The 57,671-nt window shown below is 47.7% G+C and carries 46 protein-coding genes and 2 tRNA genes (1 of these 48 running past the window's edge); 42 read left to right on the forward strand and 6 right to left on the reverse strand.

What is annotated here, in order from left to right; genetic code table 11:
• Together ACFSVM_RS21725 and ACFSVM_RS21730 are read left to right on the forward strand one after the other, a co-directional pair.
• Positions 1-230, forward strand: a 230-nt coding sequence (locus tag ACFSVM_RS21725; protein WP_379264530.1) for a hypothetical protein, incomplete at its 5' end; no start/stop codon positions are given.
• 91 nt (positions 231-321) lie between these two features.
• Positions 322-897: a hypothetical protein gene (locus ACFSVM_RS21730; RefSeq protein WP_379264532.1), complete on the forward strand. Its 576-nt coding sequence runs from the start codon at positions 322-324 to the stop codon at positions 895-897.
• A gap of 143 nt (positions 898-1,040) precedes the next feature.
• On the opposite strand, the gene ACFSVM_RS21735 is transcribed toward ACFSVM_RS21730, so the two are convergent.
• Both ACFSVM_RS21735 and ACFSVM_RS21740 read right to left on the reverse strand, forming a co-directional pair.
• The gene (locus ACFSVM_RS21735) at positions 1,041-1,208 is read right to left on the reverse strand and encodes a hypothetical protein (RefSeq protein WP_379264534.1); all 168 of its coding nucleotides are present in this window, start codon (positions 1,206-1,208) and stop codon (positions 1,041-1,043) included.
• A gap of 1 nt (position 1,209) precedes the next feature.
• Positions 1,210-2,571: a dipeptidase gene (locus ACFSVM_RS21740; RefSeq protein ID WP_379264536.1), complete on the reverse strand. Its 1,362-nt coding sequence runs from the start codon at positions 2,569-2,571 to the stop codon at positions 1,210-1,212.
• Between the two features lie 329 nt (positions 2,572-2,900).
• On the opposite strand from ACFSVM_RS21740, the gene ACFSVM_RS21745 reads away from it, so the two are divergent.
• From ACFSVM_RS21745 to ACFSVM_RS21775, 7 genes are all read left to right on the forward strand, one after another.
• The gene (locus ACFSVM_RS21745; RefSeq protein ID WP_379264538.1) at positions 2,901-5,309 is read left to right on the forward strand and encodes a helix-turn-helix domain-containing protein; all 2,409 of its coding nucleotides are present in this window, start codon (positions 2,901-2,903) and stop codon (positions 5,307-5,309) included.
• 337 nt (positions 5,310-5,646) lie between these two features.
• Entirely contained in the window at positions 5,647-6,633 is a 987-nt protein-coding gene (locus tag ACFSVM_RS21750) for an ABC transporter permease (protein WP_379264540.1), read from the forward strand.
• A 48-nt stretch (positions 6,634-6,681) separates the two neighbouring features.
• Positions 6,682-7,566: a carbohydrate ABC transporter permease gene (locus ACFSVM_RS21755; RefSeq protein WP_090726914.1), complete on the forward strand. Its 885-nt coding sequence runs from the start codon at positions 6,682-6,684 to the stop codon at positions 7,564-7,566.
• 32 nt (positions 7,567-7,598) lie between these two features.
• A complete protein-coding gene (locus ACFSVM_RS21760) occupies positions 7,599-9,137 on the forward strand; it encodes an extracellular solute-binding protein (protein ID WP_076315101.1) in 1,539 nt (512 codons plus the stop codon).
• Between the two features lie 114 nt (positions 9,138-9,251).
• Positions 9,252-12,545 (forward strand): glycosyl hydrolase, encoded by a 3,294-nt coding sequence (locus ACFSVM_RS21765; protein ID WP_379264543.1) that lies wholly within the window; start codon positions 9,252-9,254, stop codon positions 12,543-12,545.
• 1 nt (position 12,546) lies between these two features.
• Positions 12,547-13,839, forward strand: a complete 1,293-nt coding sequence (locus tag ACFSVM_RS21770; RefSeq protein ID WP_076315103.1) for a Gfo/Idh/MocA family protein — start codon at positions 12,547-12,549, stop codon at positions 13,837-13,839.
• Between the two features lie 54 nt (positions 13,840-13,893).
• Positions 13,894-16,116 carry a glycoside hydrolase family 88/105 protein gene (locus ACFSVM_RS21775; protein WP_379264545.1) on the forward strand — a complete coding sequence of 741 codons (2,223 nt, stop codon included), beginning with the start codon at positions 13,894-13,896 and terminating at the stop codon, positions 16,114-16,116.
• 98 nt (positions 16,117-16,214) lie between these two features.
• On the opposite strand, the gene ACFSVM_RS21780 is transcribed toward ACFSVM_RS21775, so the two are convergent.
• On the reverse strand, positions 16,215-17,093 hold the full coding sequence (locus tag ACFSVM_RS21780) for a DUF72 domain-containing protein (RefSeq protein WP_379264547.1): 879 nt from the start codon (positions 17,091-17,093) through the stop codon (positions 16,215-16,217).
• A 138-nt stretch (positions 17,094-17,231) separates the two neighbouring features.
• On the opposite strand from ACFSVM_RS21780, the gene ACFSVM_RS21785 reads away from it, so the two are divergent.
• Entirely contained in the window at positions 17,232-18,224 is a 993-nt protein-coding gene (locus tag ACFSVM_RS21785; protein ID WP_379264549.1) for an MBL fold metallo-hydrolase, read from the forward strand.
• Between the two features lie 107 nt (positions 18,225-18,331).
• On the opposite strand, the gene ACFSVM_RS21790 is transcribed toward ACFSVM_RS21785, so the two are convergent.
• Positions 18,332-18,892, reverse strand: a complete 561-nt coding sequence (locus ACFSVM_RS21790; RefSeq protein ID WP_076315107.1) for a phosphatidylglycerophosphatase A family protein — start codon at positions 18,890-18,892, stop codon at positions 18,332-18,334.
• A 164-nt stretch (positions 18,893-19,056) separates the two neighbouring features.
• Between ACFSVM_RS21790 and ACFSVM_RS21795 the strand changes: the two genes are divergently transcribed.
• The 3 genes from ACFSVM_RS21795 to ACFSVM_RS21805 all read left to right on the forward strand — a co-directional run bounded on the left by ACFSVM_RS21795 (position 19,057) and on the right by ACFSVM_RS21805 (position 21,595).
• Positions 19,057-20,112, forward strand: a complete 1,056-nt coding sequence (locus ACFSVM_RS21795; protein WP_379264551.1) for a GerMN domain-containing protein — start codon at positions 19,057-19,059, stop codon at positions 20,110-20,112.
• 92 nt (positions 20,113-20,204) lie between these two features.
• Positions 20,205-20,960, forward strand: coding sequence for a ribonuclease PH (gene rph / locus ACFSVM_RS21800; RefSeq protein ID WP_076315109.1), 756 nt, complete (start codon positions 20,205-20,207; stop codon positions 20,958-20,960).
• Between the two features lie 8 nt (positions 20,961-20,968).
• Positions 20,969-21,595: an XTP/dITP diphosphatase gene (locus ACFSVM_RS21805; RefSeq protein WP_379264553.1), complete on the forward strand. Its 627-nt coding sequence runs from the start codon at positions 20,969-20,971 to the stop codon at positions 21,593-21,595.
• Positions 21,596-21,675: 80 nt separating this feature from the next.
• Here the strand turns inward: ACFSVM_RS21805 and asnB are convergent, their stop codons facing one another.
• Positions 21,676-23,520: an asparagine synthase (glutamine-hydrolyzing) gene (gene asnB / locus ACFSVM_RS21810; RefSeq protein WP_379264555.1), complete on the reverse strand. Its 1,845-nt coding sequence runs from the start codon at positions 23,518-23,520 to the stop codon at positions 21,676-21,678.
• 188 nt (positions 23,521-23,708) lie between these two features.
• On the opposite strand from asnB, the gene ACFSVM_RS21815 reads away from it, so the two are divergent.
• From ACFSVM_RS21815 to mgtE, 4 genes are all read left to right on the forward strand, one after another.
• Positions 23,709-24,038 (forward strand): hypothetical protein, encoded by a 330-nt coding sequence (locus tag ACFSVM_RS21815; protein WP_076315172.1) that lies wholly within the window; start codon positions 23,709-23,711, stop codon positions 24,036-24,038.
• Positions 24,039-24,080: 42 nt separating this feature from the next.
• On the forward strand, positions 24,081-24,431 hold the full coding sequence (locus ACFSVM_RS21820; protein WP_076315112.1) for a hypothetical protein: 351 nt from the start codon (positions 24,081-24,083) through the stop codon (positions 24,429-24,431).
• 121 nt (positions 24,432-24,552) lie between these two features.
• Positions 24,553-24,687: a hypothetical protein gene (locus ACFSVM_RS21825; RefSeq protein ID WP_256209896.1), complete on the forward strand. Its 135-nt coding sequence runs from the start codon at positions 24,553-24,555 to the stop codon at positions 24,685-24,687.
• A gap of 214 nt (positions 24,688-24,901) precedes the next feature.
• The gene (mgtE, locus tag ACFSVM_RS21830; RefSeq protein WP_379264559.1) at positions 24,902-26,281 is read left to right on the forward strand and encodes a magnesium transporter; all 1,380 of its coding nucleotides are present in this window, start codon (positions 24,902-24,904) and stop codon (positions 26,279-26,281) included.
• 101 nt (positions 26,282-26,382) lie between these two features.
• Here mgtE and ACFSVM_RS21835 read toward each other — a convergent pair whose 3' ends face one another.
• Positions 26,383-26,676: a DUF4870 domain-containing protein gene (locus ACFSVM_RS21835; RefSeq protein WP_090726927.1), complete on the reverse strand. Its 294-nt coding sequence runs from the start codon at positions 26,674-26,676 to the stop codon at positions 26,383-26,385.
• Positions 26,677-26,817: 141 nt separating this feature from the next.
• Here ACFSVM_RS21835 and ACFSVM_RS21840 point away from each other — a divergent pair.
• The 25 genes from ACFSVM_RS21840 to ACFSVM_RS21960 form a co-directional block, all read left to right on the forward strand.
• Positions 26,818-26,891, forward strand: a tRNA-Arg gene (locus tag ACFSVM_RS21840).
• A 583-nt stretch (positions 26,892-27,474) separates the two neighbouring features.
• A tRNA-Arg gene (locus ACFSVM_RS21845) sits at positions 27,475-27,548 on the forward strand.
• A gap of 427 nt (positions 27,549-27,975) precedes the next feature.
• On the forward strand, positions 27,976-28,908 hold the full coding sequence (locus tag ACFSVM_RS21850; RefSeq protein WP_076315115.1) for a hypothetical protein: 933 nt from the start codon (positions 27,976-27,978) through the stop codon (positions 28,906-28,908).
• A gap of 129 nt (positions 28,909-29,037) precedes the next feature.
• Positions 29,038-30,369, forward strand: coding sequence for a trigger factor (gene tig, locus ACFSVM_RS21855; RefSeq protein WP_076315116.1), 1,332 nt, complete (start codon positions 29,038-29,040; stop codon positions 30,367-30,369).
• 380 nt (positions 30,370-30,749) lie between these two features.
• On the forward strand, positions 30,750-31,340 hold the full coding sequence (gene clpP / locus ACFSVM_RS21860) for an ATP-dependent Clp endopeptidase proteolytic subunit ClpP (protein WP_047914315.1): 591 nt from the start codon (positions 30,750-30,752) through the stop codon (positions 31,338-31,340).
• Positions 31,341-31,352: 12 nt separating this feature from the next.
• On the forward strand, positions 31,353-32,606 hold the full coding sequence (clpX, locus tag ACFSVM_RS21865) for an ATP-dependent protease ATP-binding subunit ClpX (protein WP_047914314.1): 1,254 nt from the start codon (positions 31,353-31,355) through the stop codon (positions 32,604-32,606).
• Positions 32,607-32,707: 101 nt separating this feature from the next.
• Complete coding sequence (ispG, locus tag ACFSVM_RS21870) at positions 32,708-33,805, forward strand: flavodoxin-dependent (E)-4-hydroxy-3-methylbut-2-enyl-diphosphate synthase (protein ID WP_076315118.1); 1,098 nt, start codon at positions 32,708-32,710, stop codon at positions 33,803-33,805.
• A gap of 218 nt (positions 33,806-34,023) precedes the next feature.
• Positions 34,024-35,763 (forward strand): ATP-dependent protease LonB, encoded by a 1,740-nt coding sequence (gene lonB / locus ACFSVM_RS21875; RefSeq protein WP_090726929.1) that lies wholly within the window; start codon positions 34,024-34,026, stop codon positions 35,761-35,763.
• Positions 35,764-35,850: 87 nt separating this feature from the next.
• The gene (gene lon, locus ACFSVM_RS21880; protein ID WP_076315120.1) at positions 35,851-38,190 is read left to right on the forward strand and encodes an endopeptidase La; all 2,340 of its coding nucleotides are present in this window, start codon (positions 35,851-35,853) and stop codon (positions 38,188-38,190) included.
• Between the two features lie 72 nt (positions 38,191-38,262).
• On the forward strand, positions 38,263-38,877 hold the full coding sequence (gene yihA, locus ACFSVM_RS21885; protein ID WP_076315121.1) for a ribosome biogenesis GTP-binding protein YihA/YsxC: 615 nt from the start codon (positions 38,263-38,265) through the stop codon (positions 38,875-38,877).
• A gap of 271 nt (positions 38,878-39,148) precedes the next feature.
• On the forward strand, positions 39,149-39,739 hold the full coding sequence (locus ACFSVM_RS21890; RefSeq protein WP_076315122.1) for a non-ribosomal peptide synthetase module: 591 nt from the start codon (positions 39,149-39,151) through the stop codon (positions 39,737-39,739).
• Between the two features lie 317 nt (positions 39,740-40,056).
• A complete protein-coding gene (speD, locus tag ACFSVM_RS21895) occupies positions 40,057-40,455 on the forward strand; it encodes an adenosylmethionine decarboxylase (RefSeq protein ID WP_076315123.1) in 399 nt (132 codons plus the stop codon).
• 382 nt (positions 40,456-40,837) lie between these two features.
• Positions 40,838-42,223 (forward strand): glutamyl-tRNA reductase, encoded by a 1,386-nt coding sequence (hemA, locus tag ACFSVM_RS21900; RefSeq protein ID WP_076315124.1) that lies wholly within the window; start codon positions 40,838-40,840, stop codon positions 42,221-42,223.
• A gap of 14 nt (positions 42,224-42,237) precedes the next feature.
• Positions 42,238-43,065: a cytochrome c biogenesis protein CcsA gene (ccsA, locus tag ACFSVM_RS21905; RefSeq protein ID WP_076315125.1), complete on the forward strand. Its 828-nt coding sequence runs from the start codon at positions 42,238-42,240 to the stop codon at positions 43,063-43,065.
• 5 nt (positions 43,066-43,070) lie between these two features.
• Entirely contained in the window at positions 43,071-43,721 is a 651-nt protein-coding gene (locus tag ACFSVM_RS21910) for a precorrin-2 dehydrogenase/sirohydrochlorin ferrochelatase family protein (RefSeq protein WP_076315126.1), read from the forward strand.
• A gap of 7 nt (positions 43,722-43,728) precedes the next feature.
• On the forward strand, positions 43,729-44,679 hold the full coding sequence (hemC, locus tag ACFSVM_RS21915; protein ID WP_090726931.1) for a hydroxymethylbilane synthase: 951 nt from the start codon (positions 43,729-43,731) through the stop codon (positions 44,677-44,679).
• Positions 44,680-44,683: 4 nt separating this feature from the next.
• Positions 44,684-46,231 carry a uroporphyrinogen-III C-methyltransferase gene (gene cobA, locus ACFSVM_RS21920; protein ID WP_076315128.1) on the forward strand — a complete coding sequence of 516 codons (1,548 nt, stop codon included), beginning with the start codon at positions 44,684-44,686 and terminating at the stop codon, positions 46,229-46,231.
• 45 nt (positions 46,232-46,276) lie between these two features.
• Positions 46,277-47,278, forward strand: a complete 1,002-nt coding sequence (gene hemB, locus ACFSVM_RS21925; RefSeq protein WP_076315129.1) for a porphobilinogen synthase — start codon at positions 46,277-46,279, stop codon at positions 47,276-47,278.
• Positions 47,279-47,337: 59 nt separating this feature from the next.
• A complete protein-coding gene (hemL, locus tag ACFSVM_RS21930) occupies positions 47,338-48,642 on the forward strand; it encodes a glutamate-1-semialdehyde 2,1-aminomutase (protein WP_076315130.1) in 1,305 nt (434 codons plus the stop codon).
• Entirely contained in the window at positions 48,639-49,538 is a 900-nt protein-coding gene (locus tag ACFSVM_RS21935; RefSeq protein WP_371264609.1) for an RluA family pseudouridine synthase, read from the forward strand. Before hemL ends, ACFSVM_RS21935 begins: the two co-directional genes overlap by 4 nt.
• Before the next feature lie 150 nt (positions 49,539-49,688).
• Positions 49,689-51,143 carry a LysM peptidoglycan-binding domain-containing protein gene (locus ACFSVM_RS21940; RefSeq protein ID WP_076315132.1) on the forward strand — a complete coding sequence of 485 codons (1,455 nt, stop codon included), beginning with the start codon at positions 49,689-49,691 and terminating at the stop codon, positions 51,141-51,143.
• Between the two features lie 497 nt (positions 51,144-51,640).
• Positions 51,641-54,310 carry a valine--tRNA ligase gene (locus tag ACFSVM_RS21945; protein WP_076315133.1) on the forward strand — a complete coding sequence of 890 codons (2,670 nt, stop codon included), beginning with the start codon at positions 51,641-51,643 and terminating at the stop codon, positions 54,308-54,310.
• 77 nt (positions 54,311-54,387) lie between these two features.
• Complete coding sequence (locus tag ACFSVM_RS21950) at positions 54,388-55,764, forward strand: bifunctional folylpolyglutamate synthase/dihydrofolate synthase (RefSeq protein ID WP_379264569.1); 1,377 nt, start codon at positions 54,388-54,390, stop codon at positions 55,762-55,764.
• Positions 55,765-55,768: 4 nt separating this feature from the next.
• Complete coding sequence (murC, locus tag ACFSVM_RS21955) at positions 55,769-57,139, forward strand: UDP-N-acetylmuramate--L-alanine ligase (RefSeq protein WP_090726935.1); 1,371 nt, start codon at positions 55,769-55,771, stop codon at positions 57,137-57,139.
• Between the two features lie 122 nt (positions 57,140-57,261).
• Positions 57,262-57,671 carry the beginning of an SPOR domain-containing protein gene (locus ACFSVM_RS21960; RefSeq protein WP_090726937.1) on the forward strand. The gene runs 868 nt beyond the window's last position, so 410 of the gene's 1,278 nt are visible here — the first part of the coding sequence; the start codon lies at positions 57,262-57,264; its stop codon lies off the right edge, out of view.

Here is a 57,671-nt window from a genome sequence, read left to right on the forward strand (position 1 = left end):
CCGTTGAGGCGAGCCGAAGAGCGAAGGGGACGGAATTGGAGTGGAGAAGCGGAGCGTTCGTCTTTGCCATCAGACTTCAACCTTGTAATCACAGTAGAATCAAGAAGTCTGACGGCAACAACGATCGGAACCCAATCCGTCCACAGAGCGCCCCAATTGAGCCCTTCCATCTCCGAAGCACCGCCAACACAAAAAGAGCGGGCTGTAAATCAGCCAGCCCGCTCACATAGCCCCATCCCCCATGAAGAGGATTGGGGCTCTAACCAATTAAGGTGTTATCTTTAACCCGTTGAGGCGAGCCGAAGAGCGAAGGGGACGGAATTGGAGTGGAGAAGCGGAGCGTTCGTCTTTGCCGTCAGACTTCAACCGTGTAATCACAGTAGAATCAAGAAGTCTGAGGGCAACAACGATCGGAACCCAATCCGTCCACGGAGCGCATCCAAGCGAGCCTTCCACCTCCAAAGCAACGCATCCAAGGCCCTTTCATCTCCGAAGCACCGCATCCAAAGCTCTTCCATCTCCGAAGCACCGCCAACACAAAAAGAGCGGGCTGTAAATCAGTCAGCCCGCTCACAGAGCCCCATCCCCCATGCAGAGGATTGGGGCTCTAACCAATTAAGGTGTTATCTTCAACCCATTGAGGCGAGCCGAAGAGCGAAGGGGACGGAATTGGAGTGGAGAAGCGGAGCGTTCGTCTTTGCCGTCAGACTTCAACCGTGTAATCACAGTAGAATCAAGAAGTCTGAGGGCAACAACGATCGGAACCCAATCCGTCCACAGAGCGCCCCCAAGCGAGCCCCTCCATCTCCAAAGCAACGCACCCAACGACCTTCCATCTCCGAAGCATCCCCAACACAAAAAAGAGCGGGCTGTAAATCAGCCAGCCCGCTCACATAGCCCCATCCCCCACGCAGAGGATTGGGGCTCGCGTCCTTTAAGGTGTTATCTTCAACCCATTGAGCGAGCCGAAGAGCGAAGGGGACGGAATTGGAGTGAAGAAGCGGAGCGTTCGTCTTTGCCATCAGACTTCAACCTTGTAATCACAGTAGAATCAAGAAGTCTGAGGGCAACAACGATCGGAACCCAATCCGTCCACGGAGCGCCCGAAGCGAGCCCACCCATATCCGAAGCATCACATCCAATACGCCCTCCATCTCCGCAGCAACACTCTCAATTCGCACTTCATCCCCAGGTCCTATGTAATCCACCTTAGATCTGCTTCAAATAATCAACAATTGTCAGCAAGCCTTTGTCAAAGTTCTCCAGATTAAAATGCTCATTCGGTGCATGCAGATTCTCATCCGGCAGGCCAAAGCCCATCATGACAGCAGGAGCATTCAGGGTACTGGACAGCTTCTCAACAATCGGAATTGATCCCCCGTCTTTGGTGAATAGAGCACGTGTGCCATAGACGTTCTCGAAGGCATCCGCTGCTTTTTGCAGGAATGGATGGCTTGGATCAATGTTAAAGGCAAATGCTTTTTCCTTGGGAGTAAAGGAGAGCTGTGCTCCCACCGGCGTATGTGCCTTAAGATGGGCTTCGATCGCGTCGAGCACCTTCTGAGGGTCCTGATCTGCGACGAGCCTGCACGTGATCTTGGCATGGGCTTCCTTCGGAATGACTGTTTTACTGCCTTCGCCCTGGAAGCCGCCCCATACACCGTTCAGCTCCAGGGTTGGACGTGCGCCTACACGTTCTACGAAGGAGAAGCCTTCTTCACCAAACAGAGCGTCAAGCCCCAGATCCTTTTTCAGCTGATCCTCATCAAAATGTTGTTTTGCAAATTCTTCGCGCATCTCAGAGCTTAACTCTTGCACACCCTCGTAGAAACCATCTACAGAAACACGTCCTTGTGCATCATGCAGGGAAGCAAGCAGTGACACCATGGCATGAAGTGCGTTCGGGACGCCACCGCCATATGATCCGGAATGCAAATCCGTGTTTGCCGTATTTAGTGACAGTTCCATAGAGCACAGTCCGCGCAGTCCTGTTGAGATCGCAGGCTTGCCTGGAGCCAGCAGCGAGGTGTCGGAGATCAGGATCGCATCAGCTGCAAGCTTGTCCGTGTTGTCTGCCAAGTATAGCGGAAGATTTGGACTTGAAATTTCTTCTTCCCCTTCAATACAGAATTTAATGTTTACAGGCAGTTCTTTTTCCTGCTTCAAGATCGCCTCTACAGCCTTCACATGCAGGAATAATTGACCTTTGTCGTCTGTAGCTCCGCGGGCGTACAGCTTACCGTCCCGAATATCCGGTTCAAAAGGCGGTGTTTGCCACAGATGGAGCGGATCGACTGGCTGCACATCGTAATGACCGTAGATCAGAAGAGTTGGCTTCCCTTCTGCATGAAGGTAATCTGCCGTAACAACAGGATGACCTTGCGTAGGGTGAATCTCCACATGCTCAAGCCCCGCTGTCTTCAGCTTGTCAGCCAGCCATTCTGCCGCCTTCAGGACATCTTCTTTATGCTCGGACAGAGCAGAAATACTTGGAATTGCAAGCCATTCCTTTAATTCATTCATATGTGCTTCGCGATGTTCAGCAAAATATGCTTTATAATCAACACTCATTGTTAAATTCATCCTCCTTCATTCATCATAAACAGCAGCAATGATATATTGCTTTGCCCTATTATTTTACACTCTTTTTGGCAGAATACGAAATTATTCCGGGATAAGATACGGAATTCCGCTAAGCTAGCAGGAAATGAACGGGGGACAGCGAATGCAAACAGAGAATATTTAAAACATTTACAAAATCATTAATAAATTAATACAGAATAAATTTCATAATAACATTAATTTGTCTATATAGTTCCAATATTCATCTTTATAATGAGCTATAAAATTGATTCAAATCGTATAGTAAACTTCATAGGAAACGGGCAGGTGAGTGATTCATGAATCCGCAGCAAGTGTTTTCGAGAGAGAAAGAATATGATCCACTACCTAGTGAGAAGAAGCGGCCTTTCAAAGGCCGGTACTATCGGAAGAATCTTATTACGATTCTGCTCATCGCAAGCATCCCAGGATTAATTACAGGAATCGTCATCTACTGGCTGGTCGTCTCCCAGATGGAGGAGGAATTCAGCCGGCTGCATCAGAATCAGATCAGTAACCGGGCGGCGAACATTGCTGATCAATTCTCATATATGGAGCTTGGATTATCCCATTGGGCCTTTGAGCCTCGATTCGGCGAAGAATTAAAGGATATGGATTACATTTATCATTTTGATCAAACGGAGGATATTGTTACAACCTTGTATGTGTTACAGGGCTCACATCCGTTAATCGATAAGGTACAGCTCTATTTGAATGAGCCGAAGCCGATTTTGTTTAACCGCTCTTATGGAGAGTTGTCTGATGAACAGCTGATCCAATCCTATCACCAATATTTAATGGGCGGCGGTCAGGTGTACTGGACAGACAGGCTTCCAGGACAGCTCCTGCCCGAAGGCGATGAGAACACGGCTGAAGAGCTGTTGCATACGGACCCCAATGAAGCGCTGGTACTGGTACACAAAATTCCTGGAGGGAGCACGGCACCGTTCGGAGCCCTTATTGTGACGCTAGATAATGATAAGGTCAGAAGCATTCTGAAAACGCTTACTCCTTATGATCAGGGCTCGACCTTTTTGCTTGATAAGAGCGGAGAGGTGCTGGTGTCCAGTGGTGATCATCAAGGGGCCTCCTCCGGTGAGCTGAACGAGCAGATTAGGCAGCAGGTCGACCTGGAGCGTAATAACGGTTCTTTTTTGTATACCTTTGAAAATACAACCTATTCGGTGTCTTATGGTAAGCTCAGTCGCATTGACTCTGATTGGGTCTATGTATCCGCCGCTCCGATAACGGATATTACAGCACCCTTATTGTCGGTATCCAAATTCATTGTAATGGTCAGCGCGGCCGGTCTGCTTATTGCCATATTATTATCCTGGCTGGCCTCGCGGCGCATGTATTCACCTATTGAGCGGCTGCTCGGTGTATTGGGTACGAATGAAAAGGAGCGACTTCAAGGAACACTGCTGCATCATGACGAGTTTGAATTACTTGAAACCTATTGGAACGATCTTCTTACGGAAAGAAGCAGAGCAAGACGCAAGCTGGATGATCAGCTGCCTATGCTGCGTGGAAGCTTCGTTATGCAGCTGATTCAAGGGCATCTATCATCTCATTCAGAAGCATATCTCATTGAACAGATGTCGGATCTCGGGTTCAAGGTAGAGGATCGCCAATTTTTGCTGGTGAAGCTGCGGCTGACGGGCTATTCGAATCTAAACGGTCGGTTCAACGAGCAGGACACAGGACTTGTCACTTTTGCAGCCGTAAATATTATTGAAGAGTTTGCCGCACAGCGGTTTGAGCAGGCTGCAGTCCTGAATTTTCATGACCTGTCCGCGGCTGTGCTCCTTACGGGCATGAATGAGGAGTCACTGAAGTCCGCTGCCCTTGTGTGGGGAGATGAGCTGATGCTGGTGATCAACCGGATCATGAAGATGAATGTAACGATCTTGATCAGCCGGCCAGCGGGCTTGGTATCCGAGCTCCCGGCACGATTCCTGGAGCTGGAGCAGGCAGAAGCATTTAGAAGCATTGAGGATCTGAATCAGCTTCTGGATCTGGATGAAGAGATGCAGTTTCAAAAAATAGAAGAGTCAAGCTACCCTTTCCTCCTTGAGCGTGATATCGTCCAGTCGGTGCGTACAGGCAAAATGGAAGAGGCGGAGCGTATCTTGTCGCAATTTATGGAGGAGGCCATTAAGCCGCATACGACCGAGTACCAATTACAGCAAACGATGCTTCAGCTGCTGGCGAGCCTGCTTCATATGATGCTTCAGTCCGGAGTTCCCTCTCATCAGCTGTTCAAGGGGAGGAATCTGTATGAGGAGATTGCATCCTTGAAGGAACGGGTTCCGATTGAGAAGTGGATGAGACAAGAAGTATTTCTTCCTTATATCCGCTACATGGAAGAGAGATCTCATGCTGGGCTTAAGCCTGTTATTGACCGAACGATGCAGCGTATCGACGAGCAGTACATGACAGACATATCGCTGGAAAGCTGTGCAGACCAAGAGGGAATGACCCCTTATGCGCTCAGTAAAGCATTTAAACAGGTAGCAGGCATCAATTTTATTGATTATGTGACTTACAAACGGATTGAGGCAGCGAAGGAATTGCTGAGAGAAACAGATTTGAAAATGAATGATATCGCGGACCGAGTTGGTTATCAGCACAGCTATTTTAACCGGATCTTTAAGAAGCAGGAAGGAATGACGCCGGGTCAATATCGCGATCAATGGCATCAATAGCGTGCTGAAGATCAGAAAGCCTCTACTTGTCCTCGTTGAAATTTATTCGGTGGATAAGTAGAGCTTTTTTTATGAGTACAAAGCCATTCTTCATGCATGGATACACATGATTTATCTAATTTACAAAAAAAGTAATTCAGGCAAAAAAGTTCAATCGTATAAAAACCCCCGATTTTATCAGCATCTCAAAACGCTGTTATGACGTTCATTTCTGATGGTTTGGAGGGACGGAACAAAAAATGAATGTTGGCGGAAACGCAAAACGTTGGATAAAGTAAGGATCATACATTTTGATAACGCTTTCAAAATGAACGAAGAAAATGGAAAGGAGACGTCTATGAAAAATGATTCGCAGATCCCGGGAATCGTCGGTTACGGCTCTCAAATTCCTACGAAGGCGGACATTAAAAGGAATGCAAGAAAACGATGGCTGTCCCAGATGAAACGCAACAAATGGTTATACCTGCTGGTCACGCCTGGACTTCTATACTTCCTTGTATTCAAATATGCGCCAATGTGGGGAATCGTCATTGCCTTTCAGGATTATCAGCCTTTTCTCGGTATTCGGGAAAGTGAATGGGTTGGCTTCGAAAATTTCACGACCTTTTTCCAAAATCCTGATTTCTACAGGCTGCTGCGCAACACCCTGATTCTGGCCGTGTATGATCTCGTATTTTTCTTCCCGGCTCCCATTCTTGTGGCCTTACTTCTCAATGAAATTTCAAAATCCTGGTTTAAACGAACCGTACAAACGTTAGTCTATGTTCCGCATTTTGTATCCATGGTTATTATCGCAAGTATTACGTATGTTTTTCTTACACCGGACGGTGGAGTTCTGTATGAGCTGATCGCCTGGATCACAGGCACACCTATCGATGTTCTATCTGATCCGGATGCCTTCAGACCGCTCATTATTATTCAGATGCTGTGGAAGGAAGTCGGCTGGGGCACGATTATCTTCTTAGCCGCGCTGGCAGGTGTAGATACCGAACAGTACGAGGCTGCCATTGTGGATGGCGCCGGACGCTTTCGCCGGATGTGGCATATTACATTGCCGGCCATCCGTAATGTCATCATTATTCTGCTCATTCTTCGTCTGGGGAACTTCCTTGATACTGGATTTGAGCAAATCTTCCTCATGACCAACTCCCTTAACCGCGATGTTGCTGATGTGTTCGATACTTACGTATACCAGGTCGGTATTACTCAAGGGGCATTCAGTTACAGTACAGCGGTCGGATTATTCAAGTCGGTCGTAGGGATTATCCTCATTCTTGGAGCGAATAAGCTCGCCAAGAAGTTCGGCCACTCCGGCATCTACTAGACAAAAATATCTGCCAATAACATGACTCTTGCAAAGGAGGGACAGTAGATGGACAAAAGGTTTAATACGCCGGGCGGACGAGTCTTTGACGTATTTAATTACCTGATTCTCAGCATCTTCGGGATTGTCACGGTGCTTCCGTTTCTATATATCATCGGCAACTCATTTGCCACGGAAGCCGAAATCACGGCACGAAACTTCTTTCTCATTCCACATGATATTTCCTTTAGTGCGTATCAGTACATTTTTTCATCATCTACGATTTTTAAGAGCATTGGTAACTCCGTATATATTACGGTTGTCGGAACACTCGTTAATCTGCTGTTCACACTAACCATGGCGTATCCGCTCTCCCGCAAGGATTTTTGGGGACGGAATGTCATTATGAATCTCGTCATCTTCTCCATGCTGTTCGGAGGAGGGATGATTCCGACCTATCTGGTCATTCGAGAGCTGGGTCTCCTGGATACGTATTGGTCCTTGATTTTACCTGGTGCCATCGGCGCCTTTAACCTGATTGTCGTCAAAAACTTTTTTCAAGAGCTGCCTGCCGGACTGGAAGAAGCGGCACGGATTGACGGCTGTACAGATCTCGGTGTATTTTGGCGCATTGTTCTTCCCCTCTCCAAGCCGGTCATTGCTACGTTTGCGTTGTTTTATGCAGTAGGGCATTGGAATAACTTCTTCTCGGCGCTCTTGTACCTGTCGGACAGTGCCATGTGGCCGCTGCAGGTCATGCTCAGACAGATCGTGCTGCTCTCGCAGGGCACAGCCGGAGATATGGCCAACATGGACCCGAGCTTTGTTCAGCCTCCGGAGCAATCCATTAAGATGGCGGTCATCGTGGTTGGCACGATTCCAATTCTGCTTGTTTACCCGTTCCTTCAGAAGCACTTTGCCAAAGGCATGCTGCTTGGTTCGATTAAGGGTTAATCCAAATAAACTATTCAATGGGGGTACTGTTTATGAAACAAGCCAAGAAGTCTGTGAAGCATTCAATCAAAGTTCTAAGCACTTCGTTCCTTGTGGCGGCGATGCTTGCCGCTTGCTCATCCTCGCCGGACGGCAACGGTGAGCAGGCGCAGTCCGGTTCATCCGGAGGAGAAGCCGCAGGCAAATTGGAGCTTGGTATTATGGTACCGAACTTTGAAGCGGAAACGCCGGCTGCCGATAATCCCGTCATTCAGAAGCTGGAGGAGCTGACGAATACAGAGCTGGAATTTCAGTGGGTGCCTAGCAGCTCATATGAAGACAAGTTCAACATTACGCTGGCCTCGGGAAAGCTGCCCGATGTCATGGTTGTTCTCGGTAAATCGCCAAGCTTCATCAATGCCGCACGCAACGGTGCCTTCTGGGAGCTGGGTCCTTATCTGAAGGATTATCCGAACTTGTCCCAAGCGAATGAGATTATTCTGAACAATGCCTCGATTGATGGGAAGACGTATGGAATATATCGTGCACGGGTATTGGGGCGTAACGGTGTTACCATCCGGAAGGATTGGCTGGATAATCTGGGGCTCAGCGCACCAACGACCATTGATGAATTTTACAACGTAATGAAGGCCTTCACGGAGAATGATCCGGACGGCAATGGGAAGAAGGATACGTACGGGCTGATTGCAAGTAAATTCAATGGGCCTTGGGATATCATGTCGGTGTGGTTTGGTGCACCGAACCGCTGGGGTGAGGATGAGAACGGCCAGCTTGTTCCGGCTCACAAGACTCCACAATATTTGGAAGCGCTCAAGTTCTTCCGTAAGCTGTATGAGGAAGGACTCGTCAACAAGGATTTTGCAGTTATGGATGCAACGAAGATGCCGGATCTGATGGTCAATGGAAAAGGCGGTGTTATGGTCGACGTAGCGGATAACGCTCAGCGGATCGATCAGAAGGTGCTGGAGAAGGATCCAAATGCGACGGGAGCCATCGACGTGCTGCCTGCTATGGTTGGACCTGAAGGGCATCGAGATATGCCGACCTCGGGCTACTCCGGAATGATTGCTATTTCGAAGAGCGGTGTGAAGACAGAAGAAGAATTGAAGGAAGTGCTGACCTTCCTAGACAAGCTGAACGAGGAAGAGCTGCAGATGCTGATGAGTTCAGGCATCGAGGGTACGCACTATGAGAAGAAAGAGGACTATATCGTACCGAGTACGGATAAACAGATTTTGCGCGATTTGAATGGTACGAATCAGATCCTGATGTTCATTCCGGAAACGCGGGGTCTCAGCGTAGAGCAGACACCAGTCCGTCAGAAGGTTGCAGAAATTCAGAAGGCAAATGAAGAGATCGTCATTCCTAACCCGGGCGAGCCTCTAATCTCGGATGTGTATGCGCAAAAGGGACCTCAGCTCGACAACATTATTAATGATGCCCGTACCAAGTTTATTGTCGGCCAGATTGATGAACAAGGACTGCAGGAAGCCTTCGAACTATGGGAGGCAAACGGAGGTACGGAATATATCGAGGAAGTAAACAAGCTGTACGCTGAGGTTAAACAGTAAGAGCTCTTCATTAGCCAGCAGCAATCATAGATGAGGAGAGCGGGATGTCCCCCTCTCCTTTTCCGCTCATGAACAATTCGAACGGAATTAAAACCTTACTGAGGAGGTGGCTTTATGTTGGTGTCACAGACGTTCCAGAATCCGGGTAACGAATTCAGAGTGCAGCCCTTTTGGTTCTGGAATGGGGAGATGGATGACGAGCAAATTGCATTCCAGATTGCCGAAATGGCAAAGCAAGGTGTTGGCGGTTTTTTTATCTGCGCAAGACAGGGGCTGACCATTCCTTATCTGTCACAGGCTTGGTTTGACAAGGTAAAGGTTGCGGTGAGTGAGGCGAAGAAATACGGACTCCATGTGTGGCTATACGATGAGTATCCTTACCCGAGTGGGATGGCAGGAGGCGAGGTCACTCTCGAAATGCCGGAGGCGAAGCAGCGTACGCTGGAGCATTACACGAGACAGGTCTCCAGTGGGGAAAAATTGTCCTGGACTCTGCCATGGGCTGTAATTTTGTATGCGAAGGCCATTCGTCTGGATGAGAGTGGCAGACGTGTATGGGAAGAAACGATTGATCTTCGCAAATTTATCGGGAACGTTCAGCTTGAGCAGGTCTATCAGGAGACGGGTCTGACCTCCTATAATCGTAAGCGATTTTTTACCTATGAAACGGCATTTCAGCTTGAATGGGCTCCTCCGGCGGGAGATTGGGAAATGATCATCTTCATGGAGAAGGAAATGACGGATTTTAAATATTACGGTAATTTTGTAGATCCCATGAATGAAAAGGCGATGAAACGATTCATTGAGCTGACACATGAACGGTATGAGGCAGAATTGGGTGAAGAGTTTGGGGGTGTCATCCAAGGGATATTCACGGACGAAATTGCCCCGCTGGGCCGTATACCGTGGTCGTCGCAGCTGCCTGCTTTTTTCAAGTCACAGAACGGGTATGATCTGCTGGAGCACTTACCGGCACTGATTTGCAGGGATGTCATAGATGCTGCCCGAATTCGATATGATTACTTTCAGTCTGTCCATCTGCTGCTCAGACAATCGGTGCACAAGCAGGCCCATGATTTCTGTGAGCGGACGGGAATACAGTATGCGGCAGAGGTTCCCTCCGTCCGAATGACGACACAGCTGTACAGTCATCTTCCCGGTGGAGATTCGGCGCACGAGAAGATCGGAAGATCGCTGTCCTATATCCTTGACCGATATGGACTCAAGATGCGGGATAATCCGAAGATGGTCAGCTCGCTCGCAAGACAGCTGGGGAGAAAGCGGAATATGATTGAATGCTTCCACAGTGTGGGCTGGTCCATGACATTGCAGGATGCCAAGTGGATGATTGACCGAATGGCCGCACTGGGTACGAACTTTTATAATTTTCATGCCTTTTTCTATACGATTGGCGGTCTTGCGAAGCATGATGCTCCCCCATCACAGTTCGTACAGAACCCCTATTGGCCGTATTTCCGTGAGCTGGGCGATTATGTGGGGCGAATCAGCTATCTGATGTCTGAGGGACATGCAGATATTCGAATCGCTGTGCTGGATCCGACAACCTCCTTCTGGACCTTAATGGGGAATCCGCTGCATGGATTCAGCTATGCAGGTGTCGACGAGGAGGAGAAGGAGGAGTTCGAACAGCTTAAGCACGACTGGCTTACTTTGACTACGCTTCTGCTTAAGCATCGCCGGGATTATGATCATCTCGACCCAGAGCTGTTAGCAAGCAGCACCGTGGACGATGGTAAGATCCGGATTGGTGAAGCCTGCTACGATGTGTTGATATTACCGCCGCTCAACAATCTGGAGGCAGAACCATGGCAGAAGCTATGCACTTACGTACAGGCTGGCGGCAAAGTGATCTCCATCAGCAGACTTCCGAATGAAATGATTCAGGCTGCCAGCCCTGGGAAGGAACAGATCGAAGTGCTTCTGGATGCGGAGAATGCCCGATTTATCCATACCGATGAGGGCTTGGAGAAGGCTTTTACCAGAGATGTGCTGCCTTTGCTTGATGAGTGGGCCCCTGAATTCGTCACTTTAGAAATGAAGGAGGACCCGTTAGCAGTGCTTCAGCAGATTCGGTGGATATCTGATGATCAGGCGCTTCTGTTTGTAACGAATCAGGAAGGAGAGCTAATCAGCGCAAACCTGCGGATAAATGCGGAGGAATTTAAGGCGAGAGTGGACAGAGGCGATGCCGCAGATGACGCACAAGATCAGCTCCACATTAGGATGAAGCAAATATCGCTGGAGACGGGAAGTGAAGATGCACCGGCTGCAATTACACCGCTCTATTCGGAAACAGGTATGGTAAGCGGGTATGAACGATCTATCGAGCTGGCTCCTTACGAAGCACAAGCTTATCTGATCGAAAGGAGTCCTAAGCCAGAGGATATTCCTATTCAGGCAGTGAAGGCGGTAACGGAATCGAATCGATGCTGTCAGGAAGTGCTGATTCCTTTATCCGGAGCCTGGGAGCTGAAGGCCGCTGAGGAGAATAAATTAAGGCTCGGCGAGTTCTCTTTGACCGTTATGGATGCGGATGGCAAGGTACATCTCCGTGGCGCCCAAGTTACAGCCAAACCCTTCATTGACCAGGTTGCTGAATGGGGCAGCGAAGGGCTGCCCATTAGGTTCGATCAAGTATTCGGTACGCCGAAAAAGGCTCAGCTGGCCTATCCTTTGTACGCTCGATATGTCACTGAATTCGATTGCCGTACGAAGCTGAGCCATGCGCTGCTCTTTTTTGACCGGTATGCCATTAATGGTGAGTATACCCTTGATGTGAATGGAAGAAGGCTTACGGGGGACGAATTTAAGTCCGTCAACATTACCGATCACAATAACATCGCTGCGAGCATCGGGGCTTACCTCTATGAAGGCATCAATAAGATTGTGGTTGAGGTTCGGATCGAGAATGACGATGACGGGCTTTTGGATCCTTTGATGCTCTCGGGCAGCTTTGGTGTTTATTACGTGGGTGAACAGCTTGTACTTCAGGATATACCAGACCAGACGGCCATTCTCCAGCCGGAGCCTGTGGAGGGGTATCCGTATTATGCGGGCACTATGCGTTATCGCCGTACCTTTATGTACTCAGCTCCAGCCATTCAAAATACCGATAAATTCGAGCTTACCTTCGACGATTTCCGGATTCAAGATGTGGTCGAGCTCCGTGTAAATGGCCATTCACTCGGTGTAAGAGCATGGTCGCCGTACCAATGGACCGGAAGCACCTCTATCCTGAAGGATGGAGAGAATGAAATCGAAGTGAGTGTGACGGGAACGCTGATCGGGCTGCTCGAAGGAGCGTATTTTGATCAGGATGAGCACGCGCTCAGAAATGTGAAGGAACGTTATCGCAAGCCAAAATCGCTGTCTAAGGAGAGAATTTGATATGAGCAAAAAAACGTATGTACTTGTCGGTACGGGCGGAAGAGCTGGATTTTTCTATACGGCACTGGCCAAAGATTTTCGGGAGCAGTCGGAGCTGCTGGCATTTTGCGATACGAATCAGACACGGATGAATTACGCGAATCAAATATTAACCGAGCAGTGCGGATATCACGAGGTTCCTACCTACAAGGATCATCAGTTTGACGAAATGATTGAGGCGCACAAGCCGGACTATGTCATCGTCACGAGTATTGACCGGACACATCATCGTTATATCATTCGAGCCATGGAGCTTGGCTGCGACGTCATTACAGAGAAGCCGATGACGGTTGACGAAGAGAAGTGCCAGGAGATACTCGATGCGGTGGAGAAGACCGGACGAAACGTGAGAGTGACCTTCAACTACCGCTATGCTCCTCATCATACCAAAGCTCGTGAGCTTATTATGAACGGTACAATCGGTGACGTGCATTCTGTACATTTTGAATGGTTGTTAAACACTCAGCATGGGGCCGACTATTTCCGCAGATGGCACCGGGATAAGCGAAACAGCGGAGGTCTGCTGGTACATAAATCAACACACCACTTTGACCTCGTCAATTTCTGGATTGGCTCACAGCCGGAGACTGTATTTGCCTTCGGGGACCTGCTCTTCTATGGCAAGGAAAATGCCGAGAAACGCGGTGAGCGTCATGACTATCCGAGAGCAACCGGTCATGCGAATGCCAAGGAGGACCCGTTTGCGCTGCACCTGGATCAAAGCGAGGGATTAAAGGCCATGTATTTCGATGCTGAGCACGAGGACGGCTACCAGCGTGATCAGAATGTGTTCGGAGACGGAATTAGTATAGAAGACACGATGGGCGTTCTCGTTAAATACAAGAACCGTGCTGTGCTGACATATTCCTTAAATGCCTATATGCCGTGGGAAGGGTACCGAATTGCCTTTAATGGCAGCAAAGGCCGGATCGAGATGAATATCGTCGAGCAGTCCTATGTGAATGCCGGTGGTGACAGAGCCATTGAAGGCGCACTTCAGGGACATAACATCACCGTGTATCCTATGTTTGATGCCCCTTATCGTGTCGAGGTAGAGGAAGGCGAAGGAGGCCATGGCGGTGGTGACCCGGTGCTGCTTAACGATCTGTTCGGAGAGCCAGTTGAGGATCCGTTTCATCGTGCAGCGAATCATGTGGACGGTGCAAGGTCCATTCTGACAGGTATTGCGGCGAATAGAGCCATACGCACAGGACTGCCTGTTCAGATCAATGATCTCGTTAAGTTTTATAACTGATCCCTGTGATCGTCTCGTGCAGTTAATCTATATCAGAATAAAGGAGCGGATAATATGCGTTATTTTCACGAAAATGAGTCCATTGCAAGCCGCACTCACGATGCTATAGAGGATGTGTTGTCCACCATTGCGCAGCGTTATATCGGTGATAATCCGAAGCAGTCCTTCTTGTTCAGGGCGTATAATGAAGCTGGCTTTAACCGTCTGCCTGACTATAGATATGAGATGAATCTGAATGATCGTCTGCCGGATGCACCGTCAGGAAGCTATGCCTTTATATGGGGGAAGCTGTGGAGTCAGAATCCGAATGAAACCAAGCTCAATATGAGCCTGAGCTGCTATAGCCCGGTAACCATATACGTAAATGGGGAGCTGTTCTTCAAATCAGATCTTCATCAGGAGCTGTTTCCCGACAGACGCTGGCCGCTTGCTGTTCCCGTTCAGTATGGCTGGAATGATATTGTACTTCAGTTTGTGAAGACCGATGTCGGCTTTGGCGGTGTGTTTGGTACGGGATCCTTTAAAAATTTCCCGCTGCACTTCATCAATCCTAGCGCTGATCGTAACGATCAGGAGGGATGGATGTACTCAGAGTTCTTCACCAATCCGGAGCAGGAGCTGCCTAGACTTGGAATGAAGGAGAAGGACACGGATCTCATCTGGTATCCTCGCCAAAGCTGGACAAAGGAGGAGCTGGATCAAGGAGTGTTCGGCAGAATGTACGGGCTGGAGGCAGCGCAGACGGCTTATGCATGGAGCACCTTCCACGTCAAGCAGCCCGAGGGCAAGCCGGTGCGGATTAAGGGGCGTCATGACGGGGCTCTATCGCTGTATGTCGATGGTGAAGAAGTCTATGCTTCAAGTACTTCCGGCGAGATCGACCTGAAGCTTCCACGGATATTCGGAGCCCATCAGCTCATCGCAAAAGGGACCAATACAGAGGCAGCGGCTGCACGGTGGGGATTTGAGCTCAAGGACTTCGGACGTAACAGCGGGGTGAGCTGGAATTTGCCTTATCGGGTGGCAGGCAGTCAGGATTCATGGCTGTATTTAGGGTCGTTTGATCCTTCGAACGAGCCGCAGCTGAGCACCGTTCAAGAAGTGAACCGAATCCATGGTGACGATACTAGAGGTGTATACTACCGGATTGATCTTCCGAATACAGTCATTCGGCCTTATCTGGAGAGCACACATTACGGGAAATGGAATTATCCACTCGGTGTGACGCTGCTCGGATTGATGCAGACCGGGCTTGAGCTGGGCGAGGAAGCGTATGTCCGCTATGCGGTAGAGCATATTTCGCTCAGCACGTCATTTGATAAGTATGGATTATGGGACAGAGCGACTTATGGTGCAGCAGGTATTAACAATCAGCTGTCCGCTATAGATAGTCTCGATGACTGCGGATCCTTTGGAGCAACGATGCTGTTTGCCATGGAGCAGGCTTCTATTCCAGGCGGCAGGGACACGGCGGATCGAATTGCCAAATACATGAGGGAAGATCAAGAGCGTCTGCCGGACGGGGCTTTTTTCCGAAGAAGAGGAGCAGCAGAGATGAGACAGGAGACGATGTGGTGTGATGATCTATACATGAGCACTCCGTTTCTGACGCGGTACGCCAAGCTGACTGGCGACAGCACCTATCTTGAGGATGCCGTCCAGCAGTTTCTGCTGTTCAAGCAATATCTCTATATTCCAGAACGGAAGATCATGTCACATGTTTATGATTTTGTCAGAGGAAGCGCAACAGGCATCCCATGGGGAAGAGGCAATGGCTGGGTGCTGTTTTCACTGACAGAACTGCTGACAATGCTGCCAGAGACACACGAGAAGCGGTCCGAGCTGCTTGGGTTCTACCGTGATTTATGTGAAGGATATCTTGCGCTGCAAGGAGAAAACGGTCTATGGCATCAGGTACTGAATCGTCCGGACAGCTATGAAGAGAGCTCCTGTACCTCAATGTTTATATACGCTTATGCCAAAGGCGTGCGTTTTGGCTGGCTGAAGGATGCGGGCAAGTATGTGGATTCCGTGTTAAGGGGCTGGGAGGGACTTACCCGGATCGCTATCGACTACAAAGGGAATATATATGGAGTCTGCAGAGGGTCAGGATATTCCTTCACGGCTTCCTACTACAAGGATGATCTCGGTTGGAACCTGAATGATACCCACGGAATCGGCATTGTACTGCTCGCAGGGGTAGAAGCTTTAAGAATGCAGGTTGCACTTAGGGAGAGTGCAGATTCAGATGCTTTTGCGGTATCAGGACAACATTAATTGAACCTCAACCTATTGAACATGCAATAAAGCCTTCTCTTCATAACCGAAGAAAGGCTTTATTTGCATGGATTTTGATGACTTGAGCTTCGCTCTGATCAAAATAATTCCAGCTGCTCGGGTTCTTCATCCTGCTTCTTCCGGATCACTTCAGAAGCCAGCGGCTGTGGTATCATACCGAGCATCGTCATCAGCTGCTTAGCGTTTGCTGCGGCATCTCCGCCGGAGTTATTATTGAACACGACACAGATCTCCTGGCTTTGCTTTTCAAGCTGATCCAGCCGTTCCTTCCATTCAGAGAGCTCCTCCTCATTGTATCGATAGAGATATCTTACCTCCCGCCAATTCGGGGCTCCGCTCTGATGCCAGCCGGATGCGTTTCGCCCATGGAATCGCACGATGCTGAGATCTGCATCTGTAGCACTTAGTACGGTCGGAATCGAACCTTGCCCTGCACTCGGCTCGTCGCAGATGCTGTGGATCCATCCTTCTTTTTTCATAAAGGCAAGCGTTCTATGCATCATCTCACCTTCAAACCAGCTGCGGTGTCTGAATTCAAGTGCACAGGGGATATGCTGCATTCGCTCCTTGATACTGCGAAGTGTACCTACGTTCTCTCGATTACAATCAAACCAAGGCGGGAACTGGAACAGTACGGCTTTCATTTTACCTTTCTCGATCATGGGTGCGAGCGACTCCATAAAAGCAGCATACATGCTGTCTGTATCGGGGAAATAGGGTTTACCTCGCAGGTGACCGGTCATGCCTTGATATGCCTTGACAATGAAGGAGAAATGATCAGGCGTTTCCTCCGTCCATCTTGCCATTCTCTCTGCCGGCTGCACTGCATAGAAAGAGCTGTCGACTTCTACCACGGAAAAATGGGCACTGTAATTGATCAGCTTGTCCTTCGGCTTCGTACCGGGCAAATATAAGTCGTCATGGTCTCCCCAGCCGGTCAGACCAATGTTAATCATCGGATATCCCTCCTTCATTAAGGGTCGTACTTATTATTAAGCTGTATTGGGCCATTATAAATCATGATTTCAACCATGTTCAAACCGGTCAATTATGGAGTATCCTTTAGAATGACGTCATTAGGAAGGAGGCCATTCATGAAACTGCCGGAATGGACACATCACGAACAAGAAGGAATTATCCAGGTGAAGATCACGATGTCATTCCCGCTTAGATGGGTGAACAGCTACATACTTCGAGGAGATGACGGAGTTACGATCATTGATCCCGGGCCGCGCTCCCCTATAACAGAAGCGGAGTGGGACAAGGTCTGGTCTGAGCTTGCAATTCATCCGAAGCACGATATTAAGCACATTGTGCTGACACATCATCATCCGGATCATTATGGCCTTTCAGGCTGGATGCAGGAGCAGAGTGGAGCAAGCGTATGGATGTCGAAGAGGGCACACGCAGAAGCTCAGTATATGTGGGGAGAAGCTGCAGATATTAACGATCAGCTGCCCGATTTTTTCAGAGCACATGGCATGACAGAGGAGTGGGCACAGCAGCTGAGACCCCATTTAGAGAGCTTTGACAGCGAGGTGCTGCCTGCGCCAATGGTTAGTTATATAGAAGGTGAACGGTTTGATATGGCTGGAAGGCACTTTTCTGTGATAGAAACCGGTGGACATGCTCCGGGTCATCTGTCTTTTTATGAAGAGAGCACGGGAATCATCCTCTGTGGAGATGCCGTCCTTCCCCAAATCTCACCGAATGTGAGCCTGCTGCCCGGAAGTGATGAACAGCCTTTGCGCCATTTTATTGAGGGACTGCATCAGTTGTCGGGACTGAAGGTGAGCAGAGCCTTTGCGGGACATCGCCATCCTTTCACTGGCTTTGAGAGTCGTATTCAAGGACTGCTGAAGCATCATGAGGAACGTCTGGATGAGATGGAAGGGATGCTGCAGGAGGGGGAGAAGACGGCTTTTGAGGTCTGTGTGAAGCTGTTCGGGACGAAGTTTGGTATTCATCAAATGCGGTTTGCTATGGCAGAGACAGTGGCGCATTTGGATGAATTGGTACGGCTGGGCAGGGCTGTCATGAAACTGCCGGATTCGAGAGAAAAAATAGTGAAATTTGCTCCAGCATAAGCGAGTAATACTCCGAATCATTCGGTTGATAATTTGCTAACCAAAGGGTACCGATCACGGGATGAACGGTACCTTTTTGTTTACACATAGTTTCCCTTCTGGTGTTATTACAAATCCTCTTCGGCATCATCCTTTACAGGCTCATCTCCAAGTTCAGCTTCCCGCTCAGCCTGTTTACGATGGGCAATCCGGCTGCTGGCGGATGCTGCAACAGCACCGACAATGTCATCCAGGAAAGTGTGGATATGCTGATCCGATTTATCATTCAGCCGCACGAGCACTCCAGGCTTCAATTTATCTACATATCCATAGTTCGTAAATCCAATGCTTCCATACACGTTCACGATGGAGAACGCCAGAATTTCATCGACACCGTACAGGCCTTCATCGTATCGAATCATATCCTGTAAAGGCTGAATCAGCTTGCCTTCTTCGGCGAGCAGGTCCAGCTGAATGCCGGTTAGGACCGCATTTTGTACCTCGCGTTTACTCAGCACCTGCTCCACGTTATGTATGCATTCTTCCATCGTTAGATCAGGGTAATAGTCCTTCTGCAGCAGCATGACCAGCTCTGCGATCTCAGGAATTTTCACGCCTCTTTTTTCGAGCCACTCCCAGGTGGCCTCCGCTACCTTTCTGCTGTTCAGACTGTAAGGGATTTTCTCCATTGGTATCTAACCGCTCCTCTTCATGTCAATTTGAGTAAGTTCTAAATTAACATAACCGATTTTGGACTTTTTGATTTCAATAGATCATGTTAAGGCATTTTTTCTATTAGAGCTCGTATACATAGTAGTACAAACTGTACAAAATTGTTAGGAGGACTTTTCACATGAGCCGTTTCCATCGCAAGGTTAAAATGATATCTGCAGCAGGGCTGCTTACCGTTCCTGTGCTGCTCGCCGGATGCAGTGCCCTCTCTTCTCAAACATCCGACAGTGTTGATGCTCCCCCGCCGATCCTTGAATCTGCCATGATTCAGGCTGCAGAAGGCAACGGAGAGATGGTTCAGACGGAGCAGATGACGGTATATCTGAAAGATCAGAATGGACTGCTCGCTCCGGTTTCAATGTCACTTCCGGCTCTCCCAGATCTTACTTTTGTGGAATCCTCACTTGCAGCACTTGTCTCAGGCGGTGCTTATTCGGGATACATGCCTGATGGCTTTACGGGTGTGCTGCCTCAGGGAACCGAAGTGATGGATGTGACGGTTACGCCGGAGGAGAAGCTGGCCGTTGTAGAATTTAATTCCAAGTTCACTGAATACATGCCAGAGGAAGAGCGTCAAATTATGGAGGCTGTGACCTGGACCCTTACCGGAAATCCGGATATTCAGAACGTACAGCTCTGGGTAGATGGCAAAAAACTGAATGAGATGCCCGTGAATGGAACACCGATGGCTCAATCGCTCACCCGGGGAATCGGTATCAATCTGGATCTGGGCAATCACTTGAGCACGAATTCCAGTCCGGTGACTGTGTATTTCTCTGATGAATCCCCTGCAGGAGAACAGTATTATGTTCCGGTCACAAGACTGGTTGAGCCGAGTCCGAATCGTGTGGAGTCCGCATTATCTGAGCTGATCAAAGGTCCTGACAGTGAAGGACTCGAGATGGTGCTGACCACGGCAACATTGCTGGAGTCAGTTGTCACTGGCGAGGATGGCACAGTCTCGGTAGCGCTGAAAGATGAAATGTTTGCAGAAGGTGACCCGATCCCGACAGAGCTGCTTCAATCGGTTGTCTTAACGGTGGCGGATAATTCAGGCAACGCTGATACGAAGGTGCAAATTACGTTTAATGATCAACAAACCGTGATAGGTATCGATGAACAGAACTATGGCGAGCCTGTGACGAAACCGGAATATATTAATGAGATTGGTATCTAAGGAATCGCATCTGTAAAGGGTGCTTTTACAAAAGCATTTTGGTAGAATGATAAGGACTAATACAGGACGCTTAAGACGTAGGAGGCAATATCATGAGATCTAACGGACGTACCAGCGAACAGCTGCGACCGATCACAATGACAGTGGGTACCAACAAATTTGCGGAAGGCTCCGTATTCATAGAAGTAGGAGATACCAAAGTCATATGTACAGCAACAGTAGACGAGAAGGTGCCCCATTTCATGAAAGGACAAGGCAAGGGCTGGGTAACAGCCGAGTACTCCATGCTTCCTAGAGCAACACAGACTCGGAATCAACGCGAGGCAGCTCGCGGTAAGCTAAGTGGACGCACGATGGAAATTCAGCGGCTCATTGGACGCGCATTAAGATCCGTCGTTGACCTGCATGCGCTTGGAGAGCGTACGATTACTTTGGACTGCGATGTCATTCAGGCAGATGGAGGAACCCGTACAACCTCGATTACCGGATCATTTGTCGCAATGGCGATTGCGTTGGACAAAATTGCACAGCAGCATCGGCTGCCCGTGTTTCCGATCACTGATTTTCTGGCTTCTGTCAGTGTTGGTGTTGTTCAGGACAAGGCACTGCTTGACCTGAACTATGAGGAAGATTCCAAAGCCAAAGTGGATATGAATATCGTGATGACCGGAAGCGGAGAATTCGTAGAGCTGCAAGGGACCGGGGAAGACAGACCCTTTAGCCGCAAAGAGCTGGATGAACTGCTCAGCCTTGGCGAGCACGGAATTCTTCAGATGATCGAGAAGCAGAAGGAAGTACTGGGACCGATTGCACTCAAGATCGGCTCCCGCAAGATTGGGGAGGCTTAATCGACAGCATGAACAATTTGGACAGCCCAGTCATTATCGTCGCTACCAAAAACAAAGGAAAAGTACGTGAGTTTGCCCACGCTTTTGCCCGGATTGGCAAAGAGGTCAAGAGCATGTACGATTATCCGGATGTACCTGATGTGGTGGAGGATGGCATGACTTTTGCCGAGAATGCATGGAAAAAAGCGAAAGCTGTAGGCGATGCTCTTGGCCTGCCTGTTCTCGCCGATGATTCCGGATTATGTGTGGATCTTCTGGATGGCGCTCCAGGTGTGTACTCGGCGCGGTATGCCGGCGAAGGCGCTGCCGACGCGGATAATAATGAGAAGCTGCTAAGCGAGCTTGAATCACGCAAGCTGGGAGAGGATACGGAGCAGCCGCTCCTTAGCCCTGCCCGGTTTGTCTGTTCACTCGTGCTGTATGATCCGGCAACGGGAGAGAAGCTGGAATCCTATGGTACAGTTGAAGGCTTCATCACTTCCGAAACCGCCGGATGCGGCGGGTTCGGCTATGATCCGCTCTTCTATCTTCCAAGCTATGAGAAGACCATGGCGGAGCTCAGTATGGACCAGAAGCAAGCCATCAGCCATCGCGGTGCAGCACTTCGGGACTTAATGACCAAGCTCGGCGGTTAATACCCGATTAAGATCTTCATATACTTCAAAGAGACCTGCTGTTGACAGCAGGTCTCTTTGTGCTTGCTTGGTGCTCCCAATTACCGAATAGACACTTTATAAGTCTTTAACCAGTTGTTTACTTGTGTCAGGTAAGCAAATAACTGAGGTCCGGACATCAGCTGACCAAACCAAGGATTATTGGAAGAAGCCTCTTTAGAGGCTGCAATTTCTTTGATTTTCTTGACATCCAGCAGAGGCAGCACCGGGGATGAGGGATCATCCAGCACATCCAGCAGTTGCTGCCGAACGCTCTCTAGATAAGCGGGATTATGCGTCTTTGGATAAGGACTTTTTTTGCGATAGAGCACGTCATCAGGCAGGATTCCTTCCAATGCCTTTCGTAGAATACCTTTTTCCCGATTACCTGTAATCTTAATCTCCCAAGGGATGTTAAATACATATTCCACAAGCCTGTGATCGCAATAAGGAACCCGGACCTCAAGTCCGACCCCCATACTCATCCGGTCCTTGCGGTCAAGCAGTGTGGGCATGAACCGGGTGATGTTAAGATAAGACATGACACGCATCTGCGCTGCTTTGCCGGTCTCTCCAGCGAGAAGAGGAGTCTCCGCCACCGCATCCGAATAGCGGTCATTCAAATATTCAAGCGGACGCGTCCATTCAGCAATATCCGGGGACAAGAGACTGGCTCTCATCTTCGGGGCGACCGCCCAAGGAAATGTACCTGAATTCAGCATTTCATCACGGTGAAACCAGGGATATCCGCCGAATACTTCGTCTGCGGCCTCTCCCGATATGGCAACGGTCGCCTTCTTTTTGATTTCCCGGCAAAATAAATAAAGCGACGAATCGACATCCGTCATCCCCGGCAAATCTCGGGCGAGCGTAGACGCGTTCAAGGCTTCCACAACCTCCGCCGTATCAAACTCCATAAAATGATGATTCGTCTTCAGCTCATCGACCATTCGCTGGATATAAGGAGCATCTGAATTGGGCTGGAAAGAGTGGGCTTTAAAATGCTTGTCGTTATCTACATAATCGACAGAGAACGTGTCAATATTTCCTTGCCCGTTTCTTTTGTAATACGCTACGGCCAAGGCAGACAAGGCGCTGGAATCCAGTCCCCCGGATAGTAATGAGCCTAATGGTACATCTGAAGCAAGCTGTCGTTCTAAGGTGTCAATGAGCAGACTTCTAACTTGTGCTGCCGTAGCATCCACATCGTCTTCATGGGGCTGGCTGACGAGCTTCCAGTAGGCGTAAGAACGGAATCCGTTTCTGTTAAATGTGGCTGCATGCCCGGCGCGAAGTTCCTTCATTGAGGAATATACACCGTGACCTGGTGTTCTTGCTGGTCCAATGATGAATACTTCAGCCAAGCCTTCAGGTCCGACAACCGCTTCGACCGCTGGATGCAGCAGCAGTGCCTTGGGTTCAGAGCCGAACACGAGCAGATCTCCCTGATCGCTGTAAAATAGAGGCTTTACTCCAAGCCGGTCTCTGGCCATGAATATATGTTCGCGTCCGCTATCCCATATGACAAAGGCAAATATTCCATTAAATCGTTCAACACATTCAGGCCCCCATTCTGCATAGCTGGCAAGCAGCACCTCGGTGTCACAATTGGTTTTGAAATGATGTCCACGGTTCTCCAGCTCTTTTTTGAGCTCAGGTGCATTGTACAGCTCTCCATTATAAACAACGGTATATTGCGTATCTCCCTGATTCATGATCATCGGCTGGGCCCCATTCTCCGGGTCCATGACGCTCAGTCTGCGATGACCGAAGGCACAAGGATTCGAGATCCAGGTTCCGCCGGCATCGGGTCCGCGATTTGACATGCTTTCCGTCATGCGGACAAGCAGTTCTGATTCTTGGGTAAGATCACGATTCCATTGTATAAATCCTGTTATACCGCACATGACTGTTCATCCTTTCTTTTACGTAACTTCTCAGAGGCTCATATAACAGCGTGTGGAGAGCGGTCATGCCTCATCCCCTTTTTTCTTCACGAGCAGTACTAGCAAATATATGCCGAAATTAGGCATAAAATGTCTGTCCACATCCGAAACTATAAGAGGCGAGCATATTAGTGTTGGGAGCGATGAATTTGACTAGAAGCCTGTATTTTGTTTCTGTTGGCGGACGTTCTGTTCTGAATGATCAGCAGGCAGCATCCTACGAATGGGTGATTGAGGCGACGCCAGAGCAAGCAGATTATTTGAGAGGGCTCCTTAGCTTGATGCAGGAAAAAGAAGAAGAGGCCTTCCCGGGCTATATCTTCCCTTGGCCGGACACCGAAGAGGCCTCTGTCAACTCGTTATATGAGCAAGCACTTCAGAACGTGTATAACGAAATTTATCAGCTGGGTACGCGAGAAACTCGCAGTCACTTAGCGCAATATGGGATTGTCCGTCACAGTGTTAACGGGAATGGATGAACGTAAGGCGATTAACCTAACATAAGAACAGGAGATGGGCTCATGTATGTGATTCAAAATGCCAAAATTACAAATACCACTGAATTAAATGGAGTACGTTGTGTGGAAGTAGCGGTGGAGCCGGCTCAGGCGGGAGATCCTTCATTGCTTGTATATGTAGCGCAGAATGCGTATGGAACAGGACTTGATCTGCACAGAGTCGTGCGTAATCATCATGATTTGGCTCTGGATTGGTACAATGATAATCAAAATGCAGCATTTGAGGATGCGACAGCAGTTGCGTTTGAGAACAGTCAGCTTGTAACGGCCGAGCAGGAGAAGGGACAGTTTCTCCAGTCCTTATTGAATTACGGGACATTGAACCAAGATATTTTAAGTAAATTGCAAAAATAAAACTTACACGAGGCTGCAAATGGAATGGATAACTCCAATTTCTTTGCAGTCTTTTTTTGTGATTAGAAAATACTCAGCACATTTATTACACATAATACTGATGTATCCCGGGGAGGTGAATATGATGGCTTCAAAGTACAAGGTAACGAAGAAATACCGTCACGGTTTGGCAAATGAATTTGCTAGTGAAGTACTTGCGAAGAATAAAAATCACCAGCGGCAACTGAACAGAGCACGTTTAGGAAGCAGCAACTAATCCGGGCTGCACACAGGCCTCCATTCTTTCAGTGATGAAAGGATGGAGGCTGTCTATTATAAAAATATGAGGAACAATACGGGATATTGCAGAGGAATACATATCATGAAATAGGCTTGAACATGATTTTATACCTATACAGCAGGGTAAACGCATTAAGGAAGGATACAGAGCAGCATTTTACGATTAATTACAGATTGAAGGTGAACCCCATATGAACGACATCGATATTCGAAGCAGAGAACAGGATCTGCACGATCTAACCCTCACGATAGAGGACGCTGTCAGGCGCGGCAGCATAGAAGAGATGCACGATGAATTTGAAGAGTGGGAAGCATATGACCTGGCCACGATCTATTTAGCACTAAATGAAGCTTACCGGCCTCGATTTATGGATGCACTCGATACGGAGCTATTAGCTGAGATGCTGAGCGAGCTTGAGCCCGTAGTAGAAATTGAAGCCTTATATATTCTGAGCAAGGATCGCGCAGCTCAGGTGCTGAATCGAATGGATAACGACGATTTGGCCGATTTGATGGGCGAAATGACAGATGAAGTTAGAGAGTACATGCTCTCGATCATGGAGGCTTCGGAGCGGGAGACCGTTAGGGAGCTAATGAATTATGGACCGGAGACAGCGGGCGGTATCATGACGAACCGTTATGTGTGGTTCTATGCCAAATATACGGTTCGCGAGGCAGTCGAAAAGGTGAAGCATTTTGCAGACCTGACCAATGATGTACAGGATCTGTATGTATTAAATGAAAACAAAGAAGTCATAGGGCTTACCACCTATAGAGATCTCGTGCTTGCTTCAGATACAGAGCTTATCGAGCATTTAATGAGAGAAAATGTGGTCAAGGTATCAGCGGATATGGACCAGGAGGCGGTTGCGCACTTATTCGAACAATATGATCTCGTGTCGATCCCAGTTGAGAATACAGCGGGCAAATTGATTGGAGTTGTCACGTTTGACGACGTGCTGGACGTCTTGAGGGAAGAAGCGAACGAGGATATCAACAAGCTGGCGGGTACCGACAAAACGATTGATTTTAACACACATTTCCTAACCGCGGCCAAAAGAAGACTTCCTTGGCTTATTATGCTGTTATTCCTCGGGCTGCTATCTGGAAGCATTATAAGTATATTTCAGGGGACGCTCAGTCAAGTGGTGGCTCTCACTTTCTTCATGCCGATGATCGCAGGAATGACCGGGAATACGGGAACACAATCGCTTGCGGTCGTCATTCGAGGGCTGACACCACAGAACAAAATGAACGGAGGAGCCATATTACGTCTACTATGGAGAGAGCTTAGAGTCGGATTTACCATTGGAGCCGTTTGTGGAATAAGCGTAGCGCTTGTTGCGGGAATTTGGCAGAGCAGCTTTGCTCTAGGTGCCGTTATCGGCTTCTCTCTGATTCTAACCATTGTGATTGGTACGATGGCCGGGACGATTATTCCTATTCTGCTGCATAAGCTGAAGATCGATCCGGCAGTAGCCTCCGGCCCTCTTATTACGACGCTGAATGATTTGTTCTCTTTAACGGTGTACTTTGGTACGGCGACGTTATTTATTTCATACCTGGTTTAGAGTTCAAGTAACTTGGCAGTAAGATAAAATGGATTCATATGAAGATAAAATGAAAACCAGCCGCTCGAGGCTGGTTTTTGAACTGTTATGCTAAGTTGTTGTTACGCTGCTTCTCTTAATGATTTGATACCTTGGTAGACGTTATAAATAAATGAACCGAAATAGATGACAAAAAACACAATGATGTATCCTATAATCGAGGCAGGATGGTCTGCGGTGAACAGAAAATAAAGCAATGGAATCGCTGCAACGAAAGGGAATACATGTGAGAATAATGCGCGTTTCGCATGTTTGGTTATGTAATCGTCCTTGGCTACAATCCATATGATTAAGGGAAACAGGAAGGGGGCAAAAAAGATACTGAAATAACTAAGGGAAGATAACAGCTGTCGCATGAAATAACGCTCCTTTTGAATTTTCCTAATATTTAAATCATATTACCCTTCATCGCATGTGATGATACATAAAAAATACTTTGACAAATACAGATTATACGATATAATAAATATCGCACTGTGAAAATAAGTACATATCTTGTCCCAGTAGCTCAGCAGGATAGAGCAACGGCCTTCTAAGCCGTCGGTCGGGGGTTCGAATCCCTCCTGGGACGTAAAAAAGAGAGACAACCGAAAGGGTGTCTCTTTTTTGCGTCTGCGGGGATGAGAACCCCAAATGGGGTTCGTCGGAGCATAGGCATCGATAGCAATCGCATCGCAGTCAGCCGTAAGGCTGTACCCCGACTGGGACGGTGAGAGACAACCGAAAGGGTGTCTCTTTTTTGCGTCCGCGGGGATGAGAACCCCAAATGGGGGTTCGTCGGAGCATAGGCATCGATAGCAATTGCATCGCAGTCAGCCGTAAGGCTGTACCCCGACTGGGACGGTGAGAGACAACCGAAAGGGTGTCTCTTTTTTTCGTCTGCGGGGATGAGAACCCCAAATGGGGTTCGTCGGAGCATAGGCATCGATAGCAATTGCATCGCAGTCAGCCGTAAGGCTGTACCCCGAGTGGGACGGTGAGAGACAACCGAAAGGGTGTCTCTTTTTTGCGTCCGCGGGGATGAGAACCCAAAATGGGGGTTCGTCGGAGCATAGGCATCGATAGCGTCCGTAACCTAACTAAATAAAAAACTTTACAATTTACGCTTGCTATCATCACATATATATGATACGATATATCTCGCGCTTGAATTTGTCCCAGTAGCTCAGCAGGATAGAGCAACGGCCTTCTAAGCCGTCGGTCGGGGGTTCGAATCCCTCCTGGGACGTAAAAAAAGAGAGACAACCGAAAGGGTGTCTCTTTTTTGCGTCCGTGGGGATGAGAAGCCCAAATGGGGTTCGTCGAAGCATAGGCATCGATAGCAATCGCATCGCAGTCAGCCGTAAGGCTGTACCCCGAGTGGGACGGTGAGAGACAACCGAAAGGGTGTCTCTTTTTTGCGTCCGTGGGGATAAGAAGCCCAAATGGGGTTCGTCGAAGCATAGGCATCGATAGCAATCGCATCGCAGTCAGCCGTAAGGCTATTTATCTGACGCAACATATCCCTGGTCTCAATGAAATAAGCTAGAACATGTTTTTTTTAGACCGGAATCGGTTATGTTAATATATTAGAGCTATACACGGATATGTAGTTTCTATATAATTCAACAAGTCGATTGGTTGTCGTTAAACCGGATAGAGAGGAGGCAGTCATAATGAGCGATACGAACTCCCAAACCAAAGAGAAAAATATTGTTCTCTTCCCGAAGACGCTGGATTACTATCAGATTCAGCTTACTGTAATGCTGGAGAATGAGCGCTATTCGGAAGCGATGCGTTTGCTTGAGTTCCTGCTTCAATGCGAAGGGCAGGAGAAACGGAATTATGAAGAATGGGAAGCTTTGCTGGACTGGCTGCGTGCAGCTTTCCCTCAATATATAGATCGTGATCAGAGAGAAGACGGACGAAATGACGAGGATTTGGAAGAGAGTGAAGAGGATTTTGCTCGTCAAAATGCCCGAAATAAAATGGCGGAAGATGGAGCATATGCAGATAAGCTGCTAAGAACGGTCATGGAAGAGCCGCTGAGCGAGCAGACGATGCTGGCACTGGATCAGCTTGCCTATATCGAAACCCCGGGTATTGATCATTCGCTGTGCGAGTGGCTTCAGCAGCGTAAGCTGCATCCGTTGCTTCAGTTTCGAGTGCTGCAGACCTTGCGAAAAAGAGGATCTCAGGCAACCGTATCTCTTACACGAGGATCGGAGAAAGTGGAGGTTGAGGTGGAATCTATTCCACTGAAGCCGGATGAATTTCCATTTCCAATTATTCGAGTGCTGGAACTGGTGGCAGATCAGACGGAAGTACATGAACCGACCTTATTTTATTTTGCTCAGGAATTGTGGTCTCAATATGTGATGGCTGTATATGGCACAAGCGACTACCGCTCTATGCTTGAAGGCGATGATTCGACACTCGATATATGGGCTGCGGCGCTCCATGCGGCAGTCGCTGAGAGTCTGGGCGGATCACTGGACGAAGAAGAGATTAGAAGGGTCTATGAAATCACGAGTGAAGTGAGATTTAGATTCGAGCAGGCATACCGATCTATTAAACGATTTGTATCCGGCGGACTGGATGTGAAATAGCCGAAAACTTCCTTTTGACGCCTGCAAGGGTTTACCCTTGAAATTGCATTTAATGTTGTTTATACTAAAATGGTTATTTTGTACGCGCTTGACATGGTTAACATGTGAAATTTGGAGGGGAAAGCATAAATGAAAGCAACATGGGAAAAAATAGAGAAGAACCTTGGGGTTCTTGAAGTTGAAGTAGAAGCAGATCGTGTAGCTGCTGCTCTCGACAAGGCTTTTAATAAAGTCGTTAAAAAGATAAATGTACCTGGATTCCGTAAAGGTAAAGTGCCTCGCTCGATCTTTGAAGCTCGTTTCGGCGTAGAGAGCCTGTATCAAGACGCAATTGATATCCTTCTTCCTGAAGTTTACACGGAAGCTGTTGATCAAACAGAAATCTTCCCTGTTGAACAACCAGAAGTGGACATCGATCAATTCGCTAAAGGTGAAGCTTTCAAATTTAAAGCGAAAGTTGTCGTTAAACCTGAAGCTAAACTTGGTGAGTACAAAGGACTTGAAGTTCCTAAGGCAAACACAGAAGTTTCCGAAGAAGAACTGAATGCTGAGCTTGAGCGTTTGCAACAACGTCATGCTGAGCTTGTAGTTATCGAAGAAGGTACAGCTGAGTCCGGCGATATCGCAGTAATCGACTATGAAGGTTCTGTTGATGGTGAGCTGTTCGACGGTGGACAAGCTGAGCGTTACTCCCTGGAACTGGGTTCTAACACATTCATCCCTGGCTTTGAAGAGCAAGTGATCGGTCTTGCTACTGGCGACAACAAGGATGTTGAAGTGACATTCCCTGAGGAATATCATGCAGCAGAACTGGCTGGCAAGAAAGCCATCTTCAAAGTGAAAGTGCATGAAATCAAACGCAAAGAGCTTCCAGCAATCGACGATGAGTTTGCTAAAGACGTAAGTGAATTCGATACTCTTGCTGAGTACAAAGAAGATCTTACGAAGCAGCTGTCTGAGCGCAAAGCAGAAGAAGCAAAAGCAAACCAAGAGAATGTTGTTGTTGAAAAAGCGGCTGCTAACGCAGAAGTTGAAATTCCACAAGGAATGATTAACAGCGAAGTTCGCAACATGATGCGTGACTTTGACAACCGTCTTCGTCAACAAGGCATGAACCTTGAAATGTTTATGAGCTTCTCTGGTCAAACGGAAGCAGATCTTCAAAACCAAATGAAAGGCGATGCTGAGAAGCGCGTTCGCAACAACCTGGTTCTTGAAGCAATTGGTAAGCAAGAGAACATTGAAGTATCCGATGAGGATGTTAACGAAGAGCTGAATAATATGGCGACTTCCTTCAGACGTACTCCAGAAGAGATTCGTCAAATTCTCGAAAGCAACGGTTCTTTCGACAGCCTTCGTGAAGAAGTTCTGCTTCGTAAAACGATTGACTTCCTTCTTGCAAACAGCGTAGAAGTTGACGCTCCAGCTGAGGAAGCTGCTGTAGAAGCAACTGAAGAATAAGATTACACATCCATCACGTTAGAAATATAACAGATAAGGCACGTAAAGTATTTTACTAAACGTGCCTTATTTCTTCTCATGAATATCCATTTTATAGTTAAATATATTATTAAATGGTAATCAGTGAGATGTCGTGATATTTTAACTGTACCTTCCATATACTTGAGTTATAGGTCTTAGCTCCATAGGATGGAAGTCCGATTTGCACATACATAAAAAAAATGGTTAAATATGATCAAGCTTTCTCTTTAGCAGTTACTTGGCTGAGGAAAGTAGTCATAAATGACATTGAACAGGGAACATGATAAAATTAAGACTGATATTTATTTAACCCTGATTAATGTGGCAGTAAGATTCTATTATGGAGAAGAGGTCGGAACATGAATCTCGTGCCTATGGTTGTTGAACAAACTAATCGCGGTGAACGTTCTTACGATATATATTCAAGACTATTGAAGGATCGTATTATCTTCCTCAGCGGTGCAATAGATGATGATGTGGCCAACAGCGTTATTGCTCAGCTCTTATTCTTGGCTGCAGAGGATCCGGAGAAGGACATCAGCTTATATATCAATTCACCAGGTGGTTCTGTTACTGCAGGGTTGGGTATATATGATACAATGCAATTTATTAAGCCAGACGTTTCAACCATCTGCGTAGGGATGGCTGCCAGCATGGGCTCACTACTGCTCACTGCGGGTGCACCTGGCAAGCGCTTTGCGCTGGAGAACAGTGAAGTTATGATACATCAGCCGCTTGGCGGGATCCAAGGTCAGGCATCCGATATTCAAATTCACGCCGACTGGATTATTAAAACGCGTCAGAAGCTTAATCAGATCTATGTGGAGCGTACGGGTCAACCCCTTGATAAAATCGAGCGTGATACGGACCGCGACTATTTTATGAGCGCGGAAGAAGCTTTAGAATACCGTATCATTGACCAAGTACTCACCAGACCGATTAATTCTTAAAGGGGTGGTTAGATGTTTAAATTTAACGATGAGAAAGGGCAGCTTAAATGTTCTTTCTGTGGTAAATCCCAGGAACAGGTTCGTAAGCTTGTCGCTGGACCAGGGGTATATATTTGTGATGAATGCATCGAGCTGTGTGCAGAGATTGTAGAGGAAGAACTCGGTCATGACGAAGAGATTGATCTGAAGGATATTCCAAAACCGATGCAGATTCGTGATATTTTGGATCAGTATGTTATCGGTCAGGAGCAAGCGAAGAAATCGCTGTCTGTTGCCGTTTATAATCATTACAAGCGCATTAATACACAGAGCAAGATTGACGATGTAGAAATGTCGAAGAGTAACATTCTGCTATTGGGACCAACGGGCTCTGGTAAAACGCTCTTGGCTCAAACTATGGCTAAGATTTTGAACGTTCCATTTGCGATTGCAGACGCTACCTCGCTCACAGAAGCAGGGTACGTAGGTGAAGACGTTGAGAATATTCTGCTCAAGCTCATTCAAGCTGCCGATTATGATGTAGAGAAGGCAGAGCGCGGCATTATTTATATCGATGAGATTGATAAAGTAGCACGTAAGTCGGAGAACCCTTCGATTACACGTGATGTATCCGGTGAAGGCGTACAGCAGGCCCTCCTCAAAATTCTAGAGGGTACGGTTGCTTCCGTTCCACCACAAGGCGGACGTAAGCATCCTCATCAGGAATTCATCCAAATCGATACGACAAATATTTTGTTCATCTGCGGCGGGGCCTTTGACGGACTCGAGCAAATGATCAAACGCCGTATCGGCAAAAAAGTGATTGGTTTCAACTCTTCTGCTGAGCAGAAGGATCTGAAGCCGGGTGAGTACCTCGGAATGGTTCTTCCAGAGGACTTGCTCAAGTTCGGTCTCATCCCAGAGTTTGTTGGACGTCTTCCAGTCATCTCTACATTGGAGCCGCTTGATGAAGCGACACTTGTTCGTATTTTGTCTGAGCCGAAGAATGCTCTGGTTAAGCAATATACGAAGATGCTGGAGCTCGATAACGTAACTCTCGAATTTGAGAAGGAAGCACTTGAAGCGATCGCTCGGGAAGCGATTAAGCGTAATACGGGTGCCCGTGGACTTCGTGCGATCATAGAGAGCCTGCTGCTTGATGTGATGTATGAAATTCCTTCTCGTGAGGATGTTACAAAGTGTGTAATTACGAAGCAGGTTGTTGAAGAGAAGACAGCACCTGAACTGCATGGTGATAAAGATAAGAAGCAAGAAGAGAGTGCCTAAATAAACAAGTCTTACTCCACTCGTAATGAGGTTTATTTATACTGGATTTTTCCAGGCCTCTTGCGGGTGGAGATTTGACGTTATGGGGAGAGAAAGGAATCATGTTTTTAAGACAAGATACACGTCCCGTAAAAGTCGGCAACATTACCATTGGCGGAAGCAATGAAGTCATTATTCAAAGTATGTGTACAACGAAAACGGCTGATGTGGATGCAACGGTAGCTGAGATTTTGCGGCTTGAAGAAGCGGGATGCCAAATCGTTCGTGTAACGGTCAATAATGATGAAGCAGCAGAAGCGATTAAGGAAATTAAGAAGAGAATTCATATTCCGCTCGTTGCGGATATTCATTTTAATTATAAATTAGCACTGAAAGCGATCGAGAATGGTATTGATAAAGTACGGATTAATCCTGGTAACATCGGCAGACGCGAAAAAGTAGAAGCCGTTGTAAAAGCATGTAAGGAAAAAGGAATCCCGATTCGTATTGGTGTTAATGCTGGCTCGCTTGAGAATCATTTGCTTGAGAAATACGGTTATCCTACAGCCGACGCGATGGTAGAAAGTGCCTTGTTCCATATTGGCATTCTGGAAGAGCTGGATTTCCATGATATTATCGTATCGCTCAAGGCATCTGATGTCCCAATGGCCATTGAGGCTTATACTAAGGCCGCACAGGTCATTCCATATCCATTACACCTTGGAATTACAGAAGCGGGTACGCTGTTCTCAGGTACAATTAAGAGCTCGGCAGGCATGGGCGCTCTGTTATCTATGGGAATCGGCTCTACCATGCGGATTTCACTCAGTGCAGATCCGGTTGAAGAGATTAAGGTTGCCCGTGAGCTGCTCAAAACCTTTGGTTTGATTACAAATGCTGCAACCCTGATTTCTTGTCCGACCTGCGGCCGTCTGGATATCGACTTGTTCTCCATTGCTAATGAAGTAGAGGATTATATTTCACAAATCAAAGTGCCGATCAAGGTATCGGTGCTGGGGTGTGCGGTTAATGGTCCTGGTGAAGCTAGGGAAGCAGATATTGGGATCGCAGGGGCGCGAGGCGAAGGTCTTCTGTTCCGTCATGGAGAGATGATCCGCAAAGTGCCTGAGGCTGAAATGGTTGAAGAGCTGAAGAAAGAAATCGACAAGATTGTAGAAGTGTATGAAGCAACCGGCGTTATTCCGGGACGCAAGCACTAATCTTTTTTTTCTAAAATAAGAATTTACTCATCACTGCTTCCTCGTATAGGAAGCAGTTTTCTTTTTGCCTACTTGAAGAAATGTCTTCTGTTCATGTTTGGTGTTCAAATCTATAAGAGAACTTCTATTTTCTACGTTTATGCCGGAGTGAAAAGGCTATACTACCATGTATCGAACTTTTTATGGTAAGAACGTAAAGAACAGGAGGGACACCTAATATGGGTACTGAGTTAACCATTATTGTCATGTTAATCAATTTGTTTTTCGGAGTCGTGATCGGGCTCTATTTCTGGAATATGCTGCGTGGACAAAGAAACAATAAAAGTGCAGTTGAACGTGAGTCTCGGAAGGAACTCGACAAGCTGAGAAAGCTTCGCTCCATATCGCTGACTAAACCGCTTGCCGAGAAGACCCGTCCAGCCAAGATGGAGGATATTGTCGGTCAGAAGGATGGGCTCCGTGCGATGAAGGCAGCACTGTGCAGTGCAAATCCACAGCATGTTATCGTTTATGGGCCTCCAGGGGTAGGTAAAACAGCGGCAGCGAGGGTCATTTTGGAGGAAGCCAAAAAAAATCCATCCTCTCCCTTCAAAGCAGATGCCAAATTTACGGAGATTGATGCGACAACTGCCAGGTTCGATGAGCGCGGCATTGCCGATCCACTGATTGGCTCTGTTCATGATCCGATATACCAAGGTGCAGGTGCAATGGGCGTTGCAGGTATTCCTCAGCCTAAACCAGGAGCTGTTACGAAGGCGCATGGCGGGATTTTATTTGTCGATGAAATTGGTGAGCTTCATACGATTCAGATGAACAAGCTGCTCAAAGTGTTAGAGGATCGTAAAGTTATTTTGGAAAGTGCGTACTATAACTCTGAAGATACGCATACTCCTGCTTATATCCACGATATTTTCCAAAACGGTCTGCCGGCTGATTTTCGTTTGGTAGGGGCAACGACCCGTTCACCTCACGAAATTCCTCCGGCTCTTCGTTCCCGGTGCATGGAGATCTTCTTCCGCGCACTGCTGCCCGAAGAGATTGGACAAATAGCAGAGGATGCGATCAGTAAAATTGGCTTTGCAGCCAATCCTGAAGCGGTGGAGGTCGTTAAAAGATATGCCACCAATGGTCGTGAAGCGGTGAATATCGTACAGCTCGCCGCAGGACTTGCTCTGACTGAGAATCGGGATGAACTCCGTGCTGCGGATCTCGAATGGGTCGCAAGCAGCAGTCAGATTCAGCCGAGACCAGACAGGAAGGTGCCAAGTGTTCCGCAAGTGGGCTTTGTCAATGGTCTTGCTGTATACGGACCTAACATGGGCGCGCTGCTTGAGATCGAAGTATCAGCGGTGCCTGTAATGAAGGGGAAAGGAACATATAACATCACGGGAGTTGTCGATGAGGAGGAGATTGGCGGCGGTTCAAGAACGCTCCGTCGGAAGAGCATGGCCAAAGGGTCTGTAGAAAATGTAATCACCGTACTCAGATCAATGGGGCTGGAGCCTTCTAACTACGATCTTCATATCAATTTTCCAGGAGGTACACCAATAGATGGTCCTTCCGCGGGAATTGCCATGGCAACGGCGATTGCTTCTGCAATTAAGGGGATTCCCGTCGATCATGAGCTGGCAATGACAGGTGAGATCAGCATTCATGGAAAAGTAAAGCCAATCGGCGGTGTGCTGGCTAAGGTAGAGGCTGCTTTTCAGGCTGGAGCTAAGACGGTTATTATTCCCGCAGACAACTGGCAGACCATTTTTGAAGGTTTGGATGGCTTGAAGGTTATTCCTGTTGAGTCCGTGGATGAAGTATTCGAGCATGTCTTCGGCAAAGAGCTGATGACAGACAATGAAGAGAAGGCTGCACCTGCTCCCGAGCTGTTTCCACAATCTTCGCCTTCAATACTGCATGCAGACTTAAATCGCGGCGGAACGATGAATAGTACAGAAAGCATGTAAAGACTTCTCCTTCATTGGTTTTTTATGTGAACATTTGATAGAATAATGAATGATAACAACCTGAGAGCCATTGGAGGTGTGAAAGCGATGGGGCCGAGCAAAGCCAAAGTTCGTCGTTTTCCTTTACTGCCTTTAAGAGGACTTCTCGTCTATCCGAGTATGGTGCTACATCTCGACGTGGGCAGGGAGAAATCCGTCAAGGCTTTGGAAAAAGCGATGGTAGAAGAACATCTGATTCTCCTGTGTTCTCAATCTGACGTAAATATAGAAGATCCTGCACGTGAGGATATTTATCGGATCGGTACAGTAGCGAAGGTCAGACAAATGCTGAAGCTTCCGAATGGAACCATTCGTGTCCTCGTGGAAGGACTTGAACGAGCAGAGATAACAGAGTATACAGATCAAGACGAGTTCTATGAAGTGCTGGCGGTGGAGCTGCTGGAGGAAGAGGCTGACCATCCAGAGACGGATGCATTAATGCGGACCGTTCTCAGCCAGTTTGAAAATTATATAAATCTATCGAAGAAGGTTACACCCGAGACTCTTGCAGCTGTATCCGATATTGAAGAGCCGGGGCGCCTTGCCGATGTCATCACAAGTCACTTGTCGCTGAAGATTAAGGACAAACAAGAAATTCTGGAAACCGTAGATGTGAAACAGCGGCTTGAGAAGCTGTTGGACATTTTGAATAACGAGCGTGAGGTCCTTGAGCTGGAGCGCAAGATTAACCAGCGGGTCAAGAAGCAGATGGAGAAGACCCAGAAGGAGTATTATCTTCGCGAGCAAATGAAGGCGATACAGAAGGAGCTTGGCGAGAAGGAAGGGCGTGCCGGTGAGGTTGAAGAGCTTCGTGCCGGGGCAGCAGAGCTGTCACTCCCTGACAAAGTGCGCGAGAAGGTCGAGAAGGAAATTGATCGGCTTGAGAAAATGCCCGCCAGCTCCGCAGAGGGCGGCGTTATCCGCAATTATGTGGATTGGCTGTTAGCTCTCCCGTGGAGCCGCAAGACGGAGGATGATCTGGATATTCATGCCGCTGAAGAAGTGCTGGATGCAGATCATTACGGTCTAGAGAAGCCGAAGGAGCGCGTACTTGAATATCTGGCTGTCCAGAAGCTGGTGAAGAAGCTGAAAGGTCCGATTCTTTGTCTTGTAGGTCCTCCTGGGGTAGGTAAGACATCACTTGCGCGTTCCATTGCCAAATCACTTGGCCGTGAATTTGTGCGTATCTCCTTGGGCGGTGTAAGAGACGAAGCGGAAATTCGCGGACATCGAAGAACGTATGTCGGTGCCATGCCTGGCCGAATCATTCAAGGAATGAAGACCGCAGGTTCACTGAATCCAGTATTTTTGCTGGATGAGATCGACAAGATGGCTTCTGATTTTCGCGGGGATCCATCCTCTGCTCTGCTTGAAGTGCTTGATCCTGAACAAAACAATACGTTCAGTGACCATTTTGTAGAGCTTCCCTTTGACCTGTCAAACGTCATGTTTGTTACGACAGCCAACACAATTCATAGTATTCCGCGTCCGCTCCTCGATCGGATGGAAGTGCTTAACATTCCAGGGTACACGGAGCTGGAGAAGCTGCAGATTGCAAGCCGCTATTTGCTGCCGAAGCAGATCACAGAGCATGGATTGACAGAAGAACAAGTGGAAGTACAGCAGGATGCTCTCTTGAAAGTCATTCGTGAATACACGAGAGAGTCCGGCGTGAGAAATCTGGAGCAGCAGATGGCTTCCCTATGCCGCAAGGCTGCGAAGAAGATCGTATCCGGCCACACAGGCAAGATCATTATCGCTCCGGATGATGTGAAAGATTACTTAGGTCCGCAGAAATTCCGTTACGGTGTTGCTGAGCTTGAGGATCAGATCGGGACAGTTACCGGACTTGCTTGGACAGAGGTTGGTGGTGAGACACTCGTCATCGAAGTGACGGTTGTACCGGGTACCGGTAAGCTTACCTTGACAGGTAAACTCGGGGATGTTATGAAGGAATCTGCGCAAGCAGCCTTCAGTTATACACGTTCCAAAGCAGGGGAACTCGGGATCGCGCCTGACTTCCACGAGAAGAATGATATTCACATTCACATCCCGGAAGGTGCCATTCCGAAGGACGGACCTTCTGCCGGAATTACAATGGCTACTGCACTGATATCTGCATTGACTAACCGTCATGTATCCAAGGATGTAGCGATGACAGGTGAGATTACACTCCGCGGCCGGGTTCTACCGATTGGCGGACTGAAGGAGAAATCGCTTGCGGCACATCGTGCAGGATATAAGAAAATTTTGCTCCCGAAGGATAATGAACGGGATTTAAGAGATATACCGGACAGTGTGCGAGAAGATGTTGAATTCGTACCTGTTGCACACATGGATCAAGTGCTTCAGCATGCACTGGTCGAACAGCAGGCAGGTGTGCACTAGATAAGCCAATGAGCATCAACGAGAGTTCCATTATTTCATTGGTGTGTTATGAAGAGAGGATAAATATCGATTATGAAAGTTACCAAATCCGAATTTATCATTAGTGCGGTCAGCCCTAGCCAATACCCTGAGGACGCCTTGCCGGAGATTGCTCTGGCAGGGCGTTCCAATGTGGGGAAATCTTCGCTGATCAATCGAATGATTAATCGTAAGAACTTAGCAAGAACGAGCTCAACCCCAGGCAAGACCCAGCAGCTTAATTATTACCGGATTAATGATGCGCTTTATTTTGTGGATTTTCCAGGCTATGGGTATGCCAAAGTGTCGAAGACGCAGCGTGCGCTCTTCGGTCAAATGATGGAGAAATATTTGCTTGAACGAGAAGAACTGAAGCTGGTCATGCAGATGATTGATATGCGTCATCCCCCTACGAAAGACGACATAATGATGTATGAATGGCTGAAGCACCATGGGCTTCCCGTATGCGTCGTGACTACGAAGATGGATAAGATTCCTAAGACACGCCGAGCCAAGCATGCAAAAGTTATAAGAGATGCGATCGGTCTTCATCCTGAAGACAGCTTTGTCTCTTTCTCGTCAGAGGAAGGCTTAGGCAAGGATGAGCTGTGGGCAGTAATATCCCGTTATGCAGGGTTTACAGAAGAACAGCCGTCTGTAGAAGAGTAGTCTTACAACTCTCATCAAAAGCAAGTGACAAGACGATCTTGCAGAACAATCGAGCTAACACGAACTTTCTTGCAGAATAATGAGCATTTTCCCTATGGGATGTATAATTTCAAGTTTCTTCCTGATTTTTAATGATTTAAAGCAGAAATTCATTGCATGGCAGAAGGGCGGGTTCCGCCCGCGGTAGTGTATAATGAAGCTAAGTAATGAACATTATGGTTTTAAATCGGCCTGACTACAGAATGGTCGGGAAAGAATTGAGGAGATTTTTATGGCTCAGCGGTTAGCCACAGAATATGTTAAAGCCACTTTGAAATTAACAGAACCTCAGATGCAGCAGTTTTTAAAAATGGCCGAAGACAGCCAGCTTCAGCACCAACGAGTGAAAGTGCTGGGCAAGGGCGGGCAGGATGTTGTACTTCGTGATGGTGCTGGAGAGGAAGTTTGTTTCCCATTTGATCGAGAAGATGGATTATATGTCTGTGAGTTGTCTTGCCGTCTAGTGAATCCTCAGCTGACGAGTGTCGTACGCAAGTTGTTTCTTACTTTCAAGGGTGAAGGAATGGAGAACCGGGTGTATGCTGGTTTTACTATGATGTATTTTTATTCCCAAGGCTCTGTTCGCAAGATTATTGAATTCAAACAAAACCAAGCTCGAATCGTATACGAATATAAGAATTCCTTGCAGGAGCTTGAACAGCAATACCGATCACGTGATGTTGAACAGAAAATTTCACGTGTGAAGAACAGCATCAACCAACTGCTCGATGCAAGAAACAAGGTGTCTTGCCAGGAGGAAATTCGTCATATTGATGAGCAGTTACGGATAGAAGCATTTATACTATTTACTCTTGAAGCTTAAACATATTCAAGCCAAAGCCTGCTCTTCACTGAGCGGGCTTTTCTTTAGTTCTCGTAAGCCTTGAACTGGATTATTTTTTTTAAGGTGTTTGTTCCACTTCAGATCATAAAAAATATACTGTATTGTTCTTGAAAAAACTGTTGCATTTGTAACGAATAGGTGTTATTTTTATTCTCGTTGAAAAGAATATAGGAACCAGGATTCACTCAGGACATTGTGTATGTTGCGAGAGATTTATCCCTCGGGAAGTGAATGACGTAGGTCCTAGCGGATGAAATTTTTCAAACATTTTATTCCTAGGAAGGGGGAACCGAAAGATGGGAAGTACAACTTTCGGAAGACACGTTGCTGTTGACACTTGGGGAGTAGACTTTGATCTGTTGAACAATGAGGATTACTTGCAAGTACAGATGGTAGAAGCCGCAGAAGCTTGTGATGCGACCATCTTGTCCGTGCAATCCAGACAGTTTGAGCCACACGGGGTTACTGTGCTAGTCATGTTGGCTGAGAGTCATCTCTCGATTCATACGCACCCTGAAAGAGGCTTTGCCGCGATTGATTGTTACACTTGTGGAGAATTGGTTGATCCGCAGCTTGCTGTTGAGTACCTGGTATCGGCTTTGAACCCGGAGAAGATTTTTTCGAAGACATTAGTGCGTGGTAATGGCGAATTAGATGTCGAACAGCCTGTAAAACAACAGATTGAGCTTGTATAATACACAGATTTATAATACGATACAATTAATAAAGAACCATGGAATTTCCATGGTTTTTTATATATTTTATGTAATTAACTAGAAATTCTCCTAACGGTAATATCCGATTGCGAGTAGTACAAGTTTCAAATGGGTTTGCAACGTATAAATTAATGAAGTGGCGGTAAAATTAAGTAGGCAAAATGGAATCCATAAGTTAAGAAGATGAGGATTTCATAAACATGTCATAAAAAGCATTAGGGCGAAACTGTACATATGTTATACTAAATACTGCTTGAGGCTAATTGTTAATAACACATTTGATGTTTTTATAGACTAAATCCATTTCGTTTGAAATTGATTCAATAATTTACCGAATTTTGTAGAGGCAGGTGAACTTGCAATGCACATCGTCGCAGTTGGGTTAAACTATCGCACAGCGCCTGTAGAAGTAAGGGAACGGTTTACATTTGACGAAAAAGACCTGCCATCAGCGCTCCGAGAGCTCAAGAAGACAAACAGTGTATTGGAAGGCGTCATCGTTGCTACATGCAACCGTACGGAAATGTATGTGGTGGTTGATCGTCTCCATATGTGCGGGTATTTCATACGCAGCTTCATGGAGCAATGGTTTGGTATTTCCCGCGAGGAGTTTACTCAACATCTCTATATATATGAAGATGAACAGGCGATACGTCATTTATTTCGGGTAACCAGTGGACTGGACTCCATGGTGATCGGAGAGACCCAAATTTTAGGCCAGGTTAAGCAGGCCTTCTTAACGGCTCAAGCTGAGAAGGCAACCGGAACATGGTTTAATACGCTGTTCAAGCATGCCATCTCTTTAGGCAAGAGAGCGCATAGCGAGACCTCGATTGGTGAAGCGGCGGTTTCTGTCAGTTATGCTGCGGTTGAACTAGGCAAGCGCATCTTTGGCTCCTTTAATCACAAGAAAGTAATGATTCTTGGTGCAGGGAAGATGAGTGAGCTCACTGTTCAGCATTTATATGCGAATGGTGCGGAAGAGGTAATTGTGGCGAATCGGACCTTCTCACGTGCAGAGGAGCTGGCAGCCAAATTTGACGGAACGGCATGTACCATGGAGCAGGCATTTACGCGTCTCCATGAAGTGGACATTTTGATCAGCTCAACAGGAGCGAAGGATTTCGTTATCTCGGCTGATATGGTTAAAGACAGCATGAAGCGAAGAAAGTCACGTCCTTTGTTCATGATCGATATTGCTGTGCCTCGGGATATTGATCCTGTAATTTCAGATATTGCTAACGTCTTCTTATATGATATCGATGATCTTGAAGGTGTGGTTGAGACGAATCTGGAGATGCGCCGGATCGAGGCGGCGAAGATCGATTCCTTTATCGAGGAAGAGATCGAAGAATTCAATCACTGGCTCAAAACTTTGGGAGTTCGTCCTGTGATTCGAGCTTTGCAGGAGAAGGCCAACAGTGTCCATGAAGAAACGCTCGAGAGCTTGTTTAACAAGCTGCCTGAGCTGGATGAGCGTCAACGTAAGGTGATACGCCGACTGACGAAGAGTATGCTTAATCAGATGACGCATGAGCCAATTAACCGTATAAAAGAAATGGCAGTGGATAAGAATGCGGATGATGCATTATCGATGTTCACTACCATGTTCGGTCTTGAGGAAGAGCCTGAAGTCAAGGAAGAGTCTTCTGTTTCCCCAAGAGTGAATATGAAGCCGGCCACGGAGCCTAGTCGTGAGGTGGAGCAAGCACCTTCACGGATTGCATATGTTCCAGTGAGCCTGTAAGGCAGGTGTCATAAGTGTCTACAGTAGATACGATTCACACTTTGCTGATTTATATTTATGCCCTGAGCCTTCTGTTTTATTTCTCGGATTGCATTCGACGCAACACGAGTGCGAAGCGGATGGGCACAGGGCTTCTTGCTGTCGTGTCCCTGATGCAGCTGATTTACTTGATTCTCCGAACCGTTGATTTGGGACATATTCCGATCTATTCGATGTATGATTTTGTATTCTTATTTACGTTTAGCATCGTCATTACTTCTCTGATTATGACAACGTTCAGGAAATCGGAATATATCGTATTCCTGCTGAATGTGGTCGGATTCAGTGCTTTGGTGCTCAGTGATTTTTGGCTTGCTCCGGTCGTTAATCCTATGCTTAATTGGCAGACCGTACATGGACTTCTTGTCATGCATATCGCTCTTGCTAATCTGGGGTTTGCTGCACTGACACTCGCCGCCGTATTTGCTGCGATCTATCTCTTCCTGCATTTCCGGCTCAAATCGAAGCAATGGGGCGATACGATGCGGCGTATGCCGAGTCTTGAAATGCTCTATCTGTACATGAACAAGGCAAGCTCTATTGGGACGCCCATGCTCGGCGTTTCAGTCATGCTTGCTGTATTATCGATCATGGCAGAGAAACGCTGGCCATTATTACTCGATGCCAAAGTTCTCTCAACACTCATTGCATTATGCATCTATTTAGGATACTTCATTTCAAAACGATACAATGGTCAAGCTCCCCATGTTATGGCACGGTGGACGCTAATCGGTTATGTCTTTGTCATTGTTAGTTTTATTAGTAATGCTTGGTCTGTATTTCACCGCTGGACAGGAGAGTGAAGTAAATGGAGCAGGCTTATGTTCCGATATGGCTGGATTGCTCAGACCGCACTGTCATTGTTATTGGCGGTGGTCCAGTGGCTGAGCGCAAGGTAAGTGGACTTCTTAATTCAGGAGCGAACATTACGATCATCAGTCCCACGATGACCGAGAGACTTCTTCAGCTGGCTCAGCATAGTGAAGTCTCCTGGATTCAAAGGCCCTACCGTCAGGGAGACCTGAGAGGGGCTTTTCTTGTATATACAGCTACAAATCACACGGATATCAACCGACAGGTGGTTAAAGAAGCGAAAGAGACGGGTGCTTTGGTGAACAGCGCAGATGAGCCTCGCAGCGGTGATTTTATTACACCGAGTGTCGTACGGCGCGGCAGGATGTCGATCGCCGTGTCAGCCTCGGGTTCAAGTCCGGGAGCGGTCGCACGCATTGCGAAGCAGCTAGACCAACAATATGGTGATGAATATGGTGTGTACTTTGATTTTTTGCATCAAATTCGTCAAACCATTCTGTCTCGTATTGAAGATCCGAACAAAAGAAGACATCTGCTGAAGAAAGTATTAGAGTTAGATATATTAGATGAAATTAGAGAAGGACGCTTTGAATTATGGTCCGATGAACAACGGAATGAATGGATTGCAGACAATCAGGAGGGGTAATGAATAAATGCGAACGATTGTAGTAGGAAGCAGACAAAGTGCACTGGCTCTAACACAGACAGGGCATGTCATTGATGATTTGAAGAACCTGTGTAAGCAGCATGGGCTTCCATTTGATTTTGAGATCAAGAAGATTGTAACGAAGGGCGATCAAATCCTGGATGTTACGTTGTCCAAAGTCGGGGGCAAGGGGCTGTTTGTAAAAGAAATTGAGCAGGCCATGATGAACGGCGAGATTGATATGGCTGTACATAGCATGAAGGATATGCCTTCTGTACTTCCCGAACCACTGACTACCGGTGCCGTGCCGCGCAGGAAGGATCCAAGGGATGCCCTGATATCCAGAACCGGATCTTCCCTGGATGAGCTGCCTCAAGGTGCAAAAGTAGGGACGAGCAGTCTGCGCAGAGCGTCTCAGCTCAAAGCTTACCGTCCTGACTTTCAAATTGAATGGATTCGCGGCAATATTGACTCCAGACTCCGCAAGCTTGAGACGGAAGGCTTTGATGCCATTATTCTCGCTGCGGCGGGACTTTCTCGTATGGGATGGGAAGATCGAATAACAGCTTATTTGTCTCCGGACACTTGTCTGCCTGCGGTAGGCCAGGGTGCGCTCGGTATTGAATGCAGGAAGGATGACAAGGAGCTCCTTCATTTGCTCAGTTTGTACAATGATTTGGAGACGGCCCTGCCGGTTGCAGCTGAACGGAAATTTTTGAATGTGCTGAACGGAGGCTGCCAAGTACCTATCGGAGCGTATGCAACATGGGTTACTCATCAAGGAGAGGATGGACATAAGCAGCTTATCGAGCTGACGGGTATGGTTGGAACACCGGATGGATCGACAGTGCTTAAAGAGACGGTGATTGGGAGCGATCCTGAACGTCTTGGAGAGGAAGTTGCTGAACGCTTGATTCGTAAAGGCGCAGAGAAGATACTGGCAGACGTAAGGGGATGAGGAAATGGCAGGTAAGGTCTATCTCGTGGGTGCAGGACCGGGGAACGCGAAGCTTATTACAGTAAAGGGCTGGGAGTGTATTCAGAAGGCAGATGCGGTCGTCTATGATCGTTTGGCCAGTCCCAGACTGCTTCGAATCATGAAGCCTGGAGCTTCCAAAATCTATGTTGGCAAAAAAACAAACCGTCACACAATGAAGCAGGAGGATATTAATCAGCTGCTTGTAGATCTCGCTCTTGAAGGTAAAACCGTCGTTCGTTTGAAGGGCGGGGACCCGACCATTTTTGGAAGAGTCGGTGAGGAGGCAGAGCTGCTTCGCAGGTATAATATTCCTTATGAGATCGTGCCGGGAGTCACCTCTGCAATCAGTGTGCCGGCCTATGCCGGTATCCCTGTCACACATCGGGATTATGCATCATCCATTTCAATTATTACTGGACATGAGAGTCCGGATAAGCTGAATAGAGCGATCTATTGGGATAAGGTAACGAATGCCACAGGAACCCTGGTGTTTATGATGGGGGTCGCTAACATCGGCTATATCAGTCAGCAGCTGATTGATCATGGCAGACCGAAGGATACGCCTGTGGCACTGATTCGCTGGGGGACTTGGGCTGAGCAGGACACCCTTGTAGGTACACTTGAGGATATCGAGCACAAGGTGCAGGAGCACGGATTTCGTCCACCCGGCGTCATTGTCGTTGGTGATGTCGTCAAGCAGCGTGAACGGCTGCAATGGGCAGAATTCATGCCTCTCTTTGGCAAAAGAATACTGGTGACAAGAGCAAGAAGTCAGGCAAGTGAGCTCGTCACACGGATTGAGGAATTAGGTGGGGAGCCTTACGAGCTGCCTGTTATTGAAACGGTTCCTGTCCAAGCAGATCACCAGAGGGAGCAAATTGCAGAAGCACTAGATCAGTTAGAGCAGTATGACTGGGTCATATTTACGAGTGTGAATGGAGTCGAGCATTTCTTTAGAGCAATGGAAGAACAGGAGAGAGATATACGTTCACTCTATCGCGCAAGAATTGTGGCCATTGGCCCGTCAACGAAAAAGGCACTTCGAGACCGAGGAATTCTGGCAGAGCAGGTTCAAGGATCTTACCAACAGGAAGGGCTGATGGATACCTTTGACGCCGATCTGCTTCCTGGGCAGAAGGTGCTGCTGCCTACAGGTAATCTGGCTCGCCCTTGGCTCTCCGACAAACTGAAGGAGAAAGGACTTGAAGTCCACAGTGTCAGTGTATATGAGACGGTTATACCTGATGAGCAGGACGATGAGCTGATAGGACTCTTGCAGAAGGGTAAAGTCTATGCTGTCACATTCACCAGCTCTTCAACAGTAACGCACCTTCTGACACTGTTAGAACGGATGGGATGTGAACAGCCTGCTTCTTTATTTAAAAATGTTCACGTCGCCTGCATCGGACCTGTTACTGCAGAAACGGCCGCGAACGCGGGGCTTCATGTCAGTATCGTTTCAGAAGAGGCGACAATAGAGAGCTTGGCGGATGCACTGTGTCATATTAGCGACTATGTGCATGATATTTAAATTTAAGATAGGATATAGGCGAACTAGAGAAAGGGGTTATTCAGAATGGGATTTCCAATCGTAAGACATCGCAGACTTCGGCAGTCCGCCGGTATTCGCAGTATGGTGCGTGAAACACATTTGAATGTCAGTGATTTTATACAGCCGATCTATGTTACATACGGTACAGGGGTTAAACAAGAAATTTCGTCCATGCCTGGAGTGTACCGTTTCTCACTCGATACGCTAAAAGAGGAAGTACAAGAGATTGCTGAGCTCGGCATTCCGGCTGTGCTTCTATTTGGTATTCCAGATACGAAGGACGCTGTAGGTTCTTCCGCCTATGCAGAGAATGGAATTGTACAGGAAGCAACGAGACTCATCAAATCCTGGTACCCCGATCTGCTCGTCATTGCAGATACCTGCCTGTGTGAGTTTACGGATCACGGTCATTGCGGAATGATTCATACGCATGAACGTGACGGTCATGTATGTGTTGATGTCCTGAATGACGAATCGCTTGAGCTGCTGGTGAAGACCGCTGTGTCCCAGGCAGAAGCTGGAGCTGATATCATTGCACCATCCAACATGATGGACGGTTTCGTAGGTGCGATTCGTGCAGGGCTTGATGAAGCAGGATTCACGCATATTCCAATTATGTCTTACTCGGTGAAATACGCCTCCGGCTTTTACGGACCTTTCCGTGAGGCAGCAGATTCAGCACCCCAGTACGGTGATCGCAAAGCTTACCAGATGGATCCGGCTAATGCAAGGGAAGCGCTGCGTGAAGCCGAAACGGATGTTCTTGAGGGAGCAGATATGCTGATGGTGAAGCCTTCTTTATCTTACCTGGATGTGATGCGCACGATTAAGGATCAATTTGATCTGCCGCTGGTTGCGTATAACGTCAGCGGTGAATATGCGATGGTCAAAGCCGCAGCGATCAATGGTTGGATTGATGAAGAGAAGGTGGCCATGGAAATCCTGCTCAGTATGAAGCGTGCTGGAGCAGATATGATTATTACGTATTATGGCAAAGATGCAGCCCGCTGGCTGTCAGCTCGTTAATTCTTAGAAGAGATACATTATGCATATAAAATTTATGAACAGAGGAGTGAGTTTTGAGAATGAGTGAACAGAATCGACAGCCGCGCAGGGAGGAACGTTCCCGAAACGCTTTTGAAGAAGCGAAGCAATACATGCCTGGCGGTGTGAATAGTCCGGTACGTGCATTTAAATCTGTAGGGCTGACTCCAGTATACGCAGACCATGGCACAGGTTCTAGAATCTATGATATTGATGGTAATTCTTTTATTGATTATGTGGCTTCCTGGGGTCCTCTTATTATGGGACATGCCCATCCGGAAGTGATATCCGCGATTCAAGAGACAGCTGTAAAAGGGACAAGCTTCGGCGCGCCGACTCTTATTGAAACGGAAATGGCCAAGCTGGTATGCGAGCGCGTACCTTCCATCGATGTTGTTCGTATGGTGAACTCTGGCACGGAAGCTACGATGAGCGCGATCAGACTTGCTCGAGGAGCAACAGGCAGAAGCAAAATTTTGAAATTTGAAGGCTCCTATCATGGACACGCGGACAGCCTGCTGATCAAGGCAGGTTCCGGAGTAGCAACTCTTGGACTTCCGGATAGCCCTGGTGTTCCAGAAGGAGTAGCTGCCAATACGATTACCGTTCCTTATAATGATCTGGAATCGGTTCGATTGGCATTTGATAAATTCGGGGAACAGATTGCTGCGATCATCGTTGAGCCTGTAGCAGGCAACATGGGGGTTGTGCCGCCAGCGGCAGGATTCCTTGAAGGGCTGCGCCGGATTACCGTAGAATACGGCAGCCTGCTTATTTTTGACGAGGTCATGACCGGCTTCCGTGTAGGGCTTCACAGCGCTCAAGGGCGGTTCGGTGTCATCCCGGATTTGACTTGCCTTGGCAAGGTCATTGGCGGCGGCTTGCCTGTTGGCGCCTATGGAGGAAGAAGAGACCTGATGGAGCAGGTGGCTCCGGTCGGTCCAATCTATCAAGCGGGTACACTCAGCGGTAATCCGCTGGCGATGGCAGCAGGCTATACGACACTTAAGCTCCTTAACGAAGAAGTATACACTCGTCTTGAAGAACTGGGTGCAAGGCTAGCCGCTGGCTTTGAGAAGAATGCGAAGGAGCTGGGTGTTCCTGTAACCATCAACAGAGTCGGATCGATGGTATGTCCATTCTTTACCGATCAAGCAGTGACGAATTATGATGTTGCCAAGTCGAGCAATCTGGATCATTTCCGTGCTTACTTTGGCCATATGCTTCAGGAAGGAATCAGCGTAGCCCCTTCTCAATTCGAGGGGATGTTCATCTCCGGGGTGCATAGTATCCAGGATATCGATGATACGATTGAAGCGAACTATAATGCGCTGAAGGCTTTATGATGAAGTATAAGAAAAGAGGAGATTGGGCTGAGCTGATGCCAGGCAAAAAGGTGCTCTCCCAGGATGATCGGAGTATGGCAGCTGAGAAATGGCTGCTTGATGAGCTGGGTATGCCCGAGAAGCTCTTGAACGAGCTGAAAGCTAATAACGGTATTCAACTTGCAGGGGACCGGCTTCGGCTGGCCCTTTTTCCTTCTGCACCGTATGGAATTGTACCACGATATGTAGAGCTTGATGTACTCTATGAGGATGATTTTTGCCTTGTTGTAAACAAGCCGGTAGGGATGCCTATTCATCCAGACGGAAGTGAGCGTCAGGACGGAATCGTCACGCTTGATCATGCAGTGGCTGGATATTACCAGGCAAGTGGACTCGAGGTCGCAGTGAAGCATATCCATCGACTGGATGTGGACACATCAGGTCCAGTGCTGTATGCGAAGAACCGCTACGCAGAACTGAAGCTGAATGCCATGATGCAGCTTAAGCAGATCGAGCGCAAATATGTTGCAATCGTTCACGGGGTCGTAGCACAGAATAAAGAGAAGATCGACTTGCCGATTGGCAAGGACAGACATCATAAACAGAGAAGAAGAGTCTCCCCTACGGGGCAGCATGCAGTAACACATATGGAGACATCCGAAAGACTAAGAGAAGCAACCGTGATCCGGCTTCGTCTGGAGACAGGGAGAACACATCAAATTCGGGTGCACCTAAGTCATTTGGAACACCCCTTGTTTGGCGATACACTGTATGGCGGTATGAGAGAAGGAATTCGCAGACAGGCACTGCATGGAGAAGAGCTCAGCTTCAGGCATCCTTTTACGGGAGAGTTACTTACGGTTACAGCCCCTTGGCCTCAGGATATGATGGATTTATATGACTCGTTAAAATTGTAAATATAATATGAATCCTCGGATAATGGTATGAGTCTTTTGACCAGTGCATATACATGTTCACGAGAAGCATCTTGAGTTTACTTGTGTAACATGACGTAAAGCTATGAAAATCTCATGGTGAATATATGCTGTGAAAGGAGGACTAGCGCTATGTTAAACCCGCCGTATGGACTTCGGTTTGATATTTACGAGCGTGTTCATCTGCCTGAAGATGTGCCTGCCATTAGTGAGCTGGATGAGATCGAATTGTATCCTCGCATACAGGTTATCTCGGAGCAGGAGCATGCTGCGCTACGTGGACACTTGCTGTTGTCCGGTATTTATCAAGGAGAGAATAATCAGCAGGAGGAGCTGTCGCATCAGATTCCTGTTGAGATTACGATTCCGCTCAGCCGTGTCGCATCCATTGAAGATATTGCAGTGGAGATTGAGAATTTTGACGTGGATTTGCTGTCGACACGCAGTCTGAACATTACGGGCGTGCTCTCTTTGCGCGGTATTGAGGGAATTGGGCCGGCAGAAGAAACCTCTGACTGGAATCCGGAGGAGTTTACCGTTGTTCATTCTAATTCAGGTGAAGAAGAGACGACGACCAACCCGCTATATTCGGGGTACAATCCGTATAACCGTGATCCATTCCTAACGGATGCAGAACAAAAAGAAGCGTTGTTGTCGGAATCGGAATCTCCAGAGGAGCTTCATTATGATTCGGTAGCCCCGGCGTATTCACCTTCAAGGCCTTTTTTGCATACGCCATATGAGGCGTCAGTATCCGAGCCGGCAGAAGAGAGCAGTGCTGCATGGTCTCTTCCGTATGAAGCGGAGTCGGTCGGTGATTCCGTGAATCGGGAAGAAGCTCAGCCACAGGTTCCGTACAGCGCAAATACAATCGACAGCATAGAGGAACAGTACTACGAACAGGATGCAGAAGAGGCGGATCGGGGACAAGATGATCCATTGAATCAATTCGGTGCGCTCACGTCCGTTAATCAAGAGCCGGAAGCATACTCAGCCCCAGAGGTGTGGAGCTTCGAGCCTGCTGTAGTTTCGGGCTCAGAGCGTGACTCGGGAGCTCCTGCTGCAAGTGCAGATGCGGATTCAGCTTCCGCAGTGATTGAAGAGTCATCCAGCCTTGGTGATTCGGAGGTCGAACTTGAGACAGACTCTAGTCCGCGAGAGCCCGAAGCTCAGGAGGTCTTGCTCGAAGCGGATGTGCCGCAGCCGGATCCTTCCCAAGAGAAGCCTGAACTGAAGGTTGCCTTTGGAACCAAAAAATCGGTCGAAGCTTCGGCACAAGGCTCCTATGGAATTACTTCACTCTTACAAAAGAACAGGACGGCAGAAGAAGTCCTGCAGCTGGAAGAGGAGCTTCCGATTGAACAGCGTGATGAAGAACCGGCAGAGGAGATTCAATGGAAGAGTCTGTTTCTCGGAAGCGGTGCAGAGCAGACGCCATTCAAGAAGGTTAGACTCTGTATCGTGCAGCGTGAAGAAACGCTAGAAACCATTGCTGATCGGTATCAGCTCAGCACGCGTGAGCTGCAGCTATATAATCGTCTGTCCGAGCAATCGGTAGAGGAAGGTCAGGTACTCTACATTCCGTAGTAGAGCTGCATACAGGAGAGTTCCCGGTTTGAATCGGGGACTCTTCTTTTTTGTCATGTAAGGTCAAAAGCCCGGTTGACGAATGGCACAAAAGAAATGTATGATGACTGTAGGATTGGGAATACAATGAATAACAACAGTAATTAATCTAACGACTTGGATCGGGAATAGTAGGCAGTGAGCCCTTCAGAGAGTGGAATTGATATGGTGTGAAATTCCGCAGGATCGTGAGCTGTACCGAAGTCGCCCGTGAGTTGCCCTTTTGAACTTTCTTGGTATGATGAGGAAGCTAGAATGCGGCCGGTAGCAGCCGTTATCTGCCTAATGAAGTGTCATATCGAGATTAATGATTTCGCTTTTTACAAGTGAATTCGGACCTGCTCGGTTATGAAACAAAGGTGGTACCGCGAAAGAATGGCCTTTCGTCCTTTGAGGATGAAGGGTCTTTTTGTATTTTCAAGAATGTGTTAAACGAAGATTAATTGGAGGAATGTATGATGTCAGAACCGACAGCAAATCCGAACCAGACGGAAATGTCGACAACTTACGATCCGCGGGCAGCGGAACAGAAATGGTATCCATATTGGATGAATAATGAATTTTTCAAGGCAGGTCAGCGCAAGGATGCGAAGCCTTTTACGATCGTGATCCCTCCGCCTAACGTTACGGGTATTCTTCATATCGGGCATGCACTGGACTTTACGCTGCAGGATATCATTATTCGGGCCAAAAGAATGCAGGGCTACGATGCGCTCTGGCTTCCCGGCTCTGACCATGCAGGAATTGCGACACAAACAAAGGTCGAACAGAAGCTTAGAGAAGGCGGTGTATCCCGCTATGATCTGGGCCGTGAGAAATTCCTTGAGAAGGTATGGGACTGGAAGGAAGAATATGCGAACACGATTCGTTCCCAATGGGCGAAGATGGGGCTTTCGCTGGATTACTCCCGTGAGCGGTTTACGCTGGATGAAGGTCTGTCCAAGGCCGTTCGTGAAGTCTTTGTTAAGCTGTACGAGAAAGGGCTCATTTACCGCGGTAAACGCATTATTAACTGGGATCCTGCAGCACGCACGGCCTTGTCAGACATTGAGGTTGAATACAAAGAGATACAGGGACATTTGTACCATTTGAAATATGAGCTGAAAGACGGAAGCGGCTCGATCACGGTGGCCACAACACGTCCGGAAACGATGCTTGGAGATACCGCTGTTGCTGTACATCCTGAAGATGAGCGTTATAAGGACATGATTGGCAAGACCCTCGTGCTTCCGATTATTGGTCGTGAAATACCGGTGATCGCGGATGAGTACGTGGACAAAACGTTTGGCAGTGGAGCTGTGAAAATTACTCCAGCCCATGATCCGAACGATTTTGAGGTGGGCCTGCGTCATGATCTGCCGCAAATTACGGTTATGGATGAGTCCGGTAAAATGAATGAAGAAGCCGGCAAATATAAAGGACTGGACCGCAGTGACTGCCGCAAGCAGATCGTTCTTGATCTCAAAGAATCCGGTGTCCTGATTAATATTGAAGACCACACACATCAAGTGGGCCATAGTGAACGTTCCGGTGCGGTTGTAGAGCCTTACTTGTCCACGCAGTGGTTTGTAGCTATGCAGCCGCTCGCAGAACGTGCCATTGAAGCACAGAAGAGCGGTAAAGGAGTTAATTTTGTTCCTGACCGCTTCGAAAGAACCTATTTGCAATGGATTGAGAATGTTCGCGATTGGTGTATTTCACGTCAGCTGTGGTGGGGTCACCGCATACCTGCGTGGTACTGTGATGCTTGTGGTGAAATTCATGTCAGCCGTGAGGATATGACGGCTTGTCCGAAGTGCGGATCGCAAGAGCTTCGTCAGGACGAAGACGTCTTGGATACTTGGTTCAGTTCAGCACTATGGCCGTTCTCCACACTTGGCTGGCCGGAAGAGACAGAGGACCTGAAGCGTTACTATCCAACCTCTGTACTTGTAACGGGATATGATATCATTTATTTCTGGGTAGCACGTATGATCTTTACGGCACTTGAGTTTACGGATGAAATTCCGTTCAAGGATGTCCTGATGCATGGGCTCGTGCGTGATTCGGAAGGACGTAAGATGTCCAAGTCGCTGGGCAACGGAGTAGATCCGCTTGAGGTTATTGAAAAATACGGAACAGACGCGATGCGCTACATGCTCTCCACAGGGATTACTCCGGGTCAGGATCTGCGCTTCCGTTGGGAACGTGTTGAGCAGGCCCGCAACTTTGCGAACAAGATTTGGAATGCCTCCCGCTTTGCGCTGATGAACCTGGAAGGCTTCAAGGCGGAAGACATAGATATTTCAGGTGAACTGACTACAGCGGACCGCTGGATTCTGCATCGTCTGAACGAAACAGCGAAGGACGTAACTCGTCTGATGGATGCCTACGAATTCGGAGAAACGGGCCGTACATTGTATAATTTCATATGGGACGATCTCTGTGACTGGTATATTGAGTTCTCCAAGCTCTCATTATACGGGGAGGATGCGGATGCAAAACGCAAAACACAATCCGTTCTTGCCTATGTCCTTGACCAAACCATGCGCCTGATCCATCCGTTTATGCCGTTTATCTCCGAGGAGATCTGGCAGCACCTTCCACATGAGGGTGAGACCATTACTTTGGCAGCTTGGCCAGAATTCAATGAGGCCTTTGTTAATGACAAGGCTGTCGCTGAGATGAATACGCTTATGGATCTGATTCGCGCAGTACGTAATATCCGTGCTGAAGTGAATGTACCGATGAGCAAAAAAGTTGAACTGCACATAAATGCAAGTGGTCAGGACAGCCTGAATATTATTGAAAATAACTTGATTTATGTTCGTCGTTTCTGTAATACTTCAGAACTATCTACTGGAACAGAACTTTCTACACCAGAAAAGGCGATGACTGCTGTGATCTCCGGTGCCGAGCTGTATTTCCCTCTTGCAGGTTTGATTGACATTGATCAAGAGATCGCGCGTCTCACGAAAGAGAAGGAAACACTGGATAAGGAAGTATTGCGGATTGAGAAGAAACTGGGCAACGAGGGCTTTGTATCCAAAGCGCCTGAGAAGGTAATCGAAGAAGAGCGTGCGAAGCTTGCGGATTATTCTGATAAGCGGACAAAAGTCATTGCACGAATTGACGAACTTCAAAATTAATATAAGACGGCAGGTGTTCCTTACTACTGTGAGGGATGCCTGTCTCTTACTTACTTTATACTTAGAAGGTGAAGCATATGGATCGAACCACTGGTAATAGCACGGCTGCTCCGCTGAATACGTATCATGACGCGGTAGCTTGGATCAACAATCTAATTCCGTTTGGAATCAGACCGGGACTCTCCCGTATTGAATTGCTCTTGTCTAAGCTGGGTAATCCGCATCAGCATCTGAAGTTTATCCATGTCGCAGGAACGAACGGAAAAGGTTCTACCTGTGCCTTTTTGACGTCAGCCTTAAGACAGTCCGGTTATGATGTAGGTACATTCACTTCACCGTACATTACCAAGTTTACGAATCGGTTTCAGTACAACGGGGAGGACATCCCTGAAGAAACTTTACTGATGCTTGCAAGACGCCTTCATCCGTTAGTAGAGGAAGTCGCGGAGACAGAGCTAGGGTCTCCCACCATGTTTGAGGTTGCGACGGCGCTTGCAATTCTGTATTATGCTGAGGTGTGCTATCCTGATGTAGTGGTATGGGAGACAGGACTCGGGGGAAGGCTTGATGTAACAAATGTCGTAACTCCCATTATTTCCGTGATCACCAATATTGGGATGGACCATACCGATATTCTTGGAGATACGATCAGCCAAATCGCAACTGAAAAGGCAGGAATTATTAAACCCGGCGTTCCTGTCGTCAGTCTAGTAGAGCAGCCGGAAGCGATTCAAGTCATTCGTGAGGTCGCAGAGAAACAGAAATCCACCTTATATCTTGCTGGTGACCAGTTTACCTATGAACAGGTTCAGGTTAATAAGGATGGACAGAAATTGCATTTTAATGGACCGTTTCGTGAACTTGATGTGGAGCTTACATTGCAGGGCAAGCATCAATGTGCCAATGCCGCTGGGGCTTTAATGACACTTGAAGTGCTGCGCCAATACATGGCGTTCTATATGGAAGAGGAAGATTTGCAAAAAGGTTTCCGACTTGCCTCTTGGGCAGGCCGTTTCGAGAAGGTGCCAGGCGAACCGCTTCTCATTCTGGACGGAGCGCATAACCCTGAGGGGGCTGAGATGCTGGCACAGAGCATCAAGGATCTGTATCCAGAGCGGAAACTAATTTTAATGATGGGCATGCTGGAGAATAAGCATCACAAATTGTATTTTGAGCATATACTGCCACTAGTGGATACGCTTATCCTGACTGAGCCAGATTTCCGACGTAAAATGGACGCGGCCCAGTTAAAAAATATGGTAGAAGAGCTTCGTCCATCCTATGCCAAACCAAACCTTGACATCATCGTAGAACCTTCATGGAAACAAGCATTGAGCTTACTTAAGTTACGGACGGAAGCGGAAGATCTGGGGGTTGTGTCCGGCACATTATATTTGATTGCCGATGTAAGGGCCGCCCTTCTGCATCAAACCGATTCTGAAAAAGGTTGGTGAAAATTTGTTAAACACTTCGGAACATGTACATTTTATCGGTATCGGCGGCTATGGGATGAGCGCCATTGCAAGAGTTATGCTGGAAATGGGATATACCGTCACGGGATCGGATGTCGTATCCCAGGAGCTCACGGAGAAGCTTGCCGCTAAGGGAGCAAAAATATATATCGGGCATACGCCGGAACAAGTCCATGGTGCGGACTTGGTTGTCTATTCAACAGCGGCTTCCAAGGACAATGTGGAACGCGTTGAAGCCGAGCAGCTGAACATCCCTATTCTTCATCGTGCTCAAATGCTTGCAAGGCTGCTGAATGAACGTAAGGGAGTAGCGGTTGCCGGAGCGCACGGTAAGACAACCACTTCTTCGATGATTGCACTCGTCATGGAGGAGTGCGGTGTAGATCCCACCTATATTATCGGCGGAGAAATTATGAACCTGGGTACAAATGCCAAGGCGGGCAAGGGTGAGCATGTTGTAGCAGAGGCGGATGAGAGCGACGGCTCCTTCCTGCAGTATCATCCTTGGCTAGGTATTGTAACGAATCTTGAAGCCGATCATATGGAGAACTACAACAATGATTTTAATGAGCTGAAGAATGCTTATATCAAATTCTTGAATCAGGTTAAGCCGGAAGGCTGTGCGATTGTCTGTGCGGATGATGAGAACATTCAGAGCATCATGCCGCAGCTCAAATCCAACATTATCACTTATGCAATCGATGCAGAAGCTGATTATACGGCAACAGATATTGAGCTCGGAGATCGCCATATTTCATTTACGATGAATCATCGAGGTGCGCCTCTTGGAACCGTTGAGTTGTCCGTACCCGGCAGACATAATGTGAGCAATGCCATGGCGACTGTGATTTCTTGTCTCGAGGCAGGCATTCCGTTTGAGTCAATTGTGAAGGCAATTGTGAAGTTCAGCGGAGCGAAGCGGAGATTTCAAGTGCTCGGAGAAGCTCGAGATATACTCATTATTGATGATTACGCGCATCACCCAACGGAGATTGAGGCGACGATCAGTGCTGCCAAAGCGACAGGCAAGCGGATCATAGCGGTCTTTCAGCCGCAGCGCTACACACGTACCTTCTTCCTGCTGGATGCGTTCAGCCGTGCATTTGGAGAAGCAGATGAGGTCATTATTACTGATATCTTCTCACCTGCAGGAGAGAAACAGATTGAGGGTGTACATTCCTCCAAGCTGGTAGATCTGATCAAGCTCAACAGTAATCCAAATGCCATATATATTCCTTCCAAAGAGGATGTTGTGAAGCAGCTCGAGCATCGTTTGCAGCCCGGGGATCTCGTCCTAACAATGGGAGCCGGCGATATTTGGAAAGCAGGTTATGCGCTTGCGAAGGGAATCAAGTAGGATCTTTACCGTTTGAGTCATACCGCACCGTTTCTTTATTAAAGAAACGGTGCTTTTTTTTGCATAACTCCTCAATTAGGCACATATAGCTGTTAGAAAGGACAAGAGGAGGGTGGTTAGCCGTGAACAAAGCTAGAATGACATTTCGTTTCAATGAGGACAAGCCTGCTGCCAAGCTCGAATCAGACATAGTGATGCCTGGCGATGAATGGAAGCACAGCAAGGAGAGAACAACTGCGAAGCATGATATAACAGACCCTGTCCCTGCTGAAATGCCGCAAACCACCATCCCGCTGCAGACCGTGACAAGCCTTCCTCTTGACGAACGGGAAGAAGGACGTTCTGATCGAGACAGCTTCAGTGGAAATAATGTTTACGCGGATCAGAGAATATACGAAGATTGGGAAGAGCCTTTTGGATCTTATTCTTCTGTGCCTATTGTTGCAGGTCATGAGCACTACAAAGAGCCCCAGGAGAAAGACAAGCAGCACCCAGGTTCATACGAGGAACTTGAGGATCAGGATCCATTCTA

Source organism: Paenibacillus shunpengii, from assembly GCF_042684905.1.
Lineage (GTDB): Bacteria > Bacillota > Bacilli > Paenibacillales > Paenibacillaceae > Paenibacillus > Paenibacillus shunpengii.

What these genes read in the sequence shown, in the direction of transcription:
- ACFSVM_RS21940 (WP_076315132.1), top strand. Translation starts at nt 49,689, where the DNA reads ATGTTAAACCCGCCGTATGGACTTCGGTTTGATATTTACGAGCGTGTT.
- ACFSVM_RS21745 (WP_379264538.1), top strand. Translation starts at nt 2,901, where the DNA reads ATGAATCCGCAGCAAGTGTTTTCGAGAGAGAAAGAATATGATCCACTA.
- hemL (WP_076315130.1), top strand. Translation starts at nt 47,338, where the DNA reads ATGAGTGAACAGAATCGACAGCCGCGCAGGGAGGAACGTTCCCGAAAC.
- ACFSVM_RS21935 (WP_371264609.1), top strand. Translation starts at nt 48,639, where the DNA reads ATGATGAAGTATAAGAAAAGAGGAGATTGGGCTGAGCTGATGCCAGGC.
- ACFSVM_RS21950 (WP_379264569.1), top strand. Translation starts at nt 54,388, where the DNA reads ATGGATCGAACCACTGGTAATAGCACGGCTGCTCCGCTGAATACGTAT.
- ACFSVM_RS21785 (WP_379264549.1), top strand. Translation starts at nt 17,232, where the DNA reads ATGAAACTGCCGGAATGGACACATCACGAACAAGAAGGAATTATCCAG.
- ACFSVM_RS21945 (WP_076315133.1), top strand. Translation starts at nt 51,641, where the DNA reads ATGTCAGAACCGACAGCAAATCCGAACCAGACGGAAATGTCGACAACT.
- ACFSVM_RS21910 (WP_076315126.1), top strand. Translation starts at nt 43,071, where the DNA reads ATGGAGCAGGCTTATGTTCCGATATGGCTGGATTGCTCAGACCGCACT.
- ACFSVM_RS21775 (WP_379264545.1), top strand. Translation starts at nt 13,894, where the DNA reads ATGCGTTATTTTCACGAAAATGAGTCCATTGCAAGCCGCACTCACGAT.
- rph (WP_076315109.1), top strand. Translation starts at nt 20,205, where the DNA reads ATGAGATCTAACGGACGTACCAGCGAACAGCTGCGACCGATCACAATG.
- clpP (WP_047914315.1), top strand. Translation starts at nt 30,750, where the DNA reads ATGAATCTCGTGCCTATGGTTGTTGAACAAACTAATCGCGGTGAACGT.
- tig (WP_076315116.1), top strand. Translation starts at nt 29,038, where the DNA reads ATGAAAGCAACATGGGAAAAAATAGAGAAGAACCTTGGGGTTCTTGAA.
- ispG (WP_076315118.1), top strand. Translation starts at nt 32,708, where the DNA reads ATGTTTTTAAGACAAGATACACGTCCCGTAAAAGTCGGCAACATTACC.
- ACFSVM_RS21770 (WP_076315103.1), top strand. Translation starts at nt 12,547, where the DNA reads ATGAGCAAAAAAACGTATGTACTTGTCGGTACGGGCGGAAGAGCTGGA.
- ACFSVM_RS21820 (WP_076315112.1), top strand. Translation starts at nt 24,081, where the DNA reads ATGTATGTGATTCAAAATGCCAAAATTACAAATACCACTGAATTAAAT.
- ACFSVM_RS21790 (WP_076315107.1), bottom strand. Translation starts at nt 18,892, where the DNA reads ATGGAGAAAATCCCTTACAGTCTGAACAGCAGAAAGGTAGCGGAGGCC.
- ACFSVM_RS21850 (WP_076315115.1), top strand. Translation starts at nt 27,976, where the DNA reads ATGAGCGATACGAACTCCCAAACCAAAGAGAAAAATATTGTTCTCTTC.
- speD (WP_076315123.1), top strand. Translation starts at nt 40,057, where the DNA reads ATGGGAAGTACAACTTTCGGAAGACACGTTGCTGTTGACACTTGGGGA.
- hemA (WP_076315124.1), top strand. Translation starts at nt 40,838, where the DNA reads ATGCACATCGTCGCAGTTGGGTTAAACTATCGCACAGCGCCTGTAGAA.
- ACFSVM_RS21750 (WP_379264540.1), top strand. Translation starts at nt 5,647, where the DNA reads ATGAAAAATGATTCGCAGATCCCGGGAATCGTCGGTTACGGCTCTCAA.
- clpX (WP_047914314.1), top strand. Translation starts at nt 31,353, where the DNA reads ATGTTTAAATTTAACGATGAGAAAGGGCAGCTTAAATGTTCTTTCTGT.
- cobA (WP_076315128.1), top strand. Translation starts at nt 44,684, where the DNA reads ATGGCAGGTAAGGTCTATCTCGTGGGTGCAGGACCGGGGAACGCGAAG.
- lonB (WP_090726929.1), top strand. Translation starts at nt 34,024, where the DNA reads ATGGGTACTGAGTTAACCATTATTGTCATGTTAATCAATTTGTTTTTC.
- asnB (WP_379264555.1), bottom strand. Translation starts at nt 23,520, where the DNA reads ATGTGCGGTATAACAGGATTTATACAATGGAATCGTGATCTTACCCAA.
- ACFSVM_RS21890 (WP_076315122.1), top strand. Translation starts at nt 39,149, where the DNA reads ATGGCTCAGCGGTTAGCCACAGAATATGTTAAAGCCACTTTGAAATTA.
- ACFSVM_RS21740 (WP_379264536.1), bottom strand. Translation starts at nt 2,571, where the DNA reads ATGAGTGTTGATTATAAAGCATATTTTGCTGAACATCGCGAAGCACAT.
- ACFSVM_RS21805 (WP_379264553.1), top strand. Translation starts at nt 20,969, where the DNA reads ATGAACAATTTGGACAGCCCAGTCATTATCGTCGCTACCAAAAACAAA.
- ACFSVM_RS21780 (WP_379264547.1), bottom strand. Translation starts at nt 17,093, where the DNA reads ATGATTAACATTGGTCTGACCGGCTGGGGAGACCATGACGACTTATAT.
- yihA (WP_076315121.1), top strand. Translation starts at nt 38,263, where the DNA reads ATGAAAGTTACCAAATCCGAATTTATCATTAGTGCGGTCAGCCCTAGC.
- hemB (WP_076315129.1), top strand. Translation starts at nt 46,277, where the DNA reads ATGGGATTTCCAATCGTAAGACATCGCAGACTTCGGCAGTCCGCCGGT.
- ACFSVM_RS21755 (WP_090726914.1), top strand. Translation starts at nt 6,682, where the DNA reads ATGGACAAAAGGTTTAATACGCCGGGCGGACGAGTCTTTGACGTATTT.
- ACFSVM_RS21765 (WP_379264543.1), top strand. Translation starts at nt 9,252, where the DNA reads ATGTTGGTGTCACAGACGTTCCAGAATCCGGGTAACGAATTCAGAGTG.
- ACFSVM_RS21835 (WP_090726927.1), bottom strand. Translation starts at nt 26,676, where the DNA reads ATGCGACAGCTGTTATCTTCCCTTAGTTATTTCAGTATCTTTTTTGCC.
- ACFSVM_RS21795 (WP_379264551.1), top strand. Translation starts at nt 19,057, where the DNA reads ATGAGCCGTTTCCATCGCAAGGTTAAAATGATATCTGCAGCAGGGCTG.
- ACFSVM_RS21825 (WP_256209896.1), top strand. Translation starts at nt 24,553, where the DNA reads ATGATGGCTTCAAAGTACAAGGTAACGAAGAAATACCGTCACGGTTTG.
- lon (WP_076315120.1), top strand. Translation starts at nt 35,851, where the DNA reads ATGGGGCCGAGCAAAGCCAAAGTTCGTCGTTTTCCTTTACTGCCTTTA.
- hemC (WP_090726931.1), top strand. Translation starts at nt 43,729, where the DNA reads ATGCGAACGATTGTAGTAGGAAGCAGACAAAGTGCACTGGCTCTAACA.
- ACFSVM_RS21760 (WP_076315101.1), top strand. Translation starts at nt 7,599, where the DNA reads ATGAAACAAGCCAAGAAGTCTGTGAAGCATTCAATCAAAGTTCTAAGC.
- mgtE (WP_379264559.1), top strand. Translation starts at nt 24,902, where the DNA reads ATGAACGACATCGATATTCGAAGCAGAGAACAGGATCTGCACGATCTA.